Source organism: Janthinobacterium sp. 13 (assembly GCF_002749695.1).
GTDB classification, from domain to species: domain Bacteria; phylum Pseudomonadota; class Gammaproteobacteria; order Burkholderiales; family Burkholderiaceae_D; genus Janthinobacterium; species Janthinobacterium kumbetense.
In genome coordinates, this window is sequence record NZ_PEEQ01000001.1 from 5,896,321 (window position 1) to 5,953,991 (window position 57,671).

At 64.8% G+C, this 57,671-nt stretch carries 49 protein-coding genes (2 of these 49 only partly in view); 40 read left to right on the plus strand and 9 right to left on the minus strand.

All coding sequences use genetic code 11. From position 1 onward, the window contains the following. The 10 genes from gap to CLU94_RS25915 all read left to right on the plus strand — a co-directional run. Positions 1 to 483, plus strand: the end of a protein-coding gene (gene gap, locus CLU94_RS25870) for a type I glyceraldehyde-3-phosphate dehydrogenase (protein WP_099667765.1). It extends 528 nt beyond the left edge of the window; 483 of the gene's 1,011 nt are visible here — the last part of the coding sequence; the start codon falls outside the window, past its left edge; its stop codon occupies positions 481 to 483. A gap of 93 nt (positions 484 to 576) precedes the next feature. Next, positions 577 to 2,031 (plus strand): pyruvate kinase, encoded by a 1,455-nt coding sequence (gene pyk, locus CLU94_RS25875; RefSeq protein WP_070302801.1) that lies wholly within the window; start codon positions 577 to 579, stop codon positions 2,029 to 2,031. Between the two features lie 156 nt (positions 2,032 to 2,187). Further along, on the plus strand, positions 2,188 to 2,367 hold the full coding sequence (locus CLU94_RS25880) for a hypothetical protein (RefSeq protein ID WP_143451553.1): 180 nt from the start codon (positions 2,188 to 2,190) through the stop codon (positions 2,365 to 2,367). Between the two features lie 198 nt (positions 2,368 to 2,565). Further along, on the plus strand, positions 2,566 to 3,072 hold the full coding sequence (locus CLU94_RS25885; protein ID WP_257219004.1) for a sigma-70 family RNA polymerase sigma factor: 507 nt from the start codon (positions 2,566 to 2,568) through the stop codon (positions 3,070 to 3,072). Continuing rightward, positions 3,069 to 4,049 (plus strand): FecR domain-containing protein, encoded by a 981-nt coding sequence (locus CLU94_RS25890; protein WP_099667768.1) that lies wholly within the window; start codon positions 3,069 to 3,071, stop codon positions 4,047 to 4,049. The genes CLU94_RS25885 and CLU94_RS25890 overlap by 4 nt, the downstream gene beginning before the upstream one ends. A gap of 93 nt (positions 4,050 to 4,142) precedes the next feature. Then, entirely contained in the window at positions 4,143 to 6,641 is a 2,499-nt protein-coding gene (locus CLU94_RS25895) for a TonB-dependent siderophore receptor (RefSeq protein ID WP_099667769.1), read from the plus strand. A 74-nt stretch (positions 6,642 to 6,715) separates the two neighbouring features. After that, the gene (locus CLU94_RS25900) at positions 6,716 to 7,084 is read left to right on the plus strand and encodes a hypothetical protein (RefSeq protein ID WP_099667770.1); all 369 of its coding nucleotides are present in this window, start codon (positions 6,716 to 6,718) and stop codon (positions 7,082 to 7,084) included. Continuing rightward, positions 7,081 to 7,737, plus strand: a complete 657-nt coding sequence (locus CLU94_RS25905; protein WP_099667771.1) for a hypothetical protein — start codon at positions 7,081 to 7,083, stop codon at positions 7,735 to 7,737. The genes CLU94_RS25900 and CLU94_RS25905 overlap by 4 nt, the downstream gene beginning before the upstream one ends. Positions 7,738 to 8,096: 359 nt before the next feature. Continuing rightward, on the plus strand, positions 8,097 to 11,804 hold the full coding sequence (locus tag CLU94_RS25910) for a PAS domain S-box protein (RefSeq protein WP_099667772.1): 3,708 nt from the start codon (positions 8,097 to 8,099) through the stop codon (positions 11,802 to 11,804). Between the two features lie 13 nt (positions 11,805 to 11,817). Continuing rightward, positions 11,818 to 12,813 carry a response regulator gene (locus CLU94_RS25915; RefSeq protein WP_099667773.1) on the plus strand — a complete coding sequence of 332 codons (996 nt, stop codon included), beginning with the start codon at positions 11,818 to 11,820 and terminating at the stop codon, positions 12,811 to 12,813. A gap of 287 nt (positions 12,814 to 13,100) precedes the next feature. Here the strand turns inward: CLU94_RS25915 and CLU94_RS28805 are convergent, their stop codons facing one another. The 3 genes from CLU94_RS28805 to CLU94_RS25930 form a co-directional block, all read right to left on the minus strand. Next, on the minus strand, positions 13,101 to 13,874 hold the full coding sequence (locus tag CLU94_RS28805) for a hypothetical protein (RefSeq protein WP_257219005.1): 774 nt from the start codon (positions 13,872 to 13,874) through the stop codon (positions 13,101 to 13,103). 118 nt (positions 13,875 to 13,992) lie between these two features. Continuing rightward, positions 13,993 to 15,867, minus strand: a complete 1,875-nt coding sequence (locus CLU94_RS25925; protein ID WP_099667774.1) for an esterase/lipase family protein — start codon at positions 15,865 to 15,867, stop codon at positions 13,993 to 13,995. Positions 15,868 to 15,880: 13 nt separating this feature from the next. Continuing rightward, on the minus strand, positions 15,881 to 16,654 hold the full coding sequence (locus tag CLU94_RS25930) for a DUF481 domain-containing protein (RefSeq protein ID WP_099667775.1): 774 nt from the start codon (positions 16,652 to 16,654) through the stop codon (positions 15,881 to 15,883). A gap of 245 nt (positions 16,655 to 16,899) precedes the next feature. Here CLU94_RS25930 and CLU94_RS25935 point away from each other — a divergent pair, with 245 nt between their 5' ends. The 18 genes from CLU94_RS25935 to CLU94_RS26020 all read left to right on the plus strand — a co-directional run bounded on the left by CLU94_RS25935 (position 16,900) and on the right by CLU94_RS26020 (position 38,584). Continuing rightward, entirely contained in the window at positions 16,900 to 17,289 is a 390-nt protein-coding gene (locus tag CLU94_RS25935; RefSeq protein WP_143451554.1) for a hypothetical protein, read from the plus strand. 107 nt (positions 17,290 to 17,396) lie between these two features. Continuing rightward, complete coding sequence (locus CLU94_RS25940) at positions 17,397 to 18,083, plus strand: winged helix-turn-helix domain-containing protein (protein WP_034785794.1); 687 nt, start codon at positions 17,397 to 17,399, stop codon at positions 18,081 to 18,083. Beyond that, positions 18,076 to 19,428, plus strand: coding sequence for a sensor histidine kinase (locus CLU94_RS25945; protein WP_099667777.1), 1,353 nt, complete (start codon positions 18,076 to 18,078; stop codon positions 19,426 to 19,428). The genes CLU94_RS25940 and CLU94_RS25945 overlap by 8 nt, the downstream gene beginning before the upstream one ends. Positions 19,429 to 19,594: 166 nt before the next feature. Beyond that, positions 19,595 to 20,497 (plus strand): VirK/YbjX family protein, encoded by a 903-nt coding sequence (locus tag CLU94_RS25950; RefSeq protein ID WP_099667778.1) that lies wholly within the window; start codon positions 19,595 to 19,597, stop codon positions 20,495 to 20,497. 112 nt (positions 20,498 to 20,609) lie between these two features. Beyond that, positions 20,610 to 21,584: a porphobilinogen synthase gene (gene hemB / locus CLU94_RS25955; RefSeq protein WP_099667779.1), complete on the plus strand. Its 975-nt coding sequence runs from the start codon at positions 20,610 to 20,612 to the stop codon at positions 21,582 to 21,584. Between the two features lie 66 nt (positions 21,585 to 21,650). Further along, the gene (locus CLU94_RS25960; RefSeq protein WP_099667780.1) at positions 21,651 to 22,994 is read left to right on the plus strand and encodes an MBL fold metallo-hydrolase; all 1,344 of its coding nucleotides are present in this window, start codon (positions 21,651 to 21,653) and stop codon (positions 22,992 to 22,994) included. Positions 22,995 to 23,060: 66 nt separating this feature from the next. Continuing rightward, entirely contained in the window at positions 23,061 to 23,570 is a 510-nt protein-coding gene (gene msrA / locus CLU94_RS25965) for a peptide-methionine (S)-S-oxide reductase MsrA (protein ID WP_099668502.1), read from the plus strand. A 10-nt stretch (positions 23,571 to 23,580) separates the two neighbouring features. After that, entirely contained in the window at positions 23,581 to 24,396 is an 816-nt protein-coding gene (locus CLU94_RS25970) for a helix-turn-helix domain-containing protein (protein WP_099667781.1), read from the plus strand. Positions 24,397 to 24,571: 175 nt separating this feature from the next. Then, a complete protein-coding gene (locus CLU94_RS25975; RefSeq protein WP_257219006.1) occupies positions 24,572 to 25,909 on the plus strand; it encodes an MFS transporter in 1,338 nt (445 codons plus the stop codon). 16 nt (positions 25,910 to 25,925) lie between these two features. After that, positions 25,926 to 27,605 (plus strand): FAD-dependent oxidoreductase, encoded by a 1,680-nt coding sequence (locus CLU94_RS25980; protein ID WP_099667783.1) that lies wholly within the window; start codon positions 25,926 to 25,928, stop codon positions 27,603 to 27,605. A 12-nt stretch (positions 27,606 to 27,617) separates the two neighbouring features. Then, entirely contained in the window at positions 27,618 to 27,803 is a 186-nt protein-coding gene (locus tag CLU94_RS25985) for a DUF2783 domain-containing protein (protein ID WP_099667784.1), read from the plus strand. Next, a complete protein-coding gene (hmgA, locus tag CLU94_RS25990) occupies positions 27,800 to 29,104 on the plus strand; it encodes a homogentisate 1,2-dioxygenase (RefSeq protein ID WP_099667785.1) in 1,305 nt (434 codons plus the stop codon). Before CLU94_RS25985 ends, hmgA begins: the two co-directional genes overlap by 4 nt. A 442-nt stretch (positions 29,105 to 29,546) precedes the next feature. After that, positions 29,547 to 31,166, plus strand: a complete 1,620-nt coding sequence (locus tag CLU94_RS25995; protein ID WP_180278777.1) for an amidohydrolase family protein — start codon at positions 29,547 to 29,549, stop codon at positions 31,164 to 31,166. Further along, positions 31,150 to 32,088 (plus strand): HET-C-related protein, encoded by a 939-nt coding sequence (locus CLU94_RS26000; RefSeq protein ID WP_143451555.1) that lies wholly within the window; start codon positions 31,150 to 31,152, stop codon positions 32,086 to 32,088. The genes CLU94_RS25995 and CLU94_RS26000 overlap by 17 nt, the downstream gene beginning before the upstream one ends. 183 nt (positions 32,089 to 32,271) lie before the next feature. Further along, a complete protein-coding gene (locus tag CLU94_RS26005; protein ID WP_099667788.1) occupies positions 32,272 to 33,477 on the plus strand; it encodes a sigma-54 interaction domain-containing protein in 1,206 nt (401 codons plus the stop codon). A 233-nt stretch (positions 33,478 to 33,710) separates the two neighbouring features. Beyond that, complete coding sequence (locus CLU94_RS26010) at positions 33,711 to 34,802, plus strand: LLM class flavin-dependent oxidoreductase (RefSeq protein ID WP_099667789.1); 1,092 nt, start codon at positions 33,711 to 33,713, stop codon at positions 34,800 to 34,802. 34 nt (positions 34,803 to 34,836) lie between these two features. Then, positions 34,837 to 35,991, plus strand: coding sequence for an LLM class flavin-dependent oxidoreductase (locus CLU94_RS26015; protein ID WP_099667790.1), 1,155 nt, complete (start codon positions 34,837 to 34,839; stop codon positions 35,989 to 35,991). 220 nt (positions 35,992 to 36,211) lie between these two features. Further along, the gene (locus tag CLU94_RS26020; protein WP_099667791.1) at positions 36,212 to 38,584 is read left to right on the plus strand and encodes a TonB-dependent receptor; all 2,373 of its coding nucleotides are present in this window, start codon (positions 36,212 to 36,214) and stop codon (positions 38,582 to 38,584) included. A gap of 62 nt (positions 38,585 to 38,646) precedes the next feature. On the opposite strand, the gene CLU94_RS26025 is transcribed toward CLU94_RS26020, so the two are convergent. Continuing rightward, positions 38,647 to 39,699, minus strand: coding sequence for an ABC transporter substrate-binding protein (locus CLU94_RS26025; RefSeq protein WP_099667792.1), 1,053 nt, complete (start codon positions 39,697 to 39,699; stop codon positions 38,647 to 38,649). Between the two features lie 225 nt (positions 39,700 to 39,924). Here CLU94_RS26025 and CLU94_RS26030 point away from each other — a divergent pair, with 225 nt between their 5' ends. The 8 genes from CLU94_RS26030 to CLU94_RS26065 are packed head-to-tail and all read left to right on the plus strand — an operon-like array spanning position 39,925 to position 47,711. Further along, positions 39,925 to 40,674 (plus strand): class II aldolase/adducin family protein, encoded by a 750-nt coding sequence (locus CLU94_RS26030; protein WP_099668503.1) that lies wholly within the window; start codon positions 39,925 to 39,927, stop codon positions 40,672 to 40,674. Between the two features lie 22 nt (positions 40,675 to 40,696). Next, the gene (locus CLU94_RS26035) at positions 40,697 to 41,770 is read left to right on the plus strand and encodes an ABC transporter substrate-binding protein (RefSeq protein ID WP_099667793.1); all 1,074 of its coding nucleotides are present in this window, start codon (positions 40,697 to 40,699) and stop codon (positions 41,768 to 41,770) included. Then, positions 41,767 to 42,621 (plus strand): ABC transporter permease, encoded by an 855-nt coding sequence (locus tag CLU94_RS26040; protein WP_099667794.1) that lies wholly within the window; start codon positions 41,767 to 41,769, stop codon positions 42,619 to 42,621. The genes CLU94_RS26035 and CLU94_RS26040 overlap by 4 nt, the downstream gene beginning before the upstream one ends. Beyond that, a complete protein-coding gene (locus tag CLU94_RS26045; protein ID WP_099667795.1) occupies positions 42,618 to 43,382 on the plus strand; it encodes an ABC transporter permease in 765 nt (254 codons plus the stop codon). Before CLU94_RS26040 ends, CLU94_RS26045 begins: the two co-directional genes overlap by 4 nt. Next, complete coding sequence (locus CLU94_RS26050; RefSeq protein ID WP_099667796.1) at positions 43,375 to 44,640, plus strand: MFS transporter; 1,266 nt, start codon at positions 43,375 to 43,377, stop codon at positions 44,638 to 44,640. Before CLU94_RS26045 ends, CLU94_RS26050 begins: the two co-directional genes overlap by 8 nt. After that, positions 44,637 to 45,518 (plus strand): ABC transporter ATP-binding protein, encoded by an 882-nt coding sequence (locus CLU94_RS26055; RefSeq protein WP_099667797.1) that lies wholly within the window; start codon positions 44,637 to 44,639, stop codon positions 45,516 to 45,518. The genes CLU94_RS26050 and CLU94_RS26055 overlap by 4 nt, the downstream gene beginning before the upstream one ends. Positions 45,519 to 45,551: 33 nt before the next feature. After that, positions 45,552 to 46,610: an ABC transporter substrate-binding protein gene (locus CLU94_RS26060; RefSeq protein ID WP_099667798.1), complete on the plus strand. Its 1,059-nt coding sequence runs from the start codon at positions 45,552 to 45,554 to the stop codon at positions 46,608 to 46,610. A 48-nt stretch (positions 46,611 to 46,658) separates the two neighbouring features. Beyond that, positions 46,659 to 47,711 (plus strand): ABC transporter substrate-binding protein, encoded by a 1,053-nt coding sequence (locus CLU94_RS26065; RefSeq protein WP_180278778.1) that lies wholly within the window; start codon positions 46,659 to 46,661, stop codon positions 47,709 to 47,711. Positions 47,712 to 47,730: 19 nt separating this feature from the next. On the opposite strand, the gene CLU94_RS28810 is transcribed toward CLU94_RS26065, so the two are convergent. After that, positions 47,731 to 47,853: a hypothetical protein gene (locus CLU94_RS28810; RefSeq protein WP_255206395.1), complete on the minus strand. Its 123-nt coding sequence runs from the start codon at positions 47,851 to 47,853 to the stop codon at positions 47,731 to 47,733. A gap of 174 nt (positions 47,854 to 48,027) precedes the next feature. On the opposite strand from CLU94_RS28810, the gene CLU94_RS26070 reads away from it, so the two are divergent. Then, the gene (locus tag CLU94_RS26070) at positions 48,028 to 50,721 is read left to right on the plus strand and encodes a polysaccharide deacetylase family protein (RefSeq protein WP_099667800.1); all 2,694 of its coding nucleotides are present in this window, start codon (positions 48,028 to 48,030) and stop codon (positions 50,719 to 50,721) included. A 2-nt stretch (positions 50,722 to 50,723) separates the two neighbouring features. Beyond that, positions 50,724 to 51,107 (plus strand): immunity 22 family protein, encoded by a 384-nt coding sequence (locus CLU94_RS26075; RefSeq protein ID WP_099667801.1) that lies wholly within the window; start codon positions 50,724 to 50,726, stop codon positions 51,105 to 51,107. Here the strand turns inward: CLU94_RS26075 and CLU94_RS26080 are convergent. Next, positions 51,089 to 52,312: a response regulator gene (locus tag CLU94_RS26080; protein ID WP_180278779.1), complete on the minus strand. Its 1,224-nt coding sequence runs from the start codon at positions 52,310 to 52,312 to the stop codon at positions 51,089 to 51,091. The two genes, CLU94_RS26075 and CLU94_RS26080, sit on opposite strands and share 19 nt — an antisense overlap. A gap of 93 nt (positions 52,313 to 52,405) precedes the next feature. Here CLU94_RS26080 and CLU94_RS26085 point away from each other — a divergent pair, with 93 nt between their 5' ends. After that, the gene (locus CLU94_RS26085; RefSeq protein WP_099667803.1) at positions 52,406 to 54,484 is read left to right on the plus strand and encodes a TonB-dependent receptor; all 2,079 of its coding nucleotides are present in this window, start codon (positions 52,406 to 52,408) and stop codon (positions 54,482 to 54,484) included. Between the two features lie 17 nt (positions 54,485 to 54,501). Continuing rightward, entirely contained in the window at positions 54,502 to 55,047 is a 546-nt protein-coding gene (locus CLU94_RS26090; RefSeq protein ID WP_099667804.1) for an RNA 2'-phosphotransferase, read from the plus strand. On the opposite strand, the gene CLU94_RS26095 is transcribed toward CLU94_RS26090, so the two are convergent. From CLU94_RS26095 to CLU94_RS26105, 3 genes are all read right to left on the minus strand, one after another. Next, on the minus strand, positions 55,034 to 56,176 hold the full coding sequence (locus CLU94_RS26095) for an aldo/keto reductase (RefSeq protein ID WP_099667805.1): 1,143 nt from the start codon (positions 56,174 to 56,176) through the stop codon (positions 55,034 to 55,036). The two genes, CLU94_RS26090 and CLU94_RS26095, sit on opposite strands and share 14 nt — an antisense overlap. 12 nt (positions 56,177 to 56,188) lie before the next feature. Further along, a complete protein-coding gene (locus CLU94_RS26100; RefSeq protein WP_099667806.1) occupies positions 56,189 to 57,040 on the minus strand; it encodes an aldo/keto reductase in 852 nt (283 codons plus the stop codon). 92 nt (positions 57,041 to 57,132) lie between these two features. Continuing rightward, positions 57,133 to 57,671 carry the 3' portion of a PepSY-associated TM helix domain-containing protein gene (locus tag CLU94_RS26105; protein ID WP_218965318.1) on the minus strand. The gene runs 676 nt beyond the window's last position, so only the last 539 of its 1,215 coding nucleotides appear in the window; its start codon lies beyond the right edge, outside the window; its stop codon occupies positions 57,133 to 57,135.

Sequence of the window (57,671 nt, forward strand, 5' to 3'; positions counted from 1 at the left end):
CTGATGACCACCGTGCACGCCTACACGAATGACCAGGTATTGAGCGACGTGATGCATGAAGACTTGCGCCGCGCCCGTTCGGCCACGCATTCGATGATCCCCACCAAGACGGGCGCGGCGGCCGCTGTCGGCCTCGTCTTGCCGGAACTGAATGGCAAGCTGGACGGCTTTGCCGTGCGCGTGCCGACGATCAACGTGTCGCTGGTCGACCTGTCCTTCATCGCCAAGCGCGATACGACGGTCGAGGAAGTCAACGCCTTGCTGAAAACGGCGTCGGAAGGCGCCTTGAAGGGCATTCTCACGTACCAGACGGAACCGCTTGTTTCCATCGATTTCAACCATAACCCGGCCTCGTCGAACTTCGATTCGACCCTGACCAAGGTCTCGGGCCGCCTCGTGAAAGTGTCGTCGTGGTACGACAACGAGTGGGGCTTCTCGAACCGCATGTTGGACACCACGGTCGCCCTGATGGCGGCCAAGTAAGAACGTAGTACCGCTGATCCAGCGCACCAGGACGGCCGGCCCACAAGGCCGGCCCTTGTAGCAACTTATTATAGAAAGCAGCACACCATGACCATGCAAGTACAGCAACGCGCCACCAAGATCGTTTCCACCATCGGCCCCGCTTCGAACGATATCGATACCCTGGTCCGCATGTTCAAGGCCGGCGTCGACGTCGTGCGCCTGAACTTTTCGCATGGCAAGGCGCAAGACCATATCGACCGCGCCCGCATGGTGCGCGAAGCGGCAGCCCTGTGCGGCCGCGAAGTGGCCATCATGGCCGACTTGCAAGGCCCGAAGATTCGCGTCGGCAAGTTTGAAGAAGGCAAGATTTTCCTGGAAAACGGCGCCAAGTTCATCCTCGACGCGAAATGGGGCGAAAACGGCGAATTGGGCAACATCGAGCGCTGCGGCCTCGACTACAAGGAATTGCCGCGCGACTTGCGCGCCGCTGACGTATTGTTGCTCAACGATGGCCTCATCGTCTTGACGGTGGACAAGGTCGTCGGCAGCGAAATCCACACGACGGTGAAAATCGGCGGCGAATTGTCGAACAACAAGGGCATCAACCGCCAGGGCGGCGGCTTGTCGGCCCCGGCCCTGACGGCGAAAGACATGGAAGACGTCAAGACGGCGATGAGTTTCCAGGCCGATTACGTGGCCGTGTCCTTCCCGAAAAACGCCACCGACATGGTCATGGCGCGCCAGCTGGCCAATATCGCCGGCGAAGCGTGGGACCACAAGCCGATGATGATCGCCAAGATCGAGCGCGCGGAAGCTATTCCTGCGCTGCAAGAAATTCTCGACGCGTCCGACGGCATCATGGTGGCCCGCGGCGACCTGGCGGTCGAGGTGGGTAATGCAGCCGTGCCGGCCTTGCAAAAGCGCATGATCAAGATGGCGCGCGCGTCGAACAAGTTGGCGATCACGGCCACGCAGATGATGGAATCGATGATCGTCAACGCCGTACCGACCCGCGCGGAAGTGTCCGACGTGGCCAATGCCGTGCTGGACGGCACGGATGCCGTCATGACGTCGGCGGAAACGGCCTCGGGCCGCTATCCGATCGAAACGGTGGAAGCGATGGCCGCCATCTGCCTGGACGCGGAGAAATGGGATACCTGCAAGCTGGACGCCGATTTTCTCAACGCCACGTTCTCGCGCATCGACCAGTCGATCGCCTACGGTGCCCTGTTTACGGCCCATCACCTGCGCGTAAAAGCCATCGCCACCCTGACGGAATCGGGTTCCACGGCGCTGTGGATGAGCCGTTGCAACATCGACATCCCCATCGTCGCGCTGACCCCGAGCGTGGGCACGCGCCGCAAGCTGGCCCTGTACCGCAACGTCAGCACCTTGGAATTGACGTCGGGCACGGACCGCGACAAGGTCTTGCAACAGGCGGAAGATTTGCTGGTGGAACACAAAGTCGTGGCCAAGGGCGACACCGTCGTGCTGACCTGGGGCGAGCCGATGGGCAAGGTCGGCGGCACGAATGCGCTGAAGATCATGAAGATCGGCCAGCACTGAGCGCATCGCTGGCCGGCCGCCGCCTGCAGTCTTAAGAATGACTGAAAGCGGGGTGCCTGGCCGCCCATCGCAATGGCAGATGCCTGATTTGCCATTGCGATGGCCACATTTCCGTGTCAGCATGGTTTCCTGCCTTCCAAGGCGCTTCCGGAGTTCATGATGACTACCTACCTGCCGGCCCTGATCTGGTCCCTGTCGGCCTTCGCTTGTCTCTTCATCGCCAAACGCCGTTCCTTGAAAACAACTGCCGTCAGGTCCATCCTGGTGGTATTTTTTGGGCCGTTTGCCATTCCCCTCGTGCTGGCGGCCAAGTCCGGGAAACCCCATCCAGCGTAACCGATCGCCACGGCAAGCGATACGCGCTGAACGGCCAGCCGCCGCGCTGAAACAACAGTTTGCCGGACGGGACGGGCACCGGCATTGACGCCGCGGGCAATGATTTGTGATAATGAGAATTATTATCAATTGAGTCGCTTGCCTTGCGGCCGGCCATCGTCCTGGCCGCGCCTTGCCTTGAGCGCATCGGAGTCCCTAGTGAACATTGCGCAATCCGGCGAATCGATCGCAGTCATTTACAGCAATCACCACGGCTGGCTGATGCGCTGGCTGCGCGCCAAGCTGCAGTGCGCCGACCATGCGGCCGACCTGGCGCAGGATACCTTCGTGCGCCTGCTGACGGCGCCGCCGGAGGGCCGGCAGACCATGCGCGAGCCGCGCGCCTATTTGACCACCGTGGCGCAGCGCCTGCTGATCGACCATTACCGGCGCCTGTCGCTGGAGCAGGCGTGGCTGGAAACCCTGGCGCAGCAGCCCGATCTGCTGATGCAGTCGCCCGAGGAGCGTTTGCTGGTGCGCGAAGCCCTGCAGCGCATCGATGCCATGCTCGACGGCTTGCCGCCGCTGGTGCGCAATGCCTTCCTGCTGGCGCATGTCGATGGCCTTAGCTACGGGGAAATCGCCCGGCGCCTGGCCGTGAGCGAGCGCAGCATCAAGCGCTACATGGTGCAGGCGTTCGAGCGCTGCATCTTGCTGATCCTGTGAGCACCGCCAGCACGGCGGCCATCGATCCCCGCGCCGCGCGGGCGGCGGCGCAATGGCTGGTGCGCCTGCACGCGGGCCCCTTGACTCCAAGCGAGCAGCAGGCGTTCCAGTCCTGGCGCGCCAGCGATCCCGCGCACGAAGCGGCCTGGCAGCGGGCCGAGCTGGTGTGCAGCACCCTGGCCGGCGTGCCGCCCGCGCTGCGGCAGGCGGCGGACGCGGCGCCGCAATCGCCGCGGCGGCGTGCCGTCCTCTACGGCCTGGCCGGGCTGATCGCGGCCGCACCCGTGCTGTGGCTGGCCAGCCAGTCGGCGCCCTGGCAAGCGTGGCGCGCCGCGATCCGCACGGCGCGCGGTGAAATCCGGCATATGGCATTACCCGACGGCACGCAACTGGTACTCAATACGGACACGGCCATCGACGTGCGTTTTGACGACGCGGCGCGGCTGGTGGCCTTGCATGCGGGCGAAATCCACGTTGCCACGGCGCATGATGCGGCCGTGCCGGCGCGACCGTTCCTCGTGCGCAGCAGCAATGGCACCGTGCGCGCGCTGGGCACGCATTTCAGCGTGCGCCACCTTGGCAGCGTGCTGGCGCCGCGCACCGAGGTGGGCGTCAGCGAGGGCGCCGTCGAGATCGAGCCATCGCAGGCGCCCGACGGCTTGCGCACCATCAATGCGGGCCGGCAGGGCAGTTTCGACGACGTGGCCGTTTCCGCCTTGACGCCGTCGTCACCCCATGCGGACGCCTGGCTGCGGAGCGTGCTGATCGCCGAACGCATGCCGCTAGGGGAGGTGCTGGAACAGGTGGCGCGCTATCGCTATGGCGTGCTGCGCTGCGATCCGGCGCTGGCGGCCTTGCCCGTGGACGGCATTTTCCAGTTAAACGACCCGGACAACATCCTGCTCCTGCTGCAACGTTCCCTGCCGATCCGGCTGGCGCGCCGCACGCGCTACTGGATCAGTGTCGAGGCAGCCTGAAGAAATTATTTGCCGCTTGCCTGTCCCTTTTTTGAGATTGCTTCGTCATACAAGGTAGAGAACGAACAATCCGAACCATCGAAAGGGTTTTACATGGCTGTGCAGCACCGCATCTTTTCCCCGTGGACGCCACTCGCGCTCCATCCCACCACGGGCGCCGTGCGCGCCGCGCTGGTCTTGCTGCTGGCCGTGGGCGCGGCTGGCGCCGGCTTGCCGCAGACTGCGCTGGCCGCTGAAGCCGGCCCGTCCGCAAGCGTGCGCGATTACAGCATTCCCGCCGGCAGCCTGCGCAGCGCATTGGCATCGTTCGCCATCGCCGCCGGCGTGAACCTGTCCACCCAGGGCGTAGCGCTCGACGGCCTGGCGACGCCGGGCTTGCAGGGGCGCCATGGCGTTGCCGCCGGCCTGCAACAACTGCTGCAAGGCAGCGGCCTGGAGGTGACGGACGGTGGCAACGGCAATTATCTGTTGCGCAAGATCAATACGAATACGGCCGATGGCGGCCTGGCCAGCATGCCCGCCGTCGTCGTCAGCGCGGAGGCGGACCGCGCCACGGAAGGCACGGGCTTGTATACCTCGCGCAACCTGTCGACGGCGACGGGCTTGAACCTGTCGCAGCGCCACACGCCGCAAACGGTCAGCGTCATTTCGCGCCAGCAAATGGAAGATTTCGATCTGACCACCCTGCAGGACGTGGCGCGCGCCACGCCCGGCCTGTACGGCAAGACGCAGGGCGTGTCCGACCAGGAAACCACGTATTTCGCGCGCGGCTTCGCCTTGAGCCACATCAATGTCGATGGCTTGCCGCTGGACGTCACGGGTTTCAATGAGCGCAACGTCTCCGCCGACATGCTGATGTACGACCGCGTGGAAGTGGTGCGCGGCGCCACGGGCCTGATGGAAGGGGCGGGCGCGCCGTCGGGCAGCATCAACATGATACGCAAGCGCCCCACGGCCACGCCCTTGCTGGACGCATCCATTCACCTGGGCAGCTGGAAGGACCGGCAATTGACGGTGGACGCCAGCAATGCCCTGAACGCGTCGGGCAGCGTGCGCGGGCGCGTGGCGGCCAGTCTGCGCGACAGCGACAGCTTTGTCGACGTGGTCAACAACAAGAACAGCACCGTGTATGCGATCGTCGAGGCGGACCTGACGCCGTCGACCACGGCCGGCATCGGCTTTTCGCGCCAGCACAGCCGCACCGACGGCGTGTTCGTCGGCTTGCCGACCTTGCCCGATGGCCGCCACATGGACTTGCCCCGCTCGACGTTCCTGAATAGTGCCGATTCCTTCCAGAAACGCGACAACAACGTCGTCTTCGCCGACCTGGAAACGAAGCTGGAGCAGGGCTGGCGCAGCCGCTTCGCCATCACGCATATCGACGCCTCGTCGAGCACGCGCAATACCACCAACGGCCGCGTCGCTGGCGCAACGTTTTTGCTGGAACAGTCGGAAACAGGCTGGAAGTACAACACGCAGCAAGTGGTGGCGGACTGGCGCCTGAGCGGCCCTGTCACCTGGTTCGGCCGCCAGCATGACGTCATCGTCGGCGCCAGCTACCGCCACGACGATTCGGACGCGGGTCAGAGCTGGGAAGGCGCGCAAACGCGCGTGTTCGACATCCGCCACTGGAATCCCCGCGCCTACCGCATGAACGGCGCGCCGTTCGAGCCCTACAACTGGGGCCGCAAGACGGACGAGAAGGGGCTGTATGCGGCCGGCAACTTCAACCTGGCCGATCCGCTGCGCCTGGTGCTGGGCGGGCGCTTCGGCTGGTATGCGCAGGATGTCACGGGCTGGTATGCCGCCAATCCGACGTGGCGCCGCGACCTGACGGAAAACGCGAAATTCACCCCGTACGCTGGCCTCGTCTACGACCTGGACCCGCATCACTCCGTGTATGCGAGCGGCACGCAGATCTTCCAGCCGCAAAGCGTGCTCGATGTCAAAGGCAATGGCTTGCCGCCGTTGAGCGGCACCAACCTGGAAGTGGGCGTCAAGGGTGAGTATTTCGGCGGCAGGCTCAACGCCAGCGGCGCCTTGTTCCGCATCAAGCAAAACAACCGCGCCATGACCGATGAAGTCAATTGCCCCACGGGCGGGCCCATCTATTGCGCCCGCGCGGCCGGGCAGGTGCAGAGCGAAGGCGTCGATCTGCAATTGTCGGGCTCGCCATTGCCTGGCTGGCAGATTTCGGGTGGCTACACCCATGTGCTGGCCAAGTACACGAAGGACAGCGTGGCCGCCAACATCGGCCAGCGCATCGCCACGGACGAGCCGAAGCAATTGTTCAAGCTGTACACGAACGTGCAGCTGAGCGGCAGCCTGGCACGCTGGAACCTGGGCGCCTCCGTGTATGCGCAGGACAAGATCGACCGCCGCGACAAGGCTTACCTGACGCAGCAGGGCGGTTATGCCATCGTCGGGCTGACCGCCGGCTATCGGATCAGCGAGCAGCTGCAGCTGCGCGCGAACATCGATAACGTGCTCGATCGCCGCTACTACCAGGCGCTCGGCTATTCCTGGTCCGGCGGGCTGGAACGCTACGGCGCGCCGCGCAGCGTACTTGTCTCGCTGAACTACAAGATGTAGCGGCTGTTCCAGCGGAGCGCGCCCGTCCGGGCGCCTCTGCTACACTGCCGCCGTCTTTATCTTTCCACTTTGCCATGACCGCCATTCCTCTCCTCACGCCCCTGAAAAGCGCTTTCCAGCAATCGCGCGCCGAGAATAACATCGAGCTGATCCTGCCCGAACTGCTGGCCGCGCAATTGCACGTCGTCATCGGCGGGCAAAGCGAGCAGATCGACCTGTTCCTCGTGCCGTCGCCGAATCCCGAGCGCCGCTGCGTGACGGTGGCGGAAGATCCCGCCTTCCTGGCCGGCATCAATTTCCCCAAGATTCCCGTCACGGGCGCGCAGCTGCTCGCCTCGATTCCTCCCGAGATCGAAATCGTCCTGCTGCATGGCGATGGCGCCAATTACCTGACGCGCGAGCAACTGGCGTGGTTCCGCGGCATGCTGGCGCAGAACGCTTGAGCGGCAGTCCCGCCCGGCCGTGCAAGCCGGCGCGCGCCGAATGGATACGCTTTGCGCCGGCCGACGATGCCAGCTGCCATGCGGCGATGATGGCCAATATGCGCCCCGTGCTGTGGCGCAGCGTGCTGCTGGGCGGCTGCGTCCTGATCCTTGCCTTCATCGTGCAAGCCGTCTGGCGCGACGTGCCGTATGCGGGCGAGGCGGTGCTGCTGGGCCTGCCGGCGCTGACCGCCTGGATCGTCGGCGTGCTTTTTCTGCCGGGCCCCGATCTGTCTTTTCATGTCGAGATCAATGACGCGGGCGTGTTGCTGCGCCGGCTGGCGCGGGGCTTGCCCGGCCATGACAAGGTGTTGCAGCTGACGCCGCAGCAGATGCGCGCGCTGGAGGTGGTCACTTACGCGGGCGCGGTGGATGTCTACCGCGGCGGGCCGCCGATGGCGCGCGTGGAGCTGCTGCTGCACACGACCCTCGACGATTGCCCGCTGATCCGCGTGGTGGGCATGGATCTGCCCGTGCCGCAGCGCTGGTCCTTGCGGCAGATCAAGGACGAGCTGGGCCGCCGCTGTACACTTGCCGGTATCCCTGTGGCCGAGCGCGCCGGTGCGACCTATCAGGCCTCTTCCGCCATACGCGCGCTGTGGCCGCCAGCCTGAACGGGCGAGCGCTGTCGCATCGCGACCTCAGAATATTGCCTTTCTTGCTATAGTATTGCTGAAGTCCTATGAATATGTTCGCAAAGCAACTATACTCATGGCTCTTTAAAAAATCATCGTCACGCTGGCGGCCAGCCATCCGCGCCAGAGTTCGTACGCATTCCGCTTTTTCACTCTGTAAAAAGCACCTTTCCCCCGCGCGGCAGGCGCGGGCGTGATGACCGAGCCTTGCCCTGGTCGACTGCTACCGTTGTCATTTCCGCTGTGTTGCCGCTTTAGTAAAAAGCGTGGCGCCGGCGCGCACGGTGCGCCGTCATGTTTTGCGACGTCACGTTTCACTCACCTTATGCCACGACAGTATGTTTAGTTCCATCTTTGCCGTATCGACCGATACCATGCAGTACATCTACGGCACGCACAACGCCTGGCTGGTGCTGTTTTCCATCGGCATCGCCGTCTTTGCCTCGTTCATGGCCTTGCAGATCGCCGGCATGGCGCGCAGCAGCGAGCGCGGCTTCCAGCGCCAGACGGCCATCATCACGGGCGCCATCGCGCTCGGCGGCGGCATCTGGTCGATGCACTTCATCGGCATGCTGGCTTTCGACATCTGCACGCGCGTCTCCTTCGACCCCAGCCTGACCCTGCTCTCCATGCTGCCCGGCGTGGCGGCATCGTGGGTGGCGCTGCACATGCTGGCGCGCCCGAGCATCAACTGGCGCCAGCTGGTGGTGGGCGGCGTGCTCGTCGGCGTGGGCATCGGCTCCATGCATTACAGCGGCATGGCCGCAATGCAGACGTCGCTGACCCTGCATTACCAGCCCTGGCTGTTCGCCCTGTCGCTGGTGGTGGCCGTCGTCATGGCCATGCTGGCGCTGTGGATACGCTTCGGCCTGAGCGCCATGCGTTTGCGCATGAGTCCCCTGGCGTCCTTGCTGGTCAGCAGTGCCGTCATGGGCTTGGCCATTTCCGGCATGCATTACACGGGCATGCTGGCGGCGCGCTTTTCCGGCACCCCCACGGCAGGCGACAACACGATCACGGTGCAAGCGTCGTTCGTGGCCCTGGCCGTGGCGCTGATCACCGTCACCCTGACGGTGTTTGTCGCCGCCGCGAACGGCTTGCTGCGCTACCGCCAGCTGCTGCGCCATGCCAGCGCCAGCGAATCGCGCCTGCGCGCCATCGTCGATACGGCGGCCGACGGCTTGATCACCATCGATGGCCAGGGCAAGGTGCGCTCCTTCAATCCCGCCGCGGAAAGCCTGTTCGGCTGGCGCGAAGCGGAGATCGTGGGGCGCGACGCCAGCGTGCTGCTGCAGCCGTCCGACGCGGCCGAGTACGAGGGTTATCTGCGCGACTACCTGGAAACGGGCGCCTCGCGCATCCTCGACAGCGGACGCGAACTCGATGGCTGCCACAAGGATGGCGCCGTGCTGCCCATGCGCGTGGCGATCGGCAAGATCGATACGCCGGGCCAGCCCCTGTTCGTGGCGTTTGTCACGGACATGCGCTCGTCGCGCAGCATGGAGCAGGCGCTCAAGGACAGCGAACGCCAGTACCGCACCCTGATCCGCAATATCCCCGGCGTGTCCTTTCACTGCAGCTTTGCGCCCGAATGGAAGATGATCTTCATCAGCGACGCCGTCTTCAACCTGACGGGCTGGATGCCGCAGGACTTCGTCGAGGGCCGCGTCAGGCTGTTCGACCTCGTGCACCCGGACGACCGCCAGCGCGTCAACGACACCTGCGTGCAGGCGGCCGGCGAAAAGCGCGACTTCGAGAACGTCTACCGCCTGATCCACCGCGACGGGCGCGAGCGCTGGGTGCGCGAAAGCAGCGGCCCCGTGCTCGACAACGACGGCGTGGTGCGCTGGATCGACGGCGTCATCCTCGACATCACGGAAAGCGAATTGCGCAACGCCGAGTATGAAGGCAAGGTGACGGCCATCTCGCGCGCGACGGCCGTCGCGGAATTCGACCTGCAGGGGCGCATCCTGGCGGCCAACGAGAACTTCCTCGACCTGGTCGGCTACCGGTCCGACGACGTGCTGGGCTTGCACCACAGCATCTTCTGCGAACCGGGCTATGTGACCTCGCCCGATTACATCGCGTTCTGGCAGCACCTGGCGCAGGGTGAATTCAACACGGGCGAGTACAAGCGCATCGGCAAGGATGGCCGGGAAGTGTGGATACAGGCGTCGTACAACCCGATCTTCAATACGGACGGCAAGCCGTTCAAGGTGGTCAAGCTGGCCACCGACGTGAGCGAACGGCGCGCCATGCAGGAAAACCTGCGCGCGGCCAAAGACCGCGCCGAGCTGGCCGCCGAATCGAAGACCAGCTTCCTGGCCAACATGAGCCATGAAATCCGCACGCCGATGAACGCCATCATCGGCTTTACGGAAGTGCTGCTGGGGACCGCCCTGGACAGCCTGCAGCGCCGCCACCTGGGCACGGTGCGCCAGTCGGCCCGTTCCCTGCTCGAACTGCTCAACGACATCCTCGACACGGCCAAGCTGGAAAAAGGCGCCACCGAGCTGGAACTGGTGGACTTTTCGCTGCCGGACCTGGTCGACCACGTGGCCGCGTCGCTGCGCATCACGGCGCATGCGCGCGACCTGGTGCTGCATGTCGACGTCGACCCGGGCATGGGCCAATTCTTCCTGGGCGACGCGCGCCGGGTGCAGCAGGTGCTGACGAATTTGATCGGCAACGCCGTCAAGTTCACGGAAGTGGGCCATGTGCGCGTGGCCGTCGGCATGCAGGGCGAGCAGGTGCATATCGCCGTGCACGATACGGGCATCGGCATCCCCGCCGACCGCCTGGACAAGATCTTCGCGCCGTTCACGCAGGCCGATTCCTCGATGAGCCGGCGCTTTGGCGGCACGGGCCTGGGCACGACGATTTCGCTGCAGCTCGTCGAGCTGATGAAAGGCACCATCACGGTGGAAAGCACCCTGGGCGTGGGCAGCGTGTTCCACGTGCTGCTGCCGCTGGCGCCGGGCAAGGCCGTGGCGCGCCGCAGCGAGCAGCCCGTGGTGGCCTTGCCGCCGCTGCGCATCCTGGCGGCCGACGACGTGCCGCAGAACGTGGAGCTGCTCCTGATCAGCCTGGGCGCGGCCGGCCACCAGGTGATCGCCGCCAGCGATGGCGAGAGCGCCGTGCGCGAATTCGGCAAGGGCAGCTTCGACATCGTCCTGATGGACGTGCAGATGCCGCGCATGGATGGCCTGGAAGCGACGCGCCTGATCCGCGTGCACGAGCGCGAGCAGGGCTTGAAGGCGACGCCCATCATCGCCCTGACGGCCAGCGTGCTGGAACAGGACCGGCGCGCCGCGCAGACGGCGGGCATGAACGGTTTCGCCTCGAAACCGCTGGAAATGCACAAGCTGACGGCGGAAATCGCCCGCCTGCTCGATATCGCCGTGGCCATGCCGCCGCCGGCGGCCGGTGCGGCGGCGCGCGCCGCTGCCGGCCAGGTGGACTGGCAGCGCGGCATCGCCCTGTGGGGTGGACGCGAAGCCCTGCAGCGTGCCATCGCGCGCTTCGTGCAGGCCAATGGTGACTGCGCCGCCATGCTGGCGGCGGAACTGGAACGCGGCGGCAGCAGCGTGGCCGGCCACCTGCTGCACCGTATCAAAGGCGCGGCGGGCAACCTGTGCCTGGTGCAGGTCGAAAGCCTGCTGGGGCGCATCGAACAAGCGATTGCGCGCCAGTTGCCGGTGACCGAATTGCTGGTGCAGCTGGCGGCCGCCTTCATGGCGCTGGCCGGCGAGCTGGAAGAGGCGGGCATGCCGGCCGTGGCCATGCAGGCGCCGGCCGCCAGCGCGCCCCTCGATGCAGCCGCCGCTGGCGCCTTGCTGCGGCAAGCCATTGCCAGCCTGGAAGGCGGGCAGCTGGACGACGCCTTGATGGCGCAGATCGCCGCCATGCTGGCGCCGCACGGCCAGCAGCCGCGCCTGCAGGCGCTGGCCAGCGCCATCGACGACTTTGAATTTGCGCGTGCCGCGGGCGTGCTGCGCCAGCTGCTGGCGTGGCTGGAAGCGCCAACGCCTGCCGACCTTTCCTGATATTGGGCTAACGATGACCTTACACGAAGACAAACCGATCCTGCTGCTGGTCGACGATGAAGCGACGAATCTGCAGGTGCTGCGCCAGATTTTGCAGGACGATTACCGCCTGCTGTATGCCAAGGATGGCGAGAAGGCGCTGGAACTGGCGCAGAACAACCCCGTCGAACTGATCCTGCTCGACATCATGATGCCCGCCATGACGGGATATGAAGTGTGCCGCCAGCTGAAGGCCATGCCGGCCACCGCGTCCATCCCCGTCATTTTTGTGACGGCCCTGTGCGACGTGAAGGACGAGGCGGACGGCTTCGACGCGGGCGCCGTCGACTACATCACGAAACCCGTCAGCCCGCCCATCGTGCGCGCCCGCGTGCGCACGCATCTGTCGCTGGTCGACGCCGAGGAATTGCGCCGCTCGCGCCTGCAGGTGATCCAGACCCTGGGCCAGGCGGCCGAGTACAAGGACAACGAGACGGGCATGCACGTCATCCGCATGAGCTATTACGCGCGCCAGCTGGCGCTGGCGGCCGGCTACAGCGCGGGCAGGGCGGAAGACTTGCTCAACGCGGCGCCCATGCACGACGTGGGCAAGATCGGCATCCCCGACGCCATCCTGCAAAAACCGGGCAAGCTCGATGCGGACGAATGGAAAGTCATGCGCAGCCACGCGGAAATCGGCGCGGCCATCATCGGCGAGCACGCGGGCGGCCTCTTGAAAATGGCGCGAACCATCGCCCTCACGCACCATGAAAAATGGGATGGCAGCGGCTATCCGCAAGGCTTGAAAGGCGAGGAAATCCCCCACGAAGGCCGCATCGTCGCCATCGCCGACGTCTTCGACGCCCTCACCAGCGAACGCCCGTACAAGCGCGCCTGGACGGTCGACGAAGCCATCACCACCATGCAGCGCGACAGCGGCACGCACTTCGACCCGCAACTGCTGGCGCTGTTCATCGAGCAACTGCCGGCCATGCTGGAAATCAAGGACAAGTGGCGCGAGCCGGCGTAGGGAGTGTCAGGTCAGGGTGGGTCCACGCGCAGGCGGTCGGCCAGCAACCGTGGATAGGCAGGACTGTCTCCGAATGTCCGCTGTGAGCACGCCATGGCCTGGCCCAAGCTCGCCATGTGGCGCGAGGATATGGCGTAGGCCAGCTTGCCGGGCTGCCGGCGCGACGGGTAGATGAAGCCGTGAATCGCGCATGCCTCTTGCGCAATTGATCATAGATGCCCAGCCGGCAGGCGTGCGGCCATGTCTGGCGGAATTGGTGTTTCTTGCAGTTCAGGCGTCATGCGGGACTAGCCTATGATGTCAGCCATGCCCCTATGCTGCCACTTTGCCGATGCCATGACCTTGCGTAATCTCTCGCTGGCCGGCAGATCCAGCAGCGCCTGCTGGCTGGGATGCACTGCGGGCCGCGTTTCAAACGATTTGCCTGCGAGCATCTCTGCTGGCGAAAGTTCGTTGAGTTCGTCTGCACTGCTGATCCAGAAGGCATGGATTTCACTGCTCGGCTGGCCGGCCAGGATGGCCAGCACGGGCGCGATCAGTTCCGGCACGGGCTGTACAAATTGCCATGCCGGAAACTCCTTGCCGATACTGCGTCCCTTGGGCGTCACACAGTAAAACCGCAGGCTTTCCACGGCGCGATACAGCGACGCTTGCGACAGTTCCACCCATCCCTGGCCAATGACTTCTGAAACCTTGAGTCTTGATGCAGGAAGTTGCAGCAGGATAGATGGCGGCGTGGCGACCAGCGAGGCGCGCGCCGCATGGAGCGCGCGCGTGGCCAGGTCGATCAGGCGCTCGCGCTCGGGACCGTGCGCCAGCATGTCGAGTTGCGCACCCACCAACTGCGAGAATTGTTCCACTGCCCGCAAGTCCCTATCTGTCCATTCCTGTAGGTCGGGCGCCAGGGTGCTGTGAGTCAGATGTGCTGTCATGTTCACTCCTCGGATAAATGCGGCTGACATCTCACTCACAAGATTATCATGTTTCGCAACTTTATCAAGCGAGCAGCGCACTTTTCCCGCATCAGGCAGCTGGATATGCGGCTGCGCGGTCATGCTCATTGCTTTCTTGCCTCTGGATTGGCGCCGTGGCGATGCTAATGAGCAAGGGCTGGAGGCAGGCAGGCCGGGTAAGCCGGATTACGCAGGGTGCTGCTCCGCGCATCCGACCTGCGATGCCTTATGGCAGGCTGTCCGGCAGCCGCAAAATCCGCCGTATCTCCAAAATCGCCTGCGGGCTTTCCTGCACGCTGTGCCAGGACGGGATGACTTTTTCCGATTGCGCGCCGTCGAGGTGGGCGCTGGCGTAGGGCACCACGCCGTCGCTTGATTCCGCCAGCGGCAGGTCCGGCGTGTCGTTGCCCATGATGGAGTAGTAGCGCACTTTCGGGCTGATGGGCAGGTCGGCCACCAGGCGCACGAACGGGTCCTTGTCGCTGAGGTTATCGATGCTGTTGGGGATGCGCAGCGGTTCGCTGCTGCCCGTGTCGAGCTGCGCCAGGCTGCCGGCCGCGTCGGACAACTGGTCGAGCATGGTGATCGGCAAGGTGACGAGGTTGGCGATCCAGCGCGCCACCTTGTGGTTGGCGAACGAGGTGCCGCGGTGCGGCGCGGCGATGAAGATGGCGCGGTTCACCTGCGGCATGGCCGTGAAATTCAGGTAGGGCGCCAGGCCGGCGCGCACTTTTTCCGCCTTCTTGCCCTTCAAATTGTATTCTTCCGTGATGGCGTCGAGCAGGGTGTTGCTGGCGTCGGACACCATCAGGCGCGCTAGCACGCCGCCCATGCTGTGGCCGATCAAGACCATGTCGTTGGCGGCGTCCGCCTTGCCAGCCGGGTCGAACTGCGCCAGGGTGGCGGCAAGCGCCTGGCGGATGGCGGCGTTGTTGGCCGCCAGCGGTGCATTGCTCGGGTAGTACACTTGCCAGATCTGGTAGCGGCGGCGCAGCTGTTCGTCGCCCATCAGCTCATTCGCCACGTTGATCCACGCTTCCGGGCTGCTGGCCAGGCCGTGCAGCATGACGATGGTGCGCTTGTTCGGGTCGTAGGGCTGCATCAGGTGCACCTGCGGGCGCGAAATGCCGTCGGCGCGGCCGAACAGGGTGCGCAGCGCCTGCACGCCGAAGCCGGAACGGGCCAGCCACAAGCCATAGCCGGCCGTGAAATTGGCGGCCACCGGCAATTCCTGGCCCGCCATGCGCGTCGATTCGCTGCGCGTCGGGTCGACCAGCATCACCAGCAACTGCTGCGTCGCCAGCACTTCCTGCAGGCTGTTGCCGTCGAAGCGGATCAGCGCCGTGACGACGGGGAAGCGGGTTTCCTGGTAGGGCACATAGTCGCCTTTGGACGCCTGGGGCTTGGGCATGACGGCCACCAGGTCGGCGCCGAAGCCGTCGCGCCGGTACACATTGCGCAAGCCGGAAAACGACAGCGAGGTGGCCGGCAGCAGTTCTTCGGGCAAGGTGCCGTCTTCGGGCAGGCGCAGGGCCGACAATTCGCTGTCGATCTGCCAGCCGGCGACGCGGATCACATGGCCGTCGGGACGGTACTCGCCGCGGTGGCGGAACAGGTTGCCGACGGCCTTTTGCACGGCATAGTTGTAGTAGTCGCGGATCTGCGTCTGGCGCTCTTCGAAGGCGCGCTGGCCCGGCGTGCGCGTCGTGTAGAACAGGTAGGCATACGCGTAGCGGGCCGATTCCAGCCAGGCGGCCAGCAGTTCGGCGCTGGCGTGGCCGCCCTGTTTTTCTTCCGCCAGCGCGCTTTCCAGCCACAATTCGGACAGGGTGGCCAGGCGCTGCTCGTCGCTGAGCAGCTCGGAGCGGGCCAGGTCGGCGCGGCAGCTGCCCGTATTGCCTTCGCAGGCGGCGATGTCGCTGCCGATGATGCGCAGCACCTCGCTGGCCGCAGCGCTCAATTTCCCCGTGGTGAGGATGTCGCCGCGCCGCTGCTGCAGGTAGTCGGCCGGCGAGATCGCGCTGACGGTGACGGCGGCGCAGCCGCTCAGGAGCGCCGCGGCGCACAGGAGGGCGCATACGCGCAGACGCCGCATCAGCATGGCCGGTCCGCGCCTAGAACGAGTAGACCAGGGTCAGCGACGTTTGCGTATCCGTGTTCTTCTTGTCGTCCGGTACGCGCGTGTCGTTGCGGGCGCTGAAGGCGGCCTTCATCTGCATGGTGCCGTTGATTTTCGTGCTGAGCGCCGTCTCGGCGATCGAGTGGGTGTTCGAGGTGCCCCGTTCCACGCTGATCGTTTGCGTAAACATGGCCGACTGGCTGATCTTCCACTTCATGGCGGCCGCGCCGCGCACCGTCAGGCCGTGTTCCGATTCGCCCGCGTCGTTGGTGCCGCTGAAATAGCCAGGACCGATTTCCACGTCGACGCTTTTGTCGCTCGACTGGTACCAGCGCGAGCCATGACCGACGGCCAGGGTCGAGTACTTGGTGTAGGCGCCGAACTTGTCGTTCACGTGCGAGGCCAGCACGAACAGTTTTTCATGGTCGGCCATCAGCTTGTAGGCGGCCTTGGCGGAGGCGGAAAAGCGTTCCGCCGAGCGTTCGCGCACTTTCTCGCCGTCGTCGTTCGTCGTTTCGTCTTCCTTGAAGTAGCCGCTGAAGATGTACTGGTTGCTCCAGTCATCGAGCTCCTGGCGCGCGTCGATCTTGCCCGTGACGGAGGTGCCGACCGTGTTGCCCGAGGTGGTGATGGCGCCCAGTTCGGCGGAAGTGCTCCAGCTGCCGATGGGGATTTCATCGAACAGCATGCTTTGCTTGGTGTCGGCGGCGGCGGCGGCGCTGCCGCAGGTGATGGCCAGCGCCAGTGCGAGAGAGTGGGTCGGTTTCATGGCTGTATTTGTCTGTGGCGCGCGCCGGGCGTGCCTGCTGTTCGTTAATGGCAGTGGTGGCTATGCAGGCCGCGGCAAGCCGGGAGGCGCCGATAAACCTGCGCACATGCGCGCGCGGGCGCGGCCAAAAATTGTCGAGGCTGTATTGTACCCGACCCTGCCATCGTTCGCCGCACGCGGCGGCGCGCATGGATGCAGCTATATTATGAGAAATATTGCAAACCTGGCATGCATGGATGATGACGATGAAAATGGCACGCAAGCTTGTTACTCTGATATGGCTGTGCGGTGCGGCGCCAGCGGGCGCGCAGGCGCCCGAAGCGGTGCCGGTACAGGGTCCTGGGCCGGCACCGCAACTGACGCAAACGATGATACGCGATGCCGTGCGCGCCGTGCTGGAGGAAGAGGCGCAGGTGCGCGACTCTTTGCCGCAGCCGGCCATGCAGCAGGTGACGATACGCGCCGACAGAAAATATGAGCAGTTTGCCGCCGCCTTTGCCGAAGCGAAGGTGCCCGACTGCCTGCACGCCGATGGCTTGAAGCGCCAGCCCACCGGCATCGGCCCGCTCGCCATCGGCGGCGTGTATGCCTTGCCCTTCATGGCGATCGCCAAGCTGCGCGGAAAATGTAACTAGCCGGGGAACGCCGCCCGGCGGCGCGGCCGCGCGGCGGGGCTGGCAAGTGGCGCGCGCCTGGCGTATGCTGCGCATGTTTGCTGTCCCGCTCTTTACAAGGAATTCCCGTGCGCTGCCTGGTCATCGAAGACGAAGCTGAAACTTCCCGCTATATCTGTGCCGGCCTGCGCGAGGCTGGCCACGACGTCACCGCCTGCGACAATGGCATCGACGGCATGCGCCTGGCCTGCGGCGAAGACTGGGATGCGCTGGTGCTCGACCGCCTGCTGCCCGGCGAGATCGACGGCCTGGCCATCGTCGCGCGCCTGCGCGGCATGGGCCGCAACACGCCCGTGCTGGTGCTGTCGGCCCTGTCCAGCGTCGACGAGCGCGTGCGCGGCTTGCGCAGCGGCGGCGACGATTATTTGTCAAAACCGTTCGCCATCGCCGAACTGCTGGCGCGCATCGAGGCGCTGCTGCGGCGCGCCGCGCCCGTGCCCGAATCGACGCAGCTGCAGGTGGCCGACCTAGTGCTCGACATGCGCACCATGCGCGTGACGCGCGCCAACCGGCAAATCGCCCTGCAGCCGCGCGAATTCCGTTTGCTCGAATATCTGATGCGCCACCAGGGCCAGTCCGTCACGCGCGCCATGCTGCTCGAAGCCGTGTGGGACTACCATTTCGACCCGCAGACCAACGTCATCGACGTGCAGGTGAGCCGCTTGCGCACCAAGGTGGACAAGGAATTTTCGCCGCCGCTGATCCACACGGTGCGCGGCGTCGGCTACACCCTGGGCGTGATCGACAGTGCGTAACTGGCACCGCTCGATCGCGGCCCGCCTAGCGCTCGGCTATGGCGTGCTGGTGGTCGTCTCGATCAGCATCGTCTGCGCCGTGTTCTATTTCGGCACCATCGGCGTGCTCGATCGCAGCGTGGACCGCAAGCTGACCCTGCTCTCGGAGCGCCTCGCCGCCCTGTACCAGCAGGACGACGCCAGCCGCACGACGGCGGAAATCGCCCATTTGCTGACCGACCGCACCGACAGCGACACAGAAATCTTCCTGCTGGTGGGCGCCGACGGCCGCCGCGTGGCGGGCAATCTGTCGTCCTGGCCCGACGTGGGCAGCCCCGTGGGCCGTTTGCTGCACCGCGACGTCACGCGCGAAGGACGCCGGGTGCCCGCGCGCATGCTGATCCGCGACCTAGAGGGCGGCGCGCGCCTGTTCGTCGGGCGCGACATGGAAGAGGGCAAGTCGATCCGCACCCTGGTGCTGCGCTCGCTGGCCTATGGCGGCGGGGTGGCCATCCTGCTGGTGGTGGCAGGCGCGTGGCTGTTCCGCCGCCAGCTCGAGGCGCGCATCGGCCAGATCCGCCGCACGGCAGGGGAAATCGAGGCGGGCGACCTGAGCCGGCGCATTCCCGTCTCCAGCGAGGATGAATTCGGCTTGCTGAGCCGCGACATCAACCGCATGCTCGACCGCATCGAACATTTGATGGAAGGCGTGCGCCACGTGTCGAACGCCATCGCGCACGACTTGCGCACGCCGCTGGCGCGCATCCGCAACAAGCTCGATGGCGCCTTGCGCCAGCATCAGGACGTGGCCGGCCACGAGAGCGCGGCGCAGGCGGCCATCGACGACATCGACGACCTGACGCGCGTGTTCGACAAGCTGCTGCAGATCGCGGCGGCCGAATCGGGCATGCGCCCGGAGAATTTCGACGACATCGACTTGCAGCAGATCGGCGCCGACATCGTGGAAATGTACGAAGCCACGGCCGACGAGCAGGGCGTGCTGCTGGTGCAGATGTATGGCGAAGGCGTGCCGGCGCGCGGCGACCGCAACCTGCTGGGCAGCGCCCTGGCCAGCCTGGTCGACAACGCCATCAAGTACGCGGGCCCGGGCGCCACGGTGGAAGTGTCGGCCGGCAGCGATGAACAGGGCAGCTGGCTGGCGGTGCGCGACAACGGCCCCGGCGTGCCGACGGAAGAATTGCCGAAGCTGACGCAGCGCTTCTACCGGCTCGACAAGAGCCGCCACTTGCCCGGCAATGGCCTGGGCCTGTCCATCGTGGCGGCCATCGCGGCCCTGCATGGCGGCAGCCTGGAGATCGAGGATGCGGCGCCGGGCCTGCGCCTGCGCTTGCGGCTGCTGCGCTAGGCTGCCAGTGCCCGTGGCATATCCGCACATTACCAACTTGTAACCCCCTTCATTTTCACCTCCCCCTATCATCCGCTTTACCCCGCGTAGAGCGGCTGCGTGCGCGCAGCCGCCCGTGCCGGGCTGCCTGCGGCCGTCGCCGCGTCCCGTTCAGTAGAGCCGTTTCATGCATACATTTACCGCCACCGGCGACAACGCCGCGCCGCAACCGGCGCCACTGCGCCAGCATGGCCACCGGATCAAGGCGGCGCTGGGCGCGCTCGTCTTTCCCCTGCAGCGCGCGCGCTGGCAAGCGGTCATCGCCGCGACGCCGGGCCTGGCGGCGCTGGCGCAAGCCCATCCCAGCCTGCGCTACAAGATCTATCGCCCCTACGCCAGCCGCCAGCTGGGCTGCGCGGCGAGGGTGGACCTGCTGTGCGGGCATTACCGTTTTCTGTGGCAGGCGGGCGCGCGGCCGCTGGTGGAATACGCGGCGCGGCGCGCGCTGGTGCTGGCCACCATCGAAGGCAAGGACGGCGCCAGCTACCGCTTGCAGCTGACGGCCATCCACGACAGCCACCGCGAAGGGGAGCTGTGCCTGCGCCTGACGCGCGACGGCGTGCCGCTGTACCTGGCCAGTTTCCTGTTCCGGCCCCAGCCTGGCGGCGCCGTCATCCAGCTGGGCGCCCTGCAGGGCTTGCGCTCGCCCGCCGGCGCGCAGGCGGTGAAGGAGGCCACGCGGGCGCTGCACGGCTGCCGGCCGAAAAACCTGATGGTGGCCGCCTTGCGCGACCTGGGCGACTTTTTCGGCTGCGGCCACCTGGACCTGGTCAGCAACGCCAACCGCATCGCGCTGAACTGGCGCCGCCGCCGGCATATCTCCTGCGATTACGACTTGGCGTGGCGGGAATTGCATGCGCTGCCCACCAGCGACGGCAATTACCGCCTGCCTTGCGGCCCTTGCCGGATGCCGGAGCTGGAGCTGGTGCCGTCGAAAAAGCGCGCCGATGCGCGCCGCCGCGGCGCCATGCTGGTGCAGCTGGCGGCCGACATGCGCTGGCAAGTGGCGGCCCTGCTGCACGCGCAATGACGGCGCAGGGCGGGGTTTCTTGACCTGCGCGGCTTTTTTGCCGGGCAGCCCGGCGCAATCGGCGCGATCGGCGTATACTTGCTGGCGTTGTTAACCTGAAGCCAGTCATCCCATGCCAGCACAATTCCCCACTTCGCGCATGCGCCGCTTGCGCGCGACCCCGCAACTGCGCGAGCTGTTCCGCGAAACCGAGATCAATCCGCGCGACCTGGTCCTGCCGATCTTCGTCGACGAAGGCAGCAGCGAATTCATCGACATCAAGTCCATGCCCGGCGTGCGCCGCATTCCCGAAGCGAAGCTGGCGCAGGAAGTCGAGCGCTATGCGCGCGCCGGCCTGCGCTCCGTCATGACCTTCGGCATTTCGCACCACAAGGACAGCCACGGCACGGACACCCTGAACCCGGACGGCCTGGTGGCGCGCATGTCGCGCATCATCAAGGACGCCGTGCCGGAAATGGTGGTCATGTCCGACACCTGCTTCTGCGAATACACGGACCACGGCCATTGCGGCATCCTGCATGGCGACACGGTCGACAATGACAGCACGGTGCTCAACCTGGGCAAGCAGGCCGTCATCGCCGCCCAGGCGGGCGCCGACATCATCGCGCCATCGGCCGCCATGGATGGCCAGGTGGCGGCCATCCGCGGTGCGCTCGACGCGGCCGGTTTCCACGACACGCCCGTGATGGCGTATTCCACCAAGTTCGCCTCCGGCCTGTACGGCCCGTTCCGCGACGCGGCCGGCAGCACCCTGAAGGGCGACCGCAAGACCTACCAGATGGACCCGATGAACCGCCGCGAAGCGGTGCGCGAATCGCTGATCGACGAAGCCGAAGGCGCCGACGCGCTGATGGTCAAACCGGCCGGCGCCTACCTGGACATCATCCGCGACCTGCGCGAAGTGACGCGTTTGCCGATCGGCGCCTACCAGGTCAGCGGCGAGTACGCGATGATCAAGTTCGCCGCGCAGGCTGGCGCCATCGACGAGCGCCGCGTGGTGCAGGAAACCCTGGGCGCCATCAAGCGCGCGGGCGCGGACATGATCTTTACGTACTTCGCGATGGATGTGCTGAATAATCCGTACTAAGTAAACGCGGGGCAGGGCGGCCGCCTTTTCAGCTATCATGGCGCGCTGCCCAACCTGAATTTGCTTATGCCCCTGAAAATCTCCCGCATCCTGCACGCCGGCTATGTCTTCGAATGCGAAGGCACGGCCATCGCCTTCGACCCCATCGTCGAAAACCCGTTCAGCCGCAACTGCCACGCGTTTCCGCCCGTGCGCTTCGACCTGGACGCCGTGCGCCGGCTGCGCTGGGATGCCGTCTTCATCTCGCACTTCCACGACGACCACTGCTCGCTCGACAGCCTCGATGCGCTCGACCGCGCCACGCCCATCTACCTGTACTGCGTCTTCGACGAACTGTTCGCGATGCTGCGCGCGCTCGGTTTCACTCGGGTGGAGAAGCTGCACGTGGACGTGCCCGTGCAAGTGGGCAGCATCGAGGTGATCCCGCGCCGCGCGCTGGACGACGACGTCGACTCGCTGTTCCAGGTGCGCGCAGCGGGCTTGAATGTGCTCAACGTCGTCGATTCCTGGATCGGCCCCGAGACCCTGGCGCAGCTGGCCGCCTTTGCGCCCTGGGACATGGTGCTGTGGCCATTCCAGACCATGCGCGAGATCGCCGTCATCGCGCCGTCGCAGGCGGCGCGGGGGCCGGTGGAACTTCCCGACGACTGGGTGCCGCAGCTGCGCGCGCTGGCGCCCCGTTACCTCGTACCCAGCTCCTGCCAGTTCGTGCAGGAAGACTGGTCCTGGTACAACCATGCGATGTTCCCGATTACCTACCGCCGCTTTGCCGATGAAATGGGCGCCGCGCTGCCCGAGACGCACATCTTCCGCCTCGATCCATCGACGGCCGTGCTGCTCGATGCACACGGCATGGCGCCGGCCGCGCCGCTGCCCTGGGTCATTCCCGTGGGGCCGCAGGACGTGGATTTCGACTACCGCCCGGAGGCGCTCGCGCCCGCCACGGCGGACATCGCCCGGCGTTTCGCGCCCTTGAACGATGCCGACACGGCGCTGGTGCTGGACTTCTGCCATCGCGGCTTGCTCGAACGCTACCGCGACATGGAGCTGCCCGAGGACAGTTATTTCCAGGCCCCGCGCGTGTGGCGCCTGGCGCTGTACGGCCATGACGGCGCGGCCACCATCCTGCATTACCGCACGCATGGCGACTTGATCGACCTCGTGCCGGACACGGGCGAGGCGCCGGGCTGGACGACGCAAGTGCCGCTGGTGAAATGCCACGCGGCGCTGGTGCTCGGTGAATCGCTGACGTCGATGTACATGCGCATCAACGATGGCCCTTTCGACGAGGCTACGCGCGCCGAACTGATGGAGGCCGACATCGTCGACGATCCCTTGATCCGTTGCCTGTTCAACGACGCCATCGGCGCCTATCAGGCGGCGCAGCTCAAGCGCTTGCTGGCCCGCTGAAGAAAATCGCGCGACAGGGTAAGATAAACGATTAATCCCAGTATCTCAGATCAAGGAATGATCAACATGACACAAAACAAGGAAACCGCGATCCTGGCCGGCGGCTGCTTCTGGGGCGTGCAAGACTTGCTGCGCCGCTATCCGGGCGTGATCGCCACGCGCGTGGGCTACAGCGGCGGCGACGTGGCCAACGCCACCTACCGCAACCATGGCACGCATGCGGAAGCGATCGAGATCATCTTCGACCCGAACACCATCAGCTACCGCAAGATACTGGAATTTTTCTTCCAGATCCACGACCCCAGCACGGAAAACCGCCAGGGCAATGACCGCGGCACCAGCTACCGCTCGGCCATCTTTTATACCAGCGATGAGCAAAAACGGGTGGCCGAGGACACGATCCGCGACGTCGACGCTTCCAGCCTGTGGCCCGGCAAGGTGGTGACGGAAGTGGCGCCGGCCGGCCCGTTCTGGGAAGCGGAACCGGAGCACCAGGATTATCTGCAGCGCTTGCCGCACGGCTACACTTGCCATTACATCCGGCCGGACTGGGTCTTGCCGCAACGCGGGCAGTAAGGAGCCGGGCATGCGTTACTGGCGCGTCGAGCGGCCGCCGGCGGAAGGGCAGCTGGACTTCGGGCGTACCCTGGAGCTGATGGCGGCCATCGGCCATGCGGACGTGAACGCCGTCGCCGGGGCCATCCTGAAGACGGTCAGCACGGTCGCGCCCATTGCCCAGTGCACGATCTTTGCCTATGAATTCGGCAACCGCCCCCGCACCGTCGCCGTGGCCGACCGGCGCGGCGGGCGCTTTTTGCAGGATATCGCCGACAGCTACGCCCGCCATTACTATGCGCTCGATGGCAACCAGCGCGTGATCGCCCCGGCGCCGGGGCGGAAGATCGATCCCGCCATCGTGCTGCACCAGCAGGCCAGCGACGAAATCGACCATCCCGGCTACCGCGCTGTCTGCTACCAGAAACCGAATGTGTCGGACCGCCTGTCCCTGCTGATGCAGCCGGCCAGCGATATCTGGCTGTCCGTCAATTTCTACCGCGACAGCAGCCAGGGCCAGTTCCAGCCCGGCGAAGTGGCGGGCATCGAAACCCTGTCACCACTGTTTGCCCATGCCGTCAAGCATCACTACAGCTTGAAGGGCCAGGCCACGCAAGGCGTCGCGCCGCTGATGCTGGCAAGGCTGCGCCAGCATTGCCCCGCCCTGAGCAAGCGCGAACTGGACGTGCTGCGCTGCGTGCTCGAAGGCCTCACGGCCGTGGAAATCGCTGAAACCATGGGCGTGCAGCCATCGAGCGTCATCACCTACCAGAAGCGCGCCTATAAACGCCTGGGCATTTCCAGCCAGCGGCAACTGTTTGCGCTGTGCATGGCGCCAGCCCCTTAGTCCTTTTGGCGTAGGGCTGGCTTCGCCTTTTTGACTGTTTTAGCCGCGAAACGTCCCCAAAATGGGGACAAGGTTTGCGGCGCGCGTCTGCATACTGTGTTGCAAGCCGGGATCACCCGGCCGCTCTCACCCAATAACAATAGCAAGGGGAGGGCGACACCTTATGGAGACCAGCATGACCATCGCCCCCGCGGCCACCCCCGCCACGCCCGTCCTCGACGCGGCCACCAATCAACTGGAACAGCAAGTGATGCGCAAGGTGTCGCGCCATTTGCTGGGCTTTCTGTTCCTGCTGTTCGTGTTTTCCTTTCTGGACCGCATCAACATCGGCTTCGCCGGCCTGACCATGATGCAAGACCTGGGCCTGTCCGGCACCCAGTTCGGTTTTGCCACCACCCTGTTCTACATCGCCTACATCGCTTGCAGCATCCCCAGCAACATCGTGCTGGCCCGCATCGGCGCCCGTCAATGGATAGGCAGCATGATGATCGCCTGGGGCCTGGCCTCGACGGCGACCCTGTTCGCCAGCGGCCCGGCCAGCCTGTATGCGCTGCGCTTTTTGGTGGGCGTGACGGAGGCGGGCTTCCTGCCCGGCATGCTGCTGTACCTGACCTACTGGTTTCCCAGCGCCTACCGGGCGCGGGCGAACGCCCTGTTCATGATCGCCATGCCCGTCACGGCCGCCATCGGCTCGGCCCTGTCGGGCCTGATTCTGGGGCTCGATGGCCACTGGGGCTTGACGGGTTGGCAATGGCTGTTCTTGCTCGAAGGCATGCCTTCCGTGTTGCTGGGCCTGGCCGTGTACGGCTACTTGGACGACTCGCCCGCCAAGGCGAACTGGCTGGGCAAGCTGGAGCAGCAAGTGCTGGCGCGCATGCTGGCGGCCGAGCAGAAGCCTGTTGCTCCGCAGCAAAAAACCTCGGTGCTGGCGGAAATGTGCTCGCCTACGGTATTGAAATTCGGCATCGCCTATTTTTGCCTGGTGAATACTTTGGCCATGGTGGCCGTATGGACGCCGCTGATCGTGAAAAGTTTCAATAGCAATGCCAGCAACACGCAGATCGGCTTGCTGGCAGCCATCCCGCAAGTGTGCACCGTGATCGGCATGATCGCCTGGGGCCGCCGCTCGGACCGCTTGCAGGAGCGCCGCTGGCATATCGTCTGGCCCATGCTGCTGTCGGCCGCCGGCTGGCTGTGCACGGCGTACTCGGCCAACCCCGTGCTGCAACTGCTGGGCGTGTGCATGGCGTCGACGGGCGCTTATACGGCCATGTCCGTCTTCTGGACGACGCCGGACCGGGCCTTGAGCCTGGGCGCGCGCGCCATCGGCATCGCCGTCATCAATGCCACGGGCAATATCGGCTCGGCCCTGAATCCCGTCGTCGTGGGCTGGCTGAAGGATATCACGCACAGCTTTGCCACCGGCTTGCTGTACGCCAGCGTCCTGCTGGTGGCGGGCGCGGCCATCGTGCTGACCCTGCCCATCGCGCGCGGCGGCAAAGACCATACTTGATCGAAGAGGACCCATCATGAGCGACACGTTTCACCCTTATCCCCATGTGCCGAAGGTGTATCCGCCCGGCAAACCGGCCGGCGCCGCCACGCAGCAAGTCCCGGTCCTGATCGTCGGCGGCGGCCCCGTGGGCCTGGCCACGGCTCTGGGCCTGGCCCGCCACGGCGTGCGCTCGGTGCTGATCGAGGCGGACGACGGCGTGTGCACGGGCAGCCGCGCCATCTGCATCTCGCGGCGCAGCCTGGAAATCATCGAACGCCTGGGCGCGCTCGACGGTTTTATCAGCAAGGGCTTGCCGTGGGCGGGCGGACGCAGTTTTTACCGCGACGAGGAAGTGCTGCACTTTACGATGCCGCAAGACGCGAACCAGAAGTTGCCGCCGATGGTTAACCTGGCGCAATACCATATCGAACAATTCCTGCTCGATGCGGCCGAACGCCAGCCGGAATTGATCGATATCCGCTGGCAAACGCGGGTGACTGGCGTGGACAAGCGCGCCGACGGCGCCACCGTCACCGTGGCGACGCCCGATGCGACCTATAAAATCGAGGCGGACTGGCTGGTGGCGGCCGACGGCGGGCGCAGCACCGTGCGCGAGGCGCTGGGCCTCAAATTGCAGGGCACCAGCTATGAAGGGCGCTATGTGATCGTCGATATCCACCTGAAGAGCGAGCGCCCGACGGAGCGCCTCGCGTATTTCGACCCGCCGTCGAATCCCGGTTCGACCGTGCTGGTGCACAAGCAGCCCGACGATATCTGGCGCATCGACTACCAGTTGCGAGACGACGAGGATGCGCAGGCGGCCGTGCTGCTGGAAAACGTGGCGCCCCGCGTGGACAGCCTGTTGGCCATGATGGGCGAAACGGCGCCGTGGCATCCCGTGTGGATCACCATCTACAAGGCCAATGCGCTGACCCTGGAAAAATACCGGCATGGCCCCGTGCTGTTCGCGGGCGATGCGGCCCACCTCGTGCCCATCTTCGGCGTGCGCGGAGCCAATTCCGGCATCGACGATGCGGACAACCTGGCCTGGAAGCTGGCCTACGTGGTCAAGGGCCAGGCGCCGCATGCCTTGCTGGACAGCTATTCGGACGAGCGCGTGTTCGCCGCCCGTGAAAACTTGCGCCACGGCACCAAAAGCACGGAATTCATGGCGCCGCCCACTTTCGCTTTTGACTTGATGCGCACGGCCGTGCTGGGCCTGGCGGGCAGGCATGCGCACGTGCGCTCGCTGATCAACCCGCGCCAGACGAGCGCCATCGCGTATGCGCAGTCGGCCCTGAATGCGCCGGACCCCGACACGTTTGCCGCCGGCCCCGCTCCGGGCACGGTCTTGCCGGAATGCCCGCTGGCGCTGCCGTACGACGGCGGGCAAAAAGCGGGGTATATTACCGATTTGCTCAAGCGCGCAGATGGCCATTTCACGGGACTGTACTTCAGCGAGGACGGGGCCATTCCCGCTGAATTGCTGGCGCTGGGCGACACCTTCCCGCTGACGGGCGTGGCGATTTCCCGCAGCGGGGCGCAAGAGTGCGCCTGGGACCACACGGCGCAGGTATTCTCGCTGTTCGACGCGCAGCCTGGCACGTTTTACCTCGTGCGCCCGGACGGCCACGTGCTGGGACGCTGGCGGCAAGTGCAGGCGGGGCAGGTGGCGGCAGCGCTGGCGGCGGCCGGCATCGCCCGATCACAGTAACAAGGAGACAATATGACCGATATCGAACTGGATAATTTGTACACGGAGCTGTGCCACACCATGGGCGGCCTGGGCGAACAGCGTTCGCCCCTGTTCCTCGCCCGTTTCGCCTTGCTGGCCATGGGCGCCATCGGCAAGGCCGACGTGGTGCAGGGCTTGCTGCGCGACGCGGCCGACGGCTTGGGGGAGCCGGCATGATAGGCGCCGGCTACCAAAGCGGCTTCGGCAACGAATTTGCCACGGAAGCCGTGCCCGGCGCCTTGCCGCAGGGGCAGAATTCGCCGCAGCAGGCGCCCCTGGGCCTGTACGCGGAACAATTGTCGGGCACGACCTTCACGGCGCCGCGCGCGCAGAACCGGCGCTCGTGGCTGTACCGCATCCGCCCAGCCAGCCAGCATCCGCCATTTACCTTGCTGGAAAATACCCGCATCGTCAGCGACTTCCACGCCATGCCGCCGACGCCGCCGAACCAGTTGCGCTGGGACCCGCTGCCGCTGCCCGACGGCGCCACGGCGGCGGATTTCATCGACGGCTGGCAGACCATGGCTGGCAACGGCAGCGCCGAAACCATGAGCGGTTGCGCCATCCACGTGTATGCGGCCAACCGCTCCATGCAGCGCTTCTTTTACTCGGCCGATGGCGAATTGCTGGTCGTGCCGCAGGAAGGCCGGCTGGCCATTGCCACGGAACTGGGCTTGATCGAGCTGGAACCGCAGGAAATCGCCGTCATCCCCCGCGGCGTGCGCTTCCGCGTGACCTTGCCCGATGGCGCGGCGCGCGGTTATGTGTGCGAAAACTTCGGCACGGCCTTCCGCCTGCCGGACATGGGCCCCATCGGTTCGAACGGCCTCGCCAACAGCCGCGATTTCCTCACGCCGCACGCGGCGTATGAAGACATCGACGGCGCATGCGAACTGCTGGCCAAGTTCGGCGGCCATTTGTGGCGCACGACCCTGGACCATTCGCCGCTGGACGTGGTGGCCTGGCATGGCAATTACGCGCCGTACAAATATGACCTGCGCCGCTTCAACACCATCGGCTCGATCAGCTACGACCACCCGGACCCGTCGATCTTCCTCGTGCTGCAGGCGCCCAGCGAAAATCCCCTGTTCGGTGCCATCGACTTCGCCATCTTCCCGCCCCGCTGGCTGGCGGCCGAGCACACCTTCCGCCCGCCGTGGTTCCACCGCAACGTGGCCAGCGAATTCATGGGACTGATCCACGGCGTGTACGACGCCAAGGCGGCCGGTTTCGTGCCGGGCGGCGCCAGCCTGCACAACTGCATGTCCGGCCACGGCCCCGATGCGCAGACCTTCGACAAGGCGTCGCACAGCGACACGTCCGCGCCCGTGAAGGTGGGCGACACCATGGCCTTCATGTTCGAGACGCGCACCATCCTCAAGCCCACGCCATTCGCGCTGGACGGCGGCCTGCTGCAAAACGACTATTTCGCCTGCTGGCAAGGCTTGCGCAAGCATTTCGATCCGGAGCAGGCGTAGACAGCCTATCAAAACCGGCTGCGCATCGTAATTTTTACTGCCTCGGCGGCCCCGTACTCCGTACAGTTGCGCTTCTCGAGCCGACACGGGCGCCGAGTCTTTCTTTCGCTCGTTACGGTTGTGTCAGGCGTTGTTAGTCAAACATTAGTCGCGCAGTCCGCGCCCGCGCCTGTGCGATAAATCTTGCCAAGTTGAAATTATCAATATACCATCCCCCCTTGCATCGAGCACGCGATTTTTTCTGTACCCGCTAGTCGAAGAAATGAACTGCTGAAAGGGCTGTATGGACCACTTTCCGGAGAACTTCGCCCGTCGTCGTGCCCTTCGAGGCATCGGTGCTCTCGCGGTTGGCACAACCGTCGGCTTGTCAGGCTGTTGCTTGCTCAAGCCATGTCCCATAGATTGCGTAAACAGTCCTGACATTAACTTGCCGACGGGACCTTTGACCATCGATGCCCACTGCCACATTTTCAATGGCACGGATATCCCTGTCATGGACTTTGTGGGAAAGGTGCTGGTTGGGGAGGCCAGCCCGCTGGGACCTGCGGCAATGGCTGTCGGTGCGCTGCTACAAGGCCTTGCGTGGTCATTGGCGCCTTCGGGTAATGTGGAACTGCAGACGCTCCGGGAGTTGTCCCCCCAACTGGCTGCTTGTACAGCCGAGCAGGCCAAGATTGAGGTCATTTCACAGCTGCGACGAAACGCATATGCAGCCGGTACGGCTTCCTTGAAGACCGCTGCCGCTACCTCCCCCCTGTACCTGCCATTCATTGTGGAAAAACAAAGCAAGTTCCTTGTTCCCGATATGCAGACCCGTTTGCAAGTCGAGGCCCTGGAAATTATTGACAAGCTTCCTGCCACGATTCCCGATTTGGACAAGGACGCTCCAGAGCCATTGGACATGCTGAGTGGAGACAGGTCGGTGATGGGTGTAATTAAATTCATCCTTCAAAATTTCCAATACCGGTATGTAAATATTCAGCAATATCTGCGCACATTTAATGTTCCCGGGGTTCGAACGGTGGACCTCCTTATGCCCAGCATGGTCGATTATTCGTGGTGGATCTCAAAGGGGAAAACAACAGGGACGACGCTCGAAACGCAGGTCAAGGTCATGGAGCAGTTGTCCATTATGACGGGAGGGAGAATGCACGGATTCGTGCCATTCTGTCCGTTGCGAGAAGTGGCGTTCGGGAAGGGGGAATCAGCTACCAGTTCTTTTGCTCTTGTCCAGGGCGCGCTTGATGAACATGGATTTATCGGCGTCAAGTTATACCCACCAATGGGCTTTGCCGCGCTGGGAAATCAGCATATTCAAGATGCGGAGCCCGATTTCTGGAAGCGTTGTTGGTTGCCGGAGTGGGTACAAAATACCCCTGATTTGGGAAGGTTGCTTGATGGCGCCTTGCGCCGGCTTTATGGCTACTGTGAAGAGCATGGTGTACCTGTCATGGCGCACACGGGTCTTTCTAACGGCCCCAGCATGGCCTTCAAGAATCTGGCCGGCTCCAGATACTGGGCGTGCGTCTTGAAGGAGTTTCCACGCCTGCGTATCAACTTCGGACATTTTGGCGACACGTCAATCGTGAAGGACCAGCGTGCAGGATTCTCCCTTGCCGAAGCATTTGCAAAGGAAATGAATCCAAGCGGACCTGGGGAATTCGCGTACGCCGATGCTGGATTCTTTACCGAGGTGATATCGGACCAGGCCGAACTCAAGGCCGATCTGCAAAAGCTCTATGACCTTACCGCCCAAAAGGGTTCTGCATCGTTGGCGAATCGCTTTTTATATGGCACAGACTGGGAAATGAGCCTGACAGCCAGCTCAATTGGAAGCTATTTGAGCGATTTTATGAAACTTTTCAAAGAGCTTGAAGAACTGCCATCTCTCAGAGACGAAACCGCGACGACGCTCTCGAATAAATTCTTTGGCGATAACGCCGTACGTTACGCAGGCTTGTCCCGAGGCGGGAAAACGCGTTTGAGGTTGCAGACATTCTATGACAAACATGGCGTAAAGCCGCCTGCCTGGTTGTTGAAAGTTGATGATCGATTCGGTTAGCGGAAAAGAGCATGGTGCGGGTGTCCGAAATTTCACTTTCAAAATTTGGAGATTATCGATGTCTAACAGACTCCGGCAGTCGGTTGCTATCATTTTCTCGCTCATGGCTATGGGAGCCTCGGCAGCGGATATCGATATGGAAAAAATCCAGCAAGAAATTCCTGCGGCAAAAGATGAATCCATATCCGTTATTTGTGAGAGATGCAATTCTGATTTCAAGATAAGCGAGCATAAAATACTGCTGGATGGCCTGAGCAGCCGGAGGTATGTGCGCCAAATGCAAATTGCACTTTACATGCAAGATATCGTTCATCAGACTGCATCAAAAGCCCACTTCGACAACTGTGATTTTTCCGGAGCTATCGCTTATATTGCACAACTTAAAGCCGAACTGGACGAGCACGCTGAAGCGGCCACGGTTCTTCTCATGGCAAAAAAACCATTGTTGGTGAATCTGGAACTGAATCTGGCCTTCCTGTCCCTGGGACAGGCACTGCATGGAATTCAGGACTTCTATGCTCACACGAATTATGTCGAAATCAATATCGATCATGCCAGCGCTTTATCGGACTTCAAGGTTGTCAAAACCTGGGGAGACCAGGCAGAAGAGAATATTCAAAAATGGCAAGAGGTGGGTCTAAAATCTGGATACGTGAGTTGGGGGGCACCAAAGAAATGTGCTGTTCCATATGAAACGCATGGAGAGATGGCTAAAGACTCAAAGGAAACTGATCGAGGGAAAAAAACTATTTCAAAGTTTGGTAATGTTACCCATTTTGAAGTGGCTCAGGGACTTGCCAAAGATGCTTCAAAGAAATTTATTCTTGACGTATTCGCAGAGTGGCCGATTTTAAACGCAGTAAGTCAGGGAACGATTACACTCGATGTGTTGGTGGACAGCCGGGCGACCGTTTTGAAGTAGCGACGAATCAAATCCCGCAAGGTCAGTGTTGAAGTCGGGGAGGGATGACGCCATCGCCAGCCAAAGTGCGCCGTTTGCGACAAAACAGCGTTCACTCCCGGCTCTTCGCATATGCAAATTCCGGATAAGCTAGCGCGGCACCATTCGTTCACGCCTGGAGATGGAGCGCGGTATAGTCGGCCCATGGAACTCTTAGCCCACAACTTCAGCAGCGATTTCGCGCGCAGCGCCCACCTGGCCCGCGGCGCGGGCGATGACGGCGACAGCGAGGCGCTGGTCGCCTTCCGCGACCCGCAGCAAATGAGCTTGCTGGTACGCGCCACGGCCTTTGTCTTTGCCGACCCCCGTTCGCGCCAGCTGCACGAGCTGATCGAGCGCATCGCGCCCAGCGAGGCGACGGTGCTGATCACGGGCGAAACGGGGACGGGAAAAGAACTGATTGCGCGCCACGTGCATGGCTTGAGCGGGCGCGCCGAGCAGACCTTCGTGGCGATCAATTGCGGCGCGTTTTCCGAAACCCTCGTCGAGAGCGAGCTGTTTGGCTATGAAAAAGGCGCGTTTACGGGCGCGCAGCAGGGCAAGCCTGGCTGGTTCGAGACGGCCAGCGGCGGCACCCTGTTCCTCGATGAAATCGGCGACTTGCCGCTGGCGATGCAGGTCAAGCTGCTGCGCGTGCTGCAGGAACGCGAAGTGGTGCGCCTGGGCGCGCGGCGCGCCATCCCCATCGACGTGCGCCTGATCGCCGCCACCAACGTGGACCTGGCCGAAGCCGTGCGGGCAGGGCGCTTCCGCGAAGACCTGTATTACCGCCTGCAGGTGATCGGCCTGCCGCTGCGTCCCCTGCGCGAGCGCCCGGGCGACATCATGCCGCTGACGCGCCACTTCATGGCCATCTATGCGCAGCGCCTGCACCTGGGCGAGGTGGAACTGGGCCTGGACGCGCAAGAGGCCTTGCTGGCCTATCCGTGGCCGGGCAATATCCGCGAACTGGAAAACGTCATTCACCGCGCGCTGCTCGTGTGCCGCAGCGGCGTCGTGCGGGCCGAGGATTTGAGCCTGTCGGGCTGGCACAGGGCGCCCGCTGCCGCACCTGTCTCCGCATCTGTTTCCGTGGCTGTCCCAGACGCCTGGGCCGGTGGCGCCGACATCGCCTATGCGGCCCACGGCGCGTCCGGCCAGGACGATCTGTTGGCGGCCGAGCGCTTTGCCCGCGCCTGGCAAGCCTTGCTCGACTCGGGCGAAGCCGTGGAATTCGAAGCGATGCAGCAGGAACTGGTGCGCGCCGCGTGGGAGCGCAATGAGCGCAACCAGGTGCGCACGGCCAGACACCTGAACCTGAGCCGCAACATCCTGCGCACTTTCCTGAAAAAGGCGGGCGCCATCGACTAGGCGCATGCGCGACCTCCCGGAGCCGGACCCGCAGCGATGCGGCTCCGGCTTTTTTCATGGCTGCTGCGCGCGCAGCACATTGCTGCCATGGGGGCAGCGGATTGCTGCCAAATCAACAGCGGCGGGCCGCGGCGGGCATCCTGGGCATGGCATGTTTTCTGCGAGGAGGGTAGGGCAGGCCGCTGCGCGATGCGCATACGGCCTTTTCTTCGACCCACGACAGGAGTCCACGCATGACCATAGAATTCATCTGGCAATTGCCCACCAGCGGGGACGGCCGTTACGCGGCGCCCGGCATCACGCGCCGCGGCGAGCGAAACGCTGGCGCGCCCAGCCCCCTGCAGGCGGGCGTGAGCGACCCGCGCGGCGCGCGTCCGCCCTTTAACTATTTCGATTATCTGCACCAGATCGCCCGCGCGGCCGATCTTTCCGGTTTCGACGGCATCCAGATACGCCACGATACGCAGGGCGACGAAAGCTGGATCGTCGCCGGCTACCTGGCCCGCAGCACGCGCCACCTGAAACTGATCGCGGAATTCGACGCGGCCTGGGGTTCGGCCGTGTATGCGGCGAAGAACGCCGTCAGCTTCCAGCGCTTCACGGGGGGACGCTTCGCCTGGCAGATCGGCCATGGCGGCGATGCGGCAGCGCGCCGGCGCCAGGGCGATGCGGCGCCGGAGGCCGACATCCTGCCACGCATCGATGAATTCATCACGGTGGCGCGCGGCGTGCAGAATACGTCGCCGTTCAGCTTCAAGGGCAAGTTCTTCGAAGTGCAGGACGGCGGCTTCAAGGGGCCGCTGGCGAACCACCCCGTCAACGGCATCTACCTGACGGGCGAGTCGCCTGAAGCGCTGGCCCTGTCGGCGCGCCAGGCCGACGTGCACGTGTTCGACGCGGCGCCCGTGAAGGATTTGCAGCCCGCCATCGCCAGCCTGCATGCGCAGGCGCGCCAGCTGGGCCGCGCCGTGGCGGCGGGCTTGCGCATCGACGTGCTGGCCCGCGAAACGTTAGACGAAGCCTTGCGCGATGCGCGCCGCTATCGCAGCGGGGCGGGCCTGCCTGACGATGCCCCGTCGGCTGATGGCACGGCGGGCGGTGCAGCCTTGTTCTGGCCCGGCTTTGCGCAAGCGCAAACGGGCGCCCGCGGCGCCCTGGTCGGCAGCCATGCACAGATCGCCGCGGTGCTCGAAGCCTACGCGCAGGCCGGTGTGTCCAGCTTCGTGCTGGCGGCCATTCCCCATTTCGAGGAAGCCTACCGCATCGGCGAACACGTGCTGCCCCGCGTACGGGCAGCGTTGCGCGCGCAGCTGCAAGTGGCTTGAGTCCCCGTATCCAACCTACTGAAGGAGTACCTGCATGGCTATCGATTTTTTCTGGCGCATCCCCACGCATGGCGAACCGAGTTCGCACCGCGCCCGCACGCCGTTTCGCGGCGACTGGTTTCCCGGCAATGACAACCTGCGCCAGGCCGGCCTCGGTGGCGGCGGCGCCGACGGTTTCACTTATATCGACTACCTGGCGGAAATCGCCCGCGCGGCGGAATTGTCCGGCTTCCAGGGCGGTCTGATTCCATCTTTCCCCATGACGGACGAACCGTGGGCCATTTCCGCGCTGCTGGCGCGTGAAACGAGCACTTTCCGCTTCATGATCCCGTTCCAGCCCGGCTTCCTGAACCCCGTGGTGGCTGCGCGCATGACGGCCAGCCTGCAGCGGGCCACGGGCGGGCGCGCGCTGTACAACGTGATCACGGGCGGCGGCGGTCCGGCGCAGCTGTGGTGGGGCGATTCGGCCGGCCACGACGACCGCTACACGCGCACGACGGAATTTCTCGACGTGGTGCGCGGCGTGTGGCGCGGCGGGCCGTTTTCCTACCAGGGCAAGTTCTACCAGGTGGAGGATGCGGGCCTGGCCACGCCGCTGTCGGAGCAGGATTTCCCCGAGATTTACTTTTCCGGCTCGTCCGACGCGGCCCTCGGTTCTGCGTCCAAGCATGCCGATTACTACCTGACGTGGCTGGAGCCGTTCGAGCAGCTGCGCGAGAAATTCGCCCGCGTGCATGAAAAGACGGCGCTGCTGGGCCGCAAGATCAAGTGCGCCGTGCGCGTCGACATCGTCGCCCGCGCCACGGAAGAGGAGGCGTGGGACGAAGTGCGCAAGGGTTTCGAGGCCGTCGATGCGGCCACCCTGCGCCAGTTCCTCGGTGCCGATGGCGGCGATTCCGTGGGCGCGGCGCGCCAGCGGGGCAACCGCCCGACGACCCTGAACAGCTACAAGGACTTGATCACGGCGCCGAATATCTGGTCCGGCTTCAACCTGCTGCGCGGCGGCCAGACGCAGGGCATCGTCGGCAGCTACCAGCAAGTGGCCGAACGCCTCGACGAACTGGTGCAGCTGGGCGCCGACGCCTTCATCCTGGCCAGCACGCCGCACCTGGAAGAAGCGTACCGCGTGGGCGAGGAAGTGCTGCCCCTCGTGCGTGGCCACACGGCGGCACTGCTGCGCGCCGCCTGAGTATCCCCTGTTGCCGCGACAGCAGCGCCACCGCCTGCTGTCGCGCAGGCAGCACGCGGCGGCGCCGCTGCTGCCAAATCAACAGCACTATCATGACGATAGTCTTCCTTTGAAATCAATCACTTAACGACGATTTTGCTGCGCTGCGGCAGCGGGCATGCCCCTTGCAATACAGGTCATCACCATCTCGCGTTTTGACTTTACTCAAGGATAATCACCCATGCGCCGTTCGACTGCCCCCGCCGCCTTTTCCTCTTTCCCCTTTCATTTGACGCCAGTGCGCCGCGCGCTGCGCTCGGCCTTCGCCATCGGCGGCCTGATGCTCGTCCATGGCATGGCCCATGCCGAAGCGCCTGCCGCCGAGGTCATCGCCGCAGCCGACGCGAACGGCGCCGGCGAGGGCGCCGCGCTGCAATCGGTGACGGTGACGGCGCAAAAGCGCGAAGAATCCGCGCAGAAGGTGCCGAGTGCGATCACGGTCCTGGGCGGCAAGGAGCTGCTCGACACGGGCATCGGCCGCTCGGCCAGCGAAATCCTCAATTACGTGCCGAACGCCTCGGCCGGCACGCAGCAGCATGGCCGTCCGCGCTGGTGGATACGCGGCGTCGGTGCGGGCCAGCAGCAGATCGACTTCCCGAATCCCGTCGGCTTTTACCTCGACGACGTCTACATCAGCAATTCCAGCGCCACGGGCTTTCCCTTGTTCGACCTGGACCGGGTGGAAGTGCTGCGCGGCCCGCAAGGCACCCTGTGGGGCAAGAACACGACGGGCGGCGCCATCAACGTGATTTCGCGCAAACCGTCGTTCAAGTCCAGCGGCTACGCCAAGGTCGATTACAGCAGCTACGACACCAAGCTGGCCGAAGGGGCCATCGGCGGCGCGCTGGTCGACGAGGTGCTGGCGGGGCGCTTGTCCTTCCACACGGAGCAGCAGGACAAGGGCCGCTTCCACAACCAGTTTACGGGCGAACGCGATGGAAAGCTCAAGGACAGCGCCATCCGCGGCCAGCTCAAGGCCCTGATCGGACGCGATTTGACGGCCAATCTGAACCTGCATTATCGCGACTACACGACCAAGGGCGCCACCACCACCGTGGCCAGCTATGGCGCGAATGGCGTGTACCGCAATGGCTACATCCCCAGCACGAATCCCGATGATGTGAGCACGAATGCGCCGGCCGACAGCGACGTGAAACAGGGCGGCGCGCAGCTGAACCTGGAATACGCGCTGGGCGAGCTGACCCTGACATCGATCACCGGCTATGAAAACTTCCGCAACGAAGCGACGGGCGACAGCGACAACACGCCGCTGGAAGTGGGCCGCAGCCGCTCGAAGGCCAGCAGCCGCCAGGTATCGCAGGAGCTGCGCCTGACGTCGCCGCAAAACGGCGCCGTGAGCTGGGTGGCGGGCCTGTTCTACTTCAATGAAAAGATCGATTCCGATTCGGCCGGCGCGCGCCTGCCCAACGGCACCGTGCCGGCGCTGGCGGGCAGCACACAGCCCGTCGGCTACAACCGCACCGTCTACCAGCACAAGGCGCGCAGCGCGGCCATCTTCGGCAGCACGACCGTCAACTTCAGCGAGCAGTTCCTGTCCACCTTCGGCTTGCGCTGGACGACGGAAACCAAGGACCTCGATTTGCGCCGCGTGCAGGCCGCATCGAACACGGTGACGTTTGGCGATGCGTCGAACTGGTGGAACACGGTCAAGGGCGGCAATTACGCGGCCGCCTCGGTGGCCAACAACAATTTCACGTCGAATCCGTCGACCACGTGGAATGCGCTGACGTATGACGTGACGCCCGAATACCGCTTCAGCCGCACCCTGCGCGGCTACCTGAAGTACGCGCACGGCATCAAGTCGGGCGGCTACAACACGAGCGCCACGGACGTGCGCGCCCTGAACACGGTCAAGCCGGAAACCCTGAACTCGTTCGAGGCGGGCATCAAGTCCGAATGGCTGGACGGGCGCCTGAATTTCAACGCCAACGTCTTCCACTATGACTACAAGAACGTGCAGGTGAATATCACGGGCGTGTACAACGGCGACCCCACGCAAAGCGTCAATTACCTGCAAAACGTGCGCAAGGCCCACGTGAATGGCGCGGAATTCGAGCTTGAGGCGCAGCCGACGGACAACCTGCACCTCAATGCCAATATCGGCCTGCTGCGCACGGAATTCGACGATTTCGCCATCCAGAACAATGGCGGCGACCGCTCCGGCAATGAATTCGTGCGCTCGCCCCACGTGACGGCCTTGCTGGCTGCCGACTACCGCTACCCGCTGGGCAATGGCGCGCAGCTGGTCTTCAGCGGCGACGTGCGCTACACGTCGAAGCAGTACTACTATGTCGACCCGCAAAATGCCGCGCGCGACCTGCTGAACCAGGGCGGCTTCGCGCTGGCCAATGCGCGCCTGTCGTACGTGCTCCCCGGCGGCAAGCAGCGCATCACGGCATATGCGAACAACCTGGCCGACAAGGTCTATCGCAACCACACGCTCACCAGCTTCGTGCCGGGCGCCGTGAATGGCGACACCGTCATCATCGGCCAGGGCCGCACGGTGGGGGCGTCGTACACGCTGCAGTTCTGAGCGTGACCGCCTGATGTAGAAAGGCCGGCGATTGCGCCGGCCTTGTCGTTTATGGCGCCAGCTTACGCCGCCGCTTGCAGCAGCGCGTCGAGCCGCCGCTGCGCCTCTTCCAAAGGCCGGCGGTCTATCCAGCCATCGATATCCACGTCGCGGTCGAGGAAACCGTGCTGCAGCTGGAAATCCTTCTGCTGGCGGAACAGCGCCACTTTTTCTTCCGACAGGTCGGGCGCCAGGGTCAAATGAAAACCGTCGCGGTAGGCTTCGGCCACGGCGTCGGCGCCGGCCCGCGTCTCGCCCTGCAGGATGGCCAGCACGTCTTCCTTGTGGCTGCGGGCCCAGTGCGCGGCGCGCAGGGTTTGCGTCAGGAAGCGCACGACCAGTTCGAAATGCTGCTCCAGCATGGTCTCATGCACGGTGATCGGCCGCGGCGTGCCGTTATTCACGCGGAAGCGCCGGTCGGGCAGGGCGTCGATGTCTATGCCCACTTCCAGCCCCGCCGCGCGGGCCGCCTCGGCCGCCGCCGCGCCTTTTACGTAGACGGCATCGACTTCCCCGCGCAGCAGCGGCGCGATGCCTTGCCACAGTCCCGCGCCGAGATTGGCTTGCGCCGGCGCCTCGCCGCCCACTTCCACCAGATGCACATCGTCGAGCGTGAGGCCGGCCGACGCCAGCACGCCCTTGTAGCCGGCCAGGCTCATGCCGCGCGCGATGCTGCGTCCGCGCCGGTTGTCGCGCAAGTCCTCGGCGCGGAAGACGGGCAGCGCCAGACGCTTGCCCTGCAGCTGCGCGGGCGTCGCGATGCCGGAGCCGGGGCGCACGAGGATGGCTTGCCACTCGTCGATCCAGGTCAGGCCGATCAGGCGCGTGGGCGCCCCTTGCGCGCGCGCGGGCAGGGCCAGCAGGTTGCCCCCTTCGCGCACGAGCGTGGACAGGCCGTGGTCATAGTGGTGGCGCGCCAGCTCGCCGCCCACTTCCTGCAGGGTCTTTAACGCGATGCCGTCGCGGGCGAATTCCTCGTCCAGCCAGCCCAGTTTGTAGGCCAGGCCCGTGGCCGTGGGCACGGGGCAGCGGGTGAACCAGACGGTATCGGCGGCGGGGGATGGTGTGGTAGTCATGGGATTCCTTCGTGGTGGTGGAAGCCTGTAACCGTGCAGGAAACGTGCCCGCGCCGCTTGCTGGCTGGCCGACAGCGCGAGCGGACGGTGCTGCTGCCGCGCCAGCAGCCGCTGTTGCGCAGGCAGCAGCCATGCACCATTTTCCCCGCGCTGGCGCTGGCACGCGTCTTGCGAAAGTAGAGGCAGGACTGACCCGTATTCCAACCCCAACGAATGGAGCATGACATGACGGACGTGGCACAAGCGGAAGCACAACAAGTACAGGTGCAGGAGTTGACGGCGGCCGAACTGGCCTTCGTGGAGCAGGTGCGCCGCGATGCGCAGATCGCCTTCGACGGCTTGCGCGAGACGGGCAGCCTGACGGCCAATGGCACGGTGGGCTTCGTCGAGCGCACGCCGGGCGGCGACAAGGTGGTGGTGGTCAACGATCCGGGCCCGTTCCGCCGCGGCCAAGCCCTGAAGGCGGCCGTGCTGGCGCTCGACGGCACGGTGCTCGCGGGCGACGCGAACAACGGCGGCGCGCGCTACTTAAAACTGTTCCGCGAGCGGCCGGAGGTCACGTCGATCTCGCACGTGCACTCGCCGTCGCTGGGCGCATGGGCGCAGACGCACCGCACCCTGCCGATCCGCTACGTGCCCGTGCAGCGCTACCAGCTGGTGCGCGAAATTCCCATCTATATCGACCGCCGCCAGCCGGAAGTCGATTTCATCCTCGGTGAAATCGCCCGCAACACGCATGCGACGGCCATCCTGGAAGCGAATGGAGGCGCCACCGTGTGGGGCAAACAGGGCTTGCTGAAGCTGGCCGAGTTCATCTTGCTGCTGGAAGAGGGCGCGAAGATCCAGATCGCGGCCGAAGCCATCGGCGGTTCGCGCGATTTCGGTCCCGGCGTGCTGCTGCAGCAATGGAAGATGAGCAAGCTGATCGACACGGCGCGCGCGCTGTCCTTGTTACCCGCCACCGACCTGGTGTAACCCTTTCACGAACAGGCCCGCAATGTCATTGAAATTCTTACGTTTGAGCTGGCGCAAGGCAGTCGCCGCCGCCATGGCGGCCAGCCTGCTGGCGCCAGCGATGGCGGCGGCCGCCGATCCGCTGCCGACCGCCGTGCGCATCGCCGTCGTGGCCCGCACGGCGCCGTCCGGCAAGACCGTGTTTGCCGGTTCCGCCGCCCAGGTGGCATCGACTGGGTGGCTGGCCGCCGAACTGGGCAAGCTGGGCGTGAAGCTGGAATGGGTGCCCGTCACCACCAATTCCGTGGCGACGCAGGTCAATGAAGCGTTTGCCAACCATTCGATCGACCTGGCCCAGTATGGCGACTTGCCGTCGATTATCGCCAATGCCTCGGGCTTGCAGACGCGGCTGATCTTGCCCGGCGGCAGCGCCAACAACACCTATCTGGTGGTGCCGAACGGTTCCACGGCCAAATCCATCCAGGACTTGAAGGGCAAGAAGATCGCCCTGCACCGGGGGCGGCCGTGGGAATACCCATTTGCCCGCTTGCTGGAAGCGAACGGCATGACCTTGCGCGACGTCAAGATCCTCAACCTCAATCCGCAGGCGGGCGCGGCGGCCGTGGCGACGGGCGGCGCGGATGCCTTCTTTACCCTCAGCGACGCCTTCTTGCTGGAAGATAAAAAGGTGGGCAAGATCATCTGGGCCAGCAAGGCGCCGCCGCAGGATTGGAAGATGCGCGCCGAGCTGTGGGCCGACAGCGGCTTCCTGCAACGCTGGCCGCAGCTGGCCCAGCTGGTGGTGACGGCCTATGTGCGCGAACACCACCGGGCCGCCGGCGCCGGTGGCGAAGAGGAATACGTGCGCACGGAGGCGGCGGCGGGCCAGGTGGAAAGCGTGGTGCGGCGCGAACTGGCGGGCGACCATACGCCGTGGCAGGCGCGCTGGTCGCCCCTGTTTACGGCCAGCCTGCGCCAGCATTACGTGGGCGAGGCGGCATATGCGAAGAGCGCCGGCCTGATCGGGCGGCCCCTGCAAGTCGACAGCCTGTTCGCGCCCCAGTTCGTCAACGCGGCGCTGGCGCAGCTGAAACTGCAAACGTACTGGGCGCCATGACTTCCATCGCCCGCGCCATCGCCTTGCCGCGCGCCCCCGCGCCAGCGCGTGCAGCCCCAGTCCCCTTGCTGCAGCGCTTTATCCGTTCACCCTGGTCCGTGTGGGCGTCGCCGCTGGCCTTGCTGCTGCTGTGGACGGCCGCCACCACCTTCGAGTGGATGCCTGCGCACATCTTGATGTCGCCATGGCAAGTACTGCTGACGGCGCGCGACCTGGCCGAGAGCGGCGAACTTGGCCAGCACCTGGGCATCAGCCTGTTCCGCCTGCTGGCCGGCTTCGGCCTGGGCGCCAGCGGCGGCCTGGCCTTTGGCGTCGTGCTGGGGCTGTCCCCTGGCTTGCGCGCCTATGTCGACCCCACCTTCAATGTCTTGCGCCAGTTGCCGACCGTCGCCTTGATCCCCTTGTTCATCTTGCTGTTCGGCATAGGAGAGAGTTTTAAAGTGTTTATCGTTGCCAAGGCCAGTTTCTTCATCGTTGCGCTGGCCGTGCATGACGCCATTCGCAACCTGTCGCAGCGCTACTTTGAGGTGGCGCAAGTGTATTGCTTCTCGCGCTGGCAGCGCATCCGCCTGATCGTCTTGCCGGCCATCGTGCCGGCAGCGCTGACGGGCATGCGCATCGCCCTGTCGCGCTCGTGGATGGTGCTGGTGGGCGCGGAATTGCTGGCCGCCGACAGCGGCCTGGGCCAGATGATGGAAATGGGCCGGCAAATGTTCCGCCTCGACGTGGTGATGGTGGGCGTGGTGTTGACGGGCGTGATCGGCTTCGGCCTGGACCGGGCCTGCCACGCGCTGGAAGCACGGCTGATGCGCTGGAAACGTAGTGGCGATGGTAAGAGAGGCGCCGCATGAAACAACGTTTGATCCAGATCATCAAGGGCGCGCTGTTGCCGCTGGCCTTGCTGGGCGCCTGGCAATGGGCGTCCGGCCAGGGCGCGGCGGCCGCCTACATCTTTGTCTCCCTGGGCGACCTGGCGCACAGCTTGCGCGACTTGCTCGTCACGGGCGAGCTGTGGGTGCACCTGCGCGCCAGCCTGGGCCGTACCCTTTCCGGCTTGTTGCTGGGCGGCAGCGCCGGCATCGTCACGGGCGCGCTGATGGCGCAGTCGCCGCTGGCGGACCGGCTGATCGGCCCCCTGTTCCACAGCATCCGCCAAGTGCCGTTGCTGGGCCTGATACCCTTGCTGGGCCTGTGGGTGGGCAATGGCGACGGCGCCAAGCTGCTGGTGATCGCCATCGCCGCCTTTTATCCAACCGTGCTCAACACGTATGCGGGCATGCGCCAGGTGGAAGGGCGCTTGCGCGAAGTGGGGCAAGTGCTGACCCTGACACGCTGGCAGACCTTGCGCCAGATCTTGTTGCCGGGCGCCATGCCGGCCATCGTCACGGGTGTCACGCATGCGCTGGCGTTTGCCTGGCTCGCTTGCCTGGGCGGCGAACTGCTGTTTTCAGCCGGTCCCGGCATGGGTTCATTGCTGCTCAATGGCGAAGTGTCGGGCCGCATGGATGTCGTCTTGCTGGCCGTGCTCGTGATCGCCTTGCTGGCGCAAGCGATGAACGTGGCGTTCGCGCGTCTCGCGCGCCTGCTGGTGAAGGGGCGCAGCAGTGAGTGAATCCCTGCCATTCCAACCGGACGCGGCCGTCAGCGCCCGCGAAGGCGAGCTGCGCGCCTTCTTGCTGCGCTTTATCGGCTTGACCCTGCTGTCGGGCGTGACCATCGGCATGAACAAGGTGCTGGCCACCTTGCTGGGGCTGCATTTGCACGTGAGCAACTTCCAGTTGGCCGCGATCAGCAGCGCGGAAACCCTGGCCATGGCGCTGGGCACCATTCCTGCCGGCTACATCTTGTCACGCGGCAATCCGAAGCATCTGTACGCGGGTGTCAGCCTGAGCCTGGCGCTGGCCTTTTGCGTGCTGCCGTGGCTGCCCGGCTGGCAATGGGTGGCCTTGCTGATGTTTCTCGTCGGCCTGTGCATTTCCCTGCGCATCGTGGCCATGAGTACCGTGTTTCTCGTGCGCTTGCCGGAACTGGGGCAGGGCAAGGCGGGCTGGTACAAGGGGACGTTGATACTCGGCATGCAGTTCCTGGGACCCCTGTGCGGCAATTACCTGATCGCGCAGCTGGGGCTGAAGGCGGGCTTTTTGATCTCGGCCCTGATGTTCGCCATCCTGGCCGTGCTGGGCTGGCAAGTGTTGCCTGACAATACGGCGCCGCGCAAGCAGGCGGGCCACTCCACGCTGCCGGGCGCGGCCAGCCTGCGCGAACTGCTGCGCCTGCCCATCGTGCGCGTGACTTATCTGTTTGAAATCCTCGCCAGCTTCACGGCGTCCAGCGTGGGCGTGTTTTCCATCTTGCTGGCCATCCGCGTGCTGCACTGGCCTGCGCACCACTCCGTCTGGCTGATGGCCGTGCAGGGACTCAGCTGCGTGCTCGTGCTGCTGTTCCTGGGCCGCTTCGTGCTAGCCAGCCGCTACCGCGAGCAACTATATGGCGGCGCCCACCTGGCCATCATGGCGGCCTTGCTGATCCTGGGCCTGTGGCCTTCCAGCATCGCCTACCTGGCCGCCTCAGTGCTGCTGGGACTGGGCCTGGGCGTGAATAACCTCGTCAATACAGACAATATCGCCCGCGCGCCCGTCGACAAGGCCCGCGTTTCCGCCCATCTGACCCTGTTCGGCATGGTGGGCGGCACGGCCGGCGCGCTGGCGGCGGGCCGCCTGGCCGATCTGACGGGCTTGCGCAATGTGTTCCTGATCTGGCTATTTCCCTGGCTGGCCGCCTGGCTGGTTTTCCACGGCAGCCGCTGGCTGCGCCGGTCGCCGCCCGCCGCCATTCCTTCCCTCGCCCCCACTGCAGAGAGTGCGCCATGAATGATTTTGTTTCCCCATCGGCCTTGTCGCCGCAACAGCCGCACCTGAGCGGCGGCTTGCAAGTGCAGCACGTGAGCAAGTCGTTTTCCCTGAAAGGCGCGCCGCTGCCGGTGCTCGACGATATTTCGCTGACCATCGCACCGGGCGAATTCGTCGCCATCGTGGGCGCGTCCGGTTGCGGTAAATCAACCCTGCTGCGCCTGCTGGCAGGCCTGGACACGGATTACACGGGCTTGCTGCTGCACGATGGCGTGCCCATCCGTGGCACGGATTTGCGCCGGGGCCTCGTGTTCCAGGATCACCGCCTGTTTCCCTGGCTGACGGTGCAGCAAAACGTGGCCGTGGCTTTCAGCAATACCAAGGTGCCGCTGGCCGAGCGCGAAGCCCGCGTGGCGGCGGAAATCGCGCGCGTGGGCCTCGATGGCTATGCGGACGCGTATCCGCATCAGTTATCTGGCGGCATGTCGCAGCGGGCGGCGATTGCCCGCGCCCTCGTGGGACGGCCCGACGTGCTGCTGCTGGACGAACCGCTGGGCGCGCTCGACGCGCTGACCCGCTTGCGCCTGCAGCAGGAACTGCGCCGCCTGTGGCAAGACGAGGGCATCACCATGGTGATGGTCACGCATGACATCGATGAAGCCGTCTACCTGGCCGACCGCATCGTCGTGCTCGACGCGCGTCCCGGCAAGGTGCGCCGCGTGCAGGACGTGCCGCTGGCCCACCCGCGCCAGCGGGGTTCGGCCGGCTTTGTCGCCATCCGCGACGGCTTGCATGCGGATTTCAGCGACCTCGACGAATCGCACGCGCCCGTGGCGCGGGAAGAACACCCCAGCAGCTTGTGGGATGGCAATGAATGGGCGCGCAGGATGGCGCTGTAGTTTTTTTGATATCCATCAACCTGGAGAGACAAGATGAGCAATAGCAACGCACTCGACACCCTGTGGTACACGCGCTGCCCCGTCCCCACGGGCCTGGGGATAGCCCTGCAGCAAGGCTGGCTGGAAGAAGCCTTGCGCGCCGACGGCACCAGCTTGCGCTCGCTGCGCGAGTCGGACCAGGAAGCCGTGCGCGAATCGCATTTCGACCATACCCTGCAGAACTCCGTGCGTCACGGCGGCAATATCCCCGCCCTGTGGGCGCGCGCGGCGGGGCGCGAGACGCGCGTGATCGGCCTGTCGTGGTCGGACGAGACGCAGCTGATACTGACCTTGCCCGGCAGCGGCATCGAGACGGTGCGCGACTTGAAGGGCCGGCGCTTCGGCTTGCCATTGTGGAGCAAGGCGCAGATCGACTTTGCGCGCGCGCAAGCCTTGCGGGGGCTGGAAAATGCGCTGAGCCTGGAAGGGCTGGCCGTGGCGGACGTGGAACTGGTCGATTATGTGGTCAACACGGGCCAGAGCGAGGCGCCGCCGGAAAAGGGCGCGGCAACGAATCTGTTCAGCGGCGCCCGGCGCGGCGGGCAAAGCCCGGAATTGCTGGGCCTCTTGCGGGGCGAGGTGGACGCCATCTTCCTGAAAGGCGCGTCGGCCGCCCAGCTGGCGCAGCAGTTCGGTTTGCATACGGTGATCGACACGGGCAGCCACCCGGAACCCTTGATCCGCGCCAACAACGGCACGCCGCGCACCCTGAGCGTGGATGCGCACTTGCTGGATAACCATTTCAGCTCTGCCGTGACCCTGGTGGACCAGGTGCTGCGGGCCGAAGCGTGGGCGCGCGGCCATGCGGACGAGACGCGGCGCTTCCTCGCGCGCGAATCGAATGCCAGCGAGCACTGGGTGCAAGTGGCTTACGGCAAGGATGCGCATCTGCGCCTGGACACGGACCTGGCGGAAACGTCGATCGCGGGCTTGCAGGATTTCAGCGATTTCCTGTTCCGCTGGAACTTCCTGCCCAGCAAGGTCGACGTGCGCGCGTGGATCGACCCCCGTCCTTTCGAAGCGGCGCTGGCGCACGCGCGCCGGGCGGCTTGAGCGGGAAGTACGTCGACAGTGGCCATGCTTGATGATGAGGAGAATGCGATGCGGCGACGCACGGTGATGGGCGGGCTGGCGCTGCTGCCCCTGGCGGGACAGGCAGTGTCGGCGGCGAAGGCGGGGGCGCCGCCGGCGGCCCTGCGCATCGCCTCGACGGGTTTTGCAGAGAATGGCAAGGCGGAACTGGGCGGCATCGCTTACCGGGTGCAGCAGGAAGGCTGGCTGGCGCGCGAACTGAAGCAGCGGGGCGTGCGGCTGGAATGGCTGCCCGTCACGGGCGACACGGGCGCGACGATGAATGAAGCGTTCGCCAGCGGACGCATCGACATGGCCGCGTATGGCGACTTGCCGTCCGTCATACTCAACGCGGGCGGCGTGCGCACGCAGGTGATCGTGCCGGCGGGGAGGGGTACGGACCAGTTCCTGCTGGTGCCCACCGGTTCGCGCGCCACGTCGCTGGCCGAGCTGAAAGGCAAGCGCATCAGCGTGCACCGGGGCCGGCCGTGGGAACTGGGCTTGCGCCAGCTGATCGCCGACCAGCGCATGTCGCCCACGGATTTCCGCCTGATTAATATGGACCTCAAACCGGGCACGGCCGCGCTGGCCACGGGCGCCGTCGACGCCTTGTTCATGATCAATGGCTATCCGCTGGAAGACAAGGGCATCGGCCGCATCATCTGGTCCAGCAAGGGCTTACCCGAGCGTAAAATGCGCGCGGAACTGTGGGCGCGGCGCGATTTTACACAAGCCCATCCCGACATCGCGGAACTGGTGGCCACGGCCTGGCTGCGGGCCCAGCACTGGGCGGCGCTCGACGGCAACCGCGAAGCCGTCATCAAGGATGGCACGCGCAACGGCACGCCCGACAGCGTGGTGCGGCGCAGCTACGACGATCCGGGCTTGCAGTGGAAGGAGCGCTGGTCGCCCCTGTACGACGATGCCGTGTACCGCCATTACCGCCGGGTGCTGGCGTTTGCGCAGGAACAAAAGCTGATCCGGCAACCGTTGACGGCGGAAGAATTGCTGGAACCGCGCTTCGTCGCGGCCGGCTTGAAAAAGCTGGGGCTGGCCAATTACTGGGAACCGGCCAAGGTGTAGCGTCAGCGCGGGACGTGGCTCAATGGGGCAGGCATACGCGTCCCGCCACGTTGATCACGTCGTCGCCCGCATGTGCGCGCAGTTGCAGCAGCATCAGGGCCACGCCCAGCATCAGCGCGGCTGCGCAGAGTTTCTTGTGCATCGTCTTTTCCGTTTTTATGCTCGATGGAGCTTGGTTGTCATATTTGCAGCCATATTATTGCCGAAATTCATGTGTGCGGGCTGAGCTTGTGCCAGGCGTGCTTTACAATTATGCATCTTGCGCATCCGCGCCATCTGAATGCTATGCATAGTATGTGAAGGGAATGACAAGCCTGTGACTTCCAAGCCGATCAAGATCGCCGCCACCGTTGTCGTGGCACTCGCCGCTGGGGCCGGCATTTATACGTACACCCGTCCCGCCGCCACCGCCGCGCCGGGCGCTCCCGCTGCGGGCAATCCGGCCGCCGCTCCCCAATCGACCGTCGACACGGCCGCCGTGGCCGCCCAATTCCGCGACTTGCTGGGCAATTTCCGCAAGATTATCGTGCTGCTGGCCGACGAGCAGAGTCTGCCCGAAGGCGCGCGCGATGAAGCCCGCAAAGTGGGGCAGGCGCTGTTCCATGAAAACCAGGAGCGCATCGCCAGGCTCGATCTTGTGCTGGATCAATTGACTGCGCCCACCAATCCGGGCCGCTTTGAGGCGCTCGACAGTTTATTGACCTATATCGAATCCGATCCCGGCCTGTACGATGCGGACCGCCTGGCATTCCGCGAACTGCTGCAAAGCATGCTGGCCGACGTGGCCAAGGATTCGTCCTTGCCGGCGATCAAGCTGCACAAGCGCATTTCGGAAGACCTCGACGCGCTGGGCGAGATCGAGCGCAATTACGAGAAGGAAATCCGGCAAATCTTCGGCAACCTGGGCCAGCGCGCCATCGAACTCAAGCGTGAACGGTGGGACGATTACGTGGCGCAGCTGAAGAAACTCTACAGCCGCGAACAGATTCTCAAGGAAAACGGCATCGTCGTGCCCTATGCAACACCGCCGGCTGGCTCCGTGCCCGAAGCCAAGCCCGCACCCAAGAAGGACGAAGCGGAAATCTTTGGCCTCGGCTTGCCGAAGAAAACCATCGTGCTGACCTTTGACGACGGCCCGCACCGCCGCTACACGGAAGAAATCAGCGCCATCCTGAAACAGTATGGCGTGCCGGCCGTGTTCTTCAACGTGGGCCGCAATCTGGGATCGCTCGACGCGGAAGGCCACGCCAAGCTGGGCGCGGGCGCGGAAGTGAGCCGCAAGCTGATGAAAGAGGGCTATGCCGTGGGCAACCACAGTTTCAGCCACGCACAATTGTCGAAACAGACGGGCGACAAGCTGAAGGGCGAAATCCTCGGCACCGATACGCTGTTGAAGGCCATCAGTCCCGAGCGGGCCGCGCTGTTCCGCTTTCCGTATGGCGCGCGCAACAGCGAAGGCATGGCCGCGCTGGCCGATGCGCATTTGAAATCCGTGATGTGGAATATCGATTCGCTGGACTGGGCCGACCCCGTGCCCAGCTCGATCACCAATCGCGTGCTGGCCTCCGTCGACAAGGCGGGACGGGGCATCGTCCTGTTCCACGACATCCATGAACGCACGGTCAAAGCCTTGCCGGCCGTGCTCGACAAGTTGATCGCCGAAGGTTATCAATTCGCGGGCTGGGATGGCACGAGCTTCCAGGTGGCGAAAAGTTCCGCGCCCGCGCCGGAAAAAGTGCCCGTCACCACCGGTTACGCCAATTCCTGGGCCGTGGTGATCGGCATCGACGATTACGCGAAATGGCCGAAATTGCAATATGCGGTGCGCGATGCGCAAGGCATCCGCGAGACGCTGATCGAGAAATTCGCGTTCGCGCCCGAGCGCGTCGTGACCCTGAAAAATGGTGAAGCGACGCGCAACAACATCCTGGCCGCCTTCCACGACAAGCTGGCGCATGGCGGCGTGCAAAAGAATGACCGCATCTTCGTCTTCTTCGCGGGCCACGGCGCCACGCGCAAGCTCAGTTCCGGACGCGACCTCGGCTACATCGTGCCCGTCGATTCCGATCCGGCGCAGTTCGCCACGGATGCGATTCCGATGACGGAAATCCAGAATATCGCGGAATCGCTGACGGCCAAGCACGCGTTCTTCGTCATGGATGCGTGCTACAGCGGCCTGGGCCTGACCCGCGGCGCCGGTTCCAGCTCGTTCCTGCGCGACAACGCCAAGCGCATCGGCCGGCAAATGCTGACGGCGGGCGGCGGCGACCAGCTGGTGGCCGACGGCGGACCGAACGGCCACTCCGTGTTCACGTGGACCCTGCTGCAAGGCTTGGCGGGCAAGGGCGACTTGAATGGCGACGGCCTCATCACGGCCACGGAACTGGCCGCCTATGTGGCGCCGGCCGTGTCCAGCGTGTCGAACCAGACGCCCGCATTCGGCAGCCTGCCCGGCTCGGAAGGGGGCGATTTCGTCTTTGAATTGCCGGGCGAGACGGAATTCCTCAGCCCGAACACGACGCAGCTGTCGACGGAAGCCATCGCCCTGAACAGCAAGCTGGACGCCAAACCGGCAGCGGCCAGCGTCACGGTGAAGGATTTGCAGGGCGGCGAACAGAAGATCGTCACGCCGGGCGCCGTGCCGTCGTCCACGCGCCAGCTGGCGCAGCGGGCCAACGACCGGGGCTTGCAGCTGTACAAGGAGAAACAGTATGCGGCGGCGGAAGCGCAATTTACGGAAGCGCTGAAATTGCGTCCCGACTTTGCGCTGGCGGCCAACAACCTGGGCTTTGTCTTCTACAAGCAGGAAAAATACCGCGAAGCGGCCCGCTGGTTTGAAAACACGGTCAAGATGGACCCGTCGCGCGCCATTGCCTACCTGAACCTGGGCGACGCGTATGCCAAGGCCGGCGATGCGGCCAAGGCGAAAGCGGCCTATAAAACCTATCTGGAACTGGCGCCGACGGCTTCGACGGCGCCGGCCGTGCGGCAAAAGATGGAGAAGCTGTAAGCGTGTCCGACAGCGCGCCCATCGTCCACGTATTTGCCTGCAACGGGCGCTTTCCCAGCTGGGAAGCGCTGCAGGCTTATCTGTCGCCCACGTACACGGAAGACGGCGATGCCGTGCCGTCGCCATTCTTCCTGGAAACGGGCCTCACGTCCTATGAGCCGGCCTGTTTCGAGAGCGCCATGCTGGCGTCGGCCGCGCCGCTGGCGCAGCTGCTCGATGGCGCGTCGTATGGCGACAGCTGGCTGGCGCAGGCATGCGCGGACGCGCAGGCGCAGGGCGTGCTGGCCGATGCCAGCGTGTGCGTGTTTGCGCCGAATCAGCTGGCGCACCCGCAGCGCAGTTCGCTGCATTACGTGGGCAGTTACCGTTACTGCGTGGAAGACTGAGCGCCATCCCCCCGCTCCTCATGCAATAGCTTGTTGACGCTGGCCAGCAGGCTGGTGCCCGAGGTGGTGATGAAGCGTGCGCCGGCCGCCTCCGCTTCCGTGCCGTAGCTGGCGATCGTATCTTTGCTGCAATACACGATGATGGGCAGTCCGGGCTGGGCATGCTGCACTTCGCGCACCGTGCGTATGCCCGCATCCTTGATGCGCCGGCGGTTTTCCACCCGCGCCATGTCCGTGATGAGCAGCGCATAGGGCTTCTGTTGCAACATGGCCAGCGCTTGCCGCGTCGAAACCGCTTGGTCCACCTTGATGTTTTCCCGTTCCAGCTGTTCCACCAGCAAGGTATTGTTGCGCGGATGGTCGTCCAGCCACAGCACCAGGCTGGCGGGTTTTTTCTCCGCCGGCATGCCGGCCAGGGCCGTGACGGCCGCGCCCTCGCACGGCGGATGGGCCAGCAACAGCTGCGTCACGGCTTCCTGCATGTCCTCCAGCGATTTTTGCTGCAAACGGCTCAGTTCCGCCACTTCGATTTCCTTGCCGCTTTGCAGGCGCACGGATTCGTTCTTGACCATGCTGTCGGCGCGCTTGATCATGATGGACAGGTAAATACGCGTGAGCAGGTAGCCGATCAGAAAACCATGCACGGAAAAGAACAGCATGATGCCGCCCACGACGGCCATGGCTGTGGGCGTGTCCGTGTCCAGGCTCGGTGCGATGAAGGCGGCCATGTTGCGCGCGCTGCCGGGCAGGCTTTTGAGCTCGATCAAGCCCACGCCGACGATGATTTTCGTCAGCCAGTCCGACACTTCCACCAGATTCGAATTGATTTCCATGGGCGTGGGCGTGCCCAGGAACAGGGTATTGCTGGCGTTGCCCGTCGCCGCATCGGCCCCGGCGGCCGGCGGCTCGTCCGTGGGGCGGTCCTTGCCATTGCTGCGCTCGTCGTGCGGCGCCATGTTGACGGTGCCCGAGGGCAGGGTGCGCGGTATGCCGAACAGGAATCCCAGCAGCATGCCGCTGACGCAAAAGCCCAGGCTCCACAGCAGGGCCGGCACGGCATGGTAATAGGGCGGCAACAGGGCGCCCGCCAGCACGGCCAGCAGCCCCGCCAGCAGGATGAACAGCAGGATATACGGCAGCACGTCGCGCTTGCGCACGTCGGAAGGGGGACTGCCTGCCTTGCCGGTGCTGTCGTTCAGGTTCACGCTCGCTCCTTGAAAAGGCTGAATCCAGGCGCCCATCCGCCGCGTATATAGCCAGCAGGAGCCAGTACTGACATCATAAAAAGGGGAGACGCGATGCTATTGAGAAAACGCAAACTGGTGGCAGCTTGTGCACTGGCATTGTTGGGCATGGGGCGCCAGGTGGCGGCGCAGGGGCCGGCCGATGCCGCCGCAGGGGCCGAAGAGTCGCGCACCGTGCGCGTGACGGGCCACTATGACAACGCCGTCGGCACGTCGGACGCGGCCAGCCAGGGCGTCATCACCAATGAACTGATCGTCAACCGGCCCGCCTTGCGCACGGGCGAGTTGCTGGAATTCGTGCCGGGGCTGATCGTCACCCAGCACAGCGGCGACGGCAAGGCCAACCAGTATTTCCTGCGCGGCTTCAATCTCGACCATGGCACGGATTTTGCCACCCACGTCGACGGCATGCCCGTCAACATGCGCACGCATGCGCATGGGCAAGGCTATTCCGACCTCAATTTCCTCATTCCCGAACTGGTGCAGCGCATCGATTACAAGAAGGGGCCGTATTTCGCCGGCGAAGGCGATTTTTCCTCGGCAGGCAGCGCCCGCATCCGCCTGGCCGACAAATTGCCGCAAGGCCAGGCCAGCGTATCCGTCGGCCAGCACGGCTATGTGCGCGGCGTCGTCGCCGATTCGGCCGCTGCCGGGCCTGGCACCTTGCTGTACGGCCTGGAAGTGAACCGCAACAACGGTCCCTGGGACGTGCCGGAAAACGTGCGCAAATACAGCGGCGTGCTGCGCTACAGCCAGGGCACGCCGGACGACGGCTTCAGCGTGACGGGCATGGCGTACAAGAACAGCTGGAATGCCACGGACCAGGTGCCGCTGCGCGCCGTGGCATCGGGCCAGATCGGCCGTTTCGGCTCGCTGGCGCCCAGCGACGGCGGCGATACGTCGCGCTACAGCCTGTCGTACGCCATGCGCAAGCGCACGGAGAAGGGGCTGTTCGAACTGGATGCCTACCTGATCCGCTCGCAACTGGAGCTGAACAGCGATTTCACCTATTTCCTCGCCAACCCGGTCGCCGGCGACCAGTTCCAGCAAAGCGAGCGGCGCACGGTGGCGGGCGTGAACGCGGCCGAAAGCTGGAGCACGGAGTTGGCGGGACTGCCCATGCGCAACAAGGTCGGCGTGCAGGCCCGCTACGACCGCTTGTCGCCCGTGGGCCTGTATAACACGGTGGATCGGGTACGGCAGAGTACGGTGCGCGAAGACAGGGTGCGCGAGGCCAGCATCGGCCTGTACGGCGAAAACACGGTGCAATGGCTGCCGTGGCTGCGTTCGGTGGCGGGCTTGCGCTACGACGCCTACCGTTTCAAAGTCGATAGTAGTATCGACGGCAACAGCGGCGCGGCGAACGACCACGTGGTGTCGCCCAAGCTGTCCCTGATTCTTGGTCCGTGGAGCAAGACGGAATTCTTCGTGAACTACGGAAAAGGTTTTCATAGCAACGATGCACGGGGCACGACGCAGACGCGCCTGCCTGACGGGCAAGCTGCCACGCCCGTGACGCCCCTGGTGCCGACGAAAGGCATGGAATTGGGCGCGCGCACGGAATGGCTGCCGGGCCTGCAAAGTTCGCTGGCCCTGTGGCGCCTCGACATCGCGTCGGAATTGCTGTTCGTCGGCGACGCGGGCGAGACGGAAGCGAGCCGCGCCAGCCGCCGCCACGGCATCGAGTGGAACAACCATTACATCGCCGCGCCGTGGCTGCTGTTCGACCTGGACCTGGCCGCTTCGCGCTCGCGCTATACGCAAGACGATCCGGCGGGCAACCACATCCCCGGCGCCATCGACAAGGTGGCTTCGTTCGGCGTGACGGTGACGGACCAGGGCCCGTGGTCGGGCGCTTTTCAATTGCGCTATTTTGGTCCCCGTCCCTTGATCGAGGACAATAGCGTGCGCTCCGCTTCGACTACACTGGCATATGCGCGCCTGGCGTACCAGCTCAACCGCAAGACGCGGTTGTCGCTCGACGTGTTCAACCTGTTTGACAAGCGCGCCAGCGATATCGATTATTACTATGCGTCGCGCCTGCCTGGCGAGGCGGCGGACGGGGTGAACGACCGGCATTTCCATCCGGTCGAACCCCGTTCCGTACGCCTGACCTTGTCATATGCGTTCTGATAACGGTAGACTGGGGCATGACAGATCATTTAGTAAATACCAGTAAATTTCTTTCCCTCATATTGCGCCACGCCCCCGAAAAAATCGGCCTCGCGCTCGATACCAACGGCTGGGCCGACATCGGCCAGCTGCTGGCGCAATCGGCCCGGCATGGCCGCCGCCTTTCCCGTGAACAATTAGAGGACGTGGTGGCGCGCGACAGCAAGACGCGCTACGCCATCAGTGCCGACGGCTTGCGCATCCGCGCCAACCAGGGCCACTCCCTGGCCGCCGTCGATATCGCTCTGCCGCCCGCCACGCCGCCCGCCATGCTGTACCACGGCACGGCCAGCCGCTTTGTCGAGGCGATTCGTGCCGGCGGCTTGCTGCCGGGATCGCGCAACCACGTGCACCTGTCGTCCAGCCGCGAAACGGCCGTGGCCGTGGGCGCGCGCCACGGCAAGCCCGTCGTGCTGACGGTGGATGCCGCCGCCATGCAGGCACAGGGCCACGTGTTCTATGTGTCCGACAACGGCGTGTGGCTGACTGACGCCGTGCCGGTAGCCTTTATCACTTTTCCCTGAGGGGCGGCCGGACTGCGGCTTCCACGCCCGAGTAGGCCAGCACGGCATCGGGCAGCCTTGCCCCTCGCACCCGGATGGCGGCCACGGCCTGGTTCAGCTCGGCCACCTCCGCCGCCGTCAAGCGCACACCCGCCGCGCCGATATTGTCCAGCATGTGCGCCATCTGCGTGGTGCCGGGAATCGGCACGATCCACGACCGCTGCGCCAGCAGCCAGGCCAGGGCGATCTGCGCCGGTGTCACCTGCTTGCGCGTGGCCCAGCTATTCACTAGGGCCACCAGCGCCAGGTTGTGCGGCAGGTTTTCCGGTGAAAAACGCGATTCGAGCTGGCGGATGTCGCCGTCGGCAAAGCGGGTCTTCGCGTCGATGGCGCCCGCCAGGAAGCCGACGCCCAGCGGGCTCCACGGCACGAAGCCGATGCCCAGTTCCTCGCACAGGGCCAGCACGCCATCTTCCGGCCCGCGCCACAGCATCGAGTATTCGCTTTGCACGGCGGAAACGGGCAGGGCGGCATGGGCGCGCCGCAGCGTTGATAATCCCATCTCGGACAAGCCCCAATGCAGCACCTTGCCTTCTTTCATGAGGTCCTGCACGGCGCCGGCCACGTCCTCGATCGGCACTTGCGGGTCCACCCGGTGCTGGTACAGCAAGTCGATGCGGTCCGTGCGCAGGCGTTGCAGCATGCCTTCGACGGCCAGCTTGATGTGCGGCGGGCGGCTGTTCAAGCCCGGACGGCGCTGGCCCGTCTGCAAGTCGATGTCCCAGCCGAATTTGGAAGCGATGACGATGTCGTTGCGAAACGGCGCCACGGCTACGCCCAGTATCCTCTCCACCTCGTGCGGTCCGTACGCCTCGGCCGCGTCAAACAAGGTGACGCCCCGCTCGAACGCCGTGCGGATGATCCTGTGCATCCCCGGGCGGCTGGGGATCGTCGTCTGGTAGGTGCGGCTCATGTTTTGCACGCCCATGCCCAGGCTCGATACTTCCAGCTGGCCCAGCTTGCGGCGGTTCGCCACCGTTGCCTGCACCGTCCGGTCCTGCGCCTGGCCGATCAACGGTGCGGCGGCCAGGCCGCCCGCCGCCAGCAGGAAGTCGCGACGGTCCGTGGGCGTGTCGTGTTTGCTTGTCATGAAGCTATCCCTTCAGATATCGAGCTTGCGTGCGGCCATCCACTGGACGATGGCCGGGTCGCGGTGTGAAAAGAAGCTGCTGCTGCCCGTTTCCAGGGTGGCGATGGCGGCCATGTCCGCTTCGTCCAGGTCGAAATCGTCGATGGCCAGGTTTTCCGCCATGCGCGCGCGGTGCACGGTCTTGGCCAGCACGGCGATGCCGCGGTGCGTCAGCCAGCGCAGCACCACCTGGCCGACGGACTTGCCGTGCTTGCCAGCGATGCCCAGCAGCAATTCATTCTGGAACAGGTTGTTGCGGCCCTCGGCGAACGGCGCCCACGCTTGCGGCTGCACGCCGTGCTCGAGCATGAAGGCCACGCTGTCCGCCTGCTGGTGGAAGGGGTTGATCTCGATCTGGTTGACGGCGGGCGCGATGTCGTTGAAGGCGATGAGGTCCATCAAGCGGTCCGCATGAAAATTGCTCACGCCGATGGCGCGCAGCTTGCCGCTGCGATACGCATCCTGCATGGCGCGCCACGATCCGTGGACGTCGCCGAACGGCTGGTGGATCAGGAACAAGTCCAGGTAATCGAGCTGCAAACGCTGCAGCGACTGCTCGATGGCCTGTGCCGTGCGCTCGTAGCCCGTGTCCTGCACCCACAGCTTGCTGGTGACGAACAGCTCCTCGCGCGCGACGCCGCTGCGGGCGATGCCCTGGCCGACGGCCGCTTCGTTCAGGTAGGAAGCGGCCGTGTCGATCAGGCGGTAGCCGGCGGCGATGGCGTCGATGACGCTGCGCTCGCATTCGGCAGGGTCGGGAATCTGGAAGACGCCGTAGCCGGCGACGGGCATGGTGATGCCGTTATTCAGGGTGACGCGGTTCATCGCAAGCTCCTTCAGTCATTAACAGGAGCTACTGTACGGCGTCTGCCACCTATTGATAAGCCGTTGGAATCGGCATACTCTTATTAGCTGAACTAATGAATGAGGGCTTTGGCCCTGGCTTGCCCCTGGCGCTTGCGGCGCCAGATCAGCACGCCCGATACGCTCAAGCCTGCCACCAGCACGCCCATGGCGCAAATGAACATCTTAAAGGGCCAGCCCCACATCGAGGCCATGTGCAGGGCGCTGATCCAGCTGCGGATTGTGTCGCCGCTGGCCGCGCCCGTGGGCAGCCACGCGGCCAGTTGCCGGCCGCTGGCCGCGTCGAAGAAGACGGTGGTGAGGCCCTTGTGGGCGCGCACGTCGCGGCTGCTGCGCACGTTGTAGCTGTACACGCCCAGCGCGCGTTCGTAGGACAGCGCGTTTTCCTCGACGATGGCGAACGCGTGCCGCTGCGCCAGCGCGTGCATCAACAGGCGCCCCTGCGTGCGCGCGGCTGGCCAGTCCAGCTGCGGCCCCGGCGACGGCGTGTGCCGCGCCACCGCTTCCTCGGCCCCCTGGTGCGGGAACAGCGGCTGCATCACGGCCGCATACACGCCGTACAGGTTGAAGGCGACGCCGCTCCAGGCAAACA

Excerpts from the sequence above, each read along its gene's own strand:
- pyk (WP_070302801.1), top strand. The coding sequence starts at position 577 with ATGCAAGTACAGCAACGCGCCACCAAGATCGTTTCCACCATCGGCCCC.
- CLU94_RS25880 (WP_143451553.1), top strand. The coding sequence starts at position 2,188 with ATGATGACTACCTACCTGCCGGCCCTGATCTGGTCCCTGTCGGCCTTC.
- CLU94_RS25895 (WP_099667769.1), top strand. The coding sequence starts at position 4,143 with ATGGCTGTGCAGCACCGCATCTTTTCCCCGTGGACGCCACTCGCGCTC.
- CLU94_RS25900 (WP_099667770.1), top strand. The coding sequence starts at position 6,716 with ATGACCGCCATTCCTCTCCTCACGCCCCTGAAAAGCGCTTTCCAGCAA.
- CLU94_RS25910 (WP_099667772.1), top strand. The coding sequence starts at position 8,097 with ATGTTTAGTTCCATCTTTGCCGTATCGACCGATACCATGCAGTACATC.
- CLU94_RS25915 (WP_099667773.1), top strand. The coding sequence starts at position 11,818 with ATGACCTTACACGAAGACAAACCGATCCTGCTGCTGGTCGACGATGAA.
- CLU94_RS28805 (WP_257219005.1), bottom strand. The coding sequence starts at position 13,874 with ATGAGCATGACCGCGCAGCCGCATATCCAGCTGCCTGATGCGGGAAAA.
- CLU94_RS25925 (WP_099667774.1), bottom strand. The coding sequence starts at position 15,867 with ATGCTGATGCGGCGTCTGCGCGTATGCGCCCTCCTGTGCGCCGCGGCG.
- CLU94_RS25930 (WP_099667775.1), bottom strand. The coding sequence starts at position 16,654 with ATGAAACCGACCCACTCTCTCGCACTGGCGCTGGCCATCACCTGCGGC.
- CLU94_RS25935 (WP_143451554.1), top strand. The coding sequence starts at position 16,900 with ATGAAAATGGCACGCAAGCTTGTTACTCTGATATGGCTGTGCGGTGCG.
- CLU94_RS25950 (WP_099667778.1), top strand. The coding sequence starts at position 19,595 with ATGCATACATTTACCGCCACCGGCGACAACGCCGCGCCGCAACCGGCG.
- hemB (WP_099667779.1), top strand. The coding sequence starts at position 20,610 with ATGCCAGCACAATTCCCCACTTCGCGCATGCGCCGCTTGCGCGCGACC.
- CLU94_RS25960 (WP_099667780.1), top strand. The coding sequence starts at position 21,651 with ATGCCCCTGAAAATCTCCCGCATCCTGCACGCCGGCTATGTCTTCGAA.
- msrA (WP_099668502.1), top strand. The coding sequence starts at position 23,061 with ATGACACAAAACAAGGAAACCGCGATCCTGGCCGGCGGCTGCTTCTGG.
- CLU94_RS25970 (WP_099667781.1), top strand. The coding sequence starts at position 23,581 with ATGCGTTACTGGCGCGTCGAGCGGCCGCCGGCGGAAGGGCAGCTGGAC.
- CLU94_RS25975 (WP_257219006.1), top strand. The coding sequence starts at position 24,572 with ATGACCATCGCCCCCGCGGCCACCCCCGCCACGCCCGTCCTCGACGCG.
- CLU94_RS25980 (WP_099667783.1), top strand. The coding sequence starts at position 25,926 with ATGAGCGACACGTTTCACCCTTATCCCCATGTGCCGAAGGTGTATCCG.
- CLU94_RS25985 (WP_099667784.1), top strand. The coding sequence starts at position 27,618 with ATGACCGATATCGAACTGGATAATTTGTACACGGAGCTGTGCCACACC.
- hmgA (WP_099667785.1), top strand. The coding sequence starts at position 27,800 with ATGATAGGCGCCGGCTACCAAAGCGGCTTCGGCAACGAATTTGCCACG.
- CLU94_RS26000 (WP_143451555.1), top strand. The coding sequence starts at position 31,150 with ATGATCGATTCGGTTAGCGGAAAAGAGCATGGTGCGGGTGTCCGAAAT.
- CLU94_RS26005 (WP_099667788.1), top strand. The coding sequence starts at position 32,272 with ATGGAACTCTTAGCCCACAACTTCAGCAGCGATTTCGCGCGCAGCGCC.
- CLU94_RS26010 (WP_099667789.1), top strand. The coding sequence starts at position 33,711 with ATGACCATAGAATTCATCTGGCAATTGCCCACCAGCGGGGACGGCCGT.
- CLU94_RS26015 (WP_099667790.1), top strand. The coding sequence starts at position 34,837 with ATGGCTATCGATTTTTTCTGGCGCATCCCCACGCATGGCGAACCGAGT.
- CLU94_RS26020 (WP_099667791.1), top strand. The coding sequence starts at position 36,212 with ATGCGCCGTTCGACTGCCCCCGCCGCCTTTTCCTCTTTCCCCTTTCAT.
- CLU94_RS26025 (WP_099667792.1), bottom strand. The coding sequence starts at position 39,699 with ATGACTACCACACCATCCCCCGCCGCCGATACCGTCTGGTTCACCCGC.
- CLU94_RS26030 (WP_099668503.1), top strand. The coding sequence starts at position 39,925 with ATGACGGACGTGGCACAAGCGGAAGCACAACAAGTACAGGTGCAGGAG.
- CLU94_RS26035 (WP_099667793.1), top strand. The coding sequence starts at position 40,697 with ATGTCATTGAAATTCTTACGTTTGAGCTGGCGCAAGGCAGTCGCCGCC.
- CLU94_RS26040 (WP_099667794.1), top strand. The coding sequence starts at position 41,767 with ATGACTTCCATCGCCCGCGCCATCGCCTTGCCGCGCGCCCCCGCGCCA.
- CLU94_RS26045 (WP_099667795.1), top strand. The coding sequence starts at position 42,618 with ATGAAACAACGTTTGATCCAGATCATCAAGGGCGCGCTGTTGCCGCTG.
- CLU94_RS26055 (WP_099667797.1), top strand. The coding sequence starts at position 44,637 with ATGAATGATTTTGTTTCCCCATCGGCCTTGTCGCCGCAACAGCCGCAC.
- CLU94_RS26060 (WP_099667798.1), top strand. The coding sequence starts at position 45,552 with ATGAGCAATAGCAACGCACTCGACACCCTGTGGTACACGCGCTGCCCC.
- CLU94_RS26065 (WP_180278778.1), top strand. The coding sequence starts at position 46,659 with ATGCGGCGACGCACGGTGATGGGCGGGCTGGCGCTGCTGCCCCTGGCG.
- CLU94_RS28810 (WP_255206395.1), bottom strand. The coding sequence starts at position 47,853 with ATGCACAAGAAACTCTGCGCAGCCGCGCTGATGCTGGGCGTGGCCCTG.
- CLU94_RS26085 (WP_099667803.1), top strand. The coding sequence starts at position 52,406 with ATGCTATTGAGAAAACGCAAACTGGTGGCAGCTTGTGCACTGGCATTG.
- CLU94_RS26090 (WP_099667804.1), top strand. The coding sequence starts at position 54,502 with ATGACAGATCATTTAGTAAATACCAGTAAATTTCTTTCCCTCATATTG.
- CLU94_RS26095 (WP_099667805.1), bottom strand. The coding sequence starts at position 56,176 with ATGACAAGCAAACACGACACGCCCACGGACCGTCGCGACTTCCTGCTG.
- CLU94_RS26100 (WP_099667806.1), bottom strand. The coding sequence starts at position 57,040 with ATGAACCGCGTCACCCTGAATAACGGCATCACCATGCCCGTCGCCGGC.